This window comes from Streptomyces sp. NPDC030814 (genome assembly GCF_055572155.1).
Genome location: NZ_JBVIDX010000004.1, coordinates 95,349 through 153,019, shown reverse-complemented (window position 1 = coordinate 153,019; position 57,671 = coordinate 95,349). Strand labels below are relative to the sequence as shown.

Annotated in this window: 43 protein-coding genes and 1 pseudogene (1 of these 44 only partly in view); 19 read left to right on the top strand and 25 right to left on the bottom strand. The window is 73.2% G+C overall.

Features of this window, described 5'->3' with window-relative positions:
* Window positions 1-11,395 carry the 5' portion of an SDR family NAD(P)-dependent oxidoreductase gene (locus ACZ43N_RS10925; RefSeq protein ID WP_468096664.1) on the bottom strand. Its footprint begins 1,292 nt before the window's first position, so only the first 11,395 of its 12,687 coding nucleotides appear in the window; it begins with the start codon at window positions 11,393-11,395; its stop codon lies off the left edge, out of view.
* A 140-nt stretch (window positions 11,396-11,535) separates the two neighbouring features.
* On the opposite strand from ACZ43N_RS10925, the gene ACZ43N_RS10920 reads away from it, so the two are divergent.
* On the top strand, window positions 11,536-12,339 hold the full coding sequence (locus tag ACZ43N_RS10920; RefSeq protein WP_468096663.1) for a HEAT repeat domain-containing protein: 804 nt from the start codon (window positions 11,536-11,538) through the stop codon (window positions 12,337-12,339).
* Between the two features lie 29 nt (window positions 12,340-12,368).
* Here ACZ43N_RS10920 and ACZ43N_RS10915 read toward each other — a convergent pair whose 3' ends face one another.
* Window positions 12,369-12,953: an AMIN-like domain-containing (lipo)protein gene (locus tag ACZ43N_RS10915; RefSeq protein WP_468096662.1), complete on the bottom strand. Its 585-nt coding sequence runs from the start codon at window positions 12,951-12,953 to the stop codon at window positions 12,369-12,371.
* A gap of 200 nt (window positions 12,954-13,153) precedes the next feature.
* Window positions 13,154-13,846 carry a hypothetical protein gene (locus ACZ43N_RS10910; protein ID WP_468096660.1) on the bottom strand — a complete coding sequence of 231 codons (693 nt, stop codon included), beginning with the start codon at window positions 13,844-13,846 and terminating at the stop codon, window positions 13,154-13,156.
* 263 nt (window positions 13,847-14,109) lie between these two features.
* Between ACZ43N_RS10910 and ACZ43N_RS10905 the strand changes: the two genes are divergently transcribed.
* On the top strand, window positions 14,110-17,043 hold the full coding sequence (locus tag ACZ43N_RS10905) for a SpoIIE family protein phosphatase (RefSeq protein WP_468096659.1): 2,934 nt from the start codon (window positions 14,110-14,112) through the stop codon (window positions 17,041-17,043).
* Window positions 17,044-17,165: 122 nt separating this feature from the next.
* On the opposite strand, the gene ACZ43N_RS10900 is transcribed toward ACZ43N_RS10905, so the two are convergent.
* Complete coding sequence (locus tag ACZ43N_RS10900; RefSeq protein WP_468096657.1) at window positions 17,166-18,809, bottom strand: alpha/beta hydrolase; 1,644 nt, start codon at window positions 18,807-18,809, stop codon at window positions 17,166-17,168.
* A gap of 388 nt (window positions 18,810-19,197) precedes the next feature.
* Here ACZ43N_RS10900 and ACZ43N_RS10895 point away from each other — a divergent pair, with 388 nt between their 5' ends.
* Window positions 19,198-19,338, top strand: a complete 141-nt coding sequence (locus ACZ43N_RS10895) for a hypothetical protein (protein WP_468096655.1) — start codon at window positions 19,198-19,200, stop codon at window positions 19,336-19,338.
* Between the two features lie 27 nt (window positions 19,339-19,365).
* On the opposite strand, the gene ACZ43N_RS10890 is transcribed toward ACZ43N_RS10895, so the two are convergent.
* The 8 genes from ACZ43N_RS10890 to ACZ43N_RS10855 form a co-directional block, all read right to left on the bottom strand.
* Window positions 19,366-20,262 carry an endonuclease/exonuclease/phosphatase family protein gene (locus tag ACZ43N_RS10890; RefSeq protein WP_468097065.1) on the bottom strand — a complete coding sequence of 299 codons (897 nt, stop codon included), beginning with the start codon at window positions 20,260-20,262 and terminating at the stop codon, window positions 19,366-19,368.
* Window positions 20,263-20,293: 31 nt separating this feature from the next.
* Window positions 20,294-20,698: a hypothetical protein gene (locus tag ACZ43N_RS10885; RefSeq protein WP_468096654.1), complete on the bottom strand. Its 405-nt coding sequence runs from the start codon at window positions 20,696-20,698 to the stop codon at window positions 20,294-20,296.
* A 125-nt stretch (window positions 20,699-20,823) separates the two neighbouring features.
* A complete protein-coding gene (locus ACZ43N_RS10880) occupies window positions 20,824-21,546 on the bottom strand; it encodes a VOC family protein (protein WP_468096653.1) in 723 nt (240 codons plus the stop codon).
* 34 nt (window positions 21,547-21,580) lie between these two features.
* On the bottom strand, window positions 21,581-22,603 hold the full coding sequence (locus ACZ43N_RS10875) for a Rieske 2Fe-2S domain-containing protein (RefSeq protein WP_468096651.1): 1,023 nt from the start codon (window positions 22,601-22,603) through the stop codon (window positions 21,581-21,583).
* Window positions 22,604-22,813: 210 nt separating this feature from the next.
* Window positions 22,814-23,356: an MOSC domain-containing protein gene (locus tag ACZ43N_RS10870; RefSeq protein WP_468096649.1), complete on the bottom strand. Its 543-nt coding sequence runs from the start codon at window positions 23,354-23,356 to the stop codon at window positions 22,814-22,816.
* A gap of 114 nt (window positions 23,357-23,470) precedes the next feature.
* Window positions 23,471-24,721, bottom strand: a complete 1,251-nt coding sequence (locus ACZ43N_RS10865) for a serine hydrolase domain-containing protein (protein WP_468096647.1) — start codon at window positions 24,719-24,721, stop codon at window positions 23,471-23,473.
* 132 nt (window positions 24,722-24,853) lie between these two features.
* Window positions 24,854-25,600, bottom strand: coding sequence for a response regulator (locus ACZ43N_RS10860; protein ID WP_468096646.1), 747 nt, complete (start codon window positions 25,598-25,600; stop codon window positions 24,854-24,856).
* On the bottom strand, window positions 25,597-26,829 hold the full coding sequence (locus tag ACZ43N_RS10855; RefSeq protein ID WP_468096644.1) for a sensor histidine kinase: 1,233 nt from the start codon (window positions 26,827-26,829) through the stop codon (window positions 25,597-25,599). The genes ACZ43N_RS10860 and ACZ43N_RS10855 overlap by 4 nt, the downstream gene beginning before the upstream one ends.
* Window positions 26,830-27,027: 198 nt before the next feature.
* On the opposite strand from ACZ43N_RS10855, the gene ACZ43N_RS10850 reads away from it, so the two are divergent.
* Window positions 27,028-27,501 (top strand): carboxymuconolactone decarboxylase family protein, encoded by a 474-nt coding sequence (locus tag ACZ43N_RS10850; RefSeq protein ID WP_468096642.1) that lies wholly within the window; start codon window positions 27,028-27,030, stop codon window positions 27,499-27,501.
* 231 nt (window positions 27,502-27,732) lie between these two features.
* Here the strand turns inward: ACZ43N_RS10850 and ACZ43N_RS10845 are convergent, their stop codons facing one another.
* On the bottom strand, window positions 27,733-28,146 hold the full coding sequence (locus ACZ43N_RS10845; protein WP_468096641.1) for a VOC family protein: 414 nt from the start codon (window positions 28,144-28,146) through the stop codon (window positions 27,733-27,735).
* A 164-nt stretch (window positions 28,147-28,310) separates the two neighbouring features.
* Here ACZ43N_RS10845 and ACZ43N_RS10840 point away from each other — a divergent pair, with 164 nt between their 5' ends.
* Window positions 28,311-28,721 carry a VOC family protein gene (locus ACZ43N_RS10840; RefSeq protein WP_468096639.1) on the top strand — a complete coding sequence of 137 codons (411 nt, stop codon included), beginning with the start codon at window positions 28,311-28,313 and terminating at the stop codon, window positions 28,719-28,721.
* Between the two features lie 332 nt (window positions 28,722-29,053).
* Window positions 29,054-31,447, top strand: a complete 2,394-nt coding sequence (locus ACZ43N_RS10835; protein ID WP_468096638.1) for an ATP-binding cassette domain-containing protein — start codon at window positions 29,054-29,056, stop codon at window positions 31,445-31,447.
* 55 nt (window positions 31,448-31,502) lie between these two features.
* Here ACZ43N_RS10835 and ACZ43N_RS10830 read toward each other — a convergent pair whose 3' ends face one another.
* Together ACZ43N_RS10830 and ACZ43N_RS10825 are read right to left on the bottom strand one after the other, a co-directional pair.
* Complete coding sequence (locus tag ACZ43N_RS10830; RefSeq protein WP_468096636.1) at window positions 31,503-32,141, bottom strand: DUF2637 domain-containing protein; 639 nt, start codon at window positions 32,139-32,141, stop codon at window positions 31,503-31,505.
* 158 nt (window positions 32,142-32,299) lie between these two features.
* Window positions 32,300-33,289 (bottom strand): LacI family DNA-binding transcriptional regulator, encoded by a 990-nt coding sequence (locus ACZ43N_RS10825; RefSeq protein WP_468096635.1) that lies wholly within the window; start codon window positions 33,287-33,289, stop codon window positions 32,300-32,302.
* Window positions 33,290-33,641: 352 nt separating this feature from the next.
* On the opposite strand from ACZ43N_RS10825, the gene ACZ43N_RS10820 reads away from it, so the two are divergent.
* The gene (locus ACZ43N_RS10820; protein WP_468096633.1) at window positions 33,642-35,687 is read left to right on the top strand and encodes an RICIN domain-containing protein; all 2,046 of its coding nucleotides are present in this window, start codon (window positions 33,642-33,644) and stop codon (window positions 35,685-35,687) included.
* Window positions 35,688-35,761: 74 nt separating this feature from the next.
* Here ACZ43N_RS10820 and ACZ43N_RS10815 read toward each other — a convergent pair.
* Window positions 35,762-35,983, bottom strand: a pseudogene (locus ACZ43N_RS10815) (maleylpyruvate isomerase N-terminal domain-containing protein); the annotation flags it as partial.
* 552 nt (window positions 35,984-36,535) lie between these two features.
* Between ACZ43N_RS10815 and ACZ43N_RS10810 the strand changes: the two are divergent.
* The 7 genes from ACZ43N_RS10810 to ACZ43N_RS10780 all read left to right on the top strand — a co-directional run bounded on the left by ACZ43N_RS10810 (window position 36,536) and on the right by ACZ43N_RS10780 (window position 43,302).
* Window positions 36,536-37,744, top strand: a complete 1,209-nt coding sequence (locus tag ACZ43N_RS10810; protein ID WP_468096631.1) for a sensor histidine kinase — start codon at window positions 36,536-36,538, stop codon at window positions 37,742-37,744.
* The gene (locus ACZ43N_RS10805) at window positions 37,741-38,142 is read left to right on the top strand and encodes a roadblock/LC7 domain-containing protein (RefSeq protein ID WP_468077192.1); all 402 of its coding nucleotides are present in this window, start codon (window positions 37,741-37,743) and stop codon (window positions 38,140-38,142) included. Before ACZ43N_RS10810 ends, ACZ43N_RS10805 begins: the two co-directional genes overlap by 4 nt.
* The gene (locus ACZ43N_RS10800; RefSeq protein ID WP_055514333.1) at window positions 38,139-38,516 is read left to right on the top strand and encodes a DUF742 domain-containing protein; all 378 of its coding nucleotides are present in this window, start codon (window positions 38,139-38,141) and stop codon (window positions 38,514-38,516) included. Before ACZ43N_RS10805 ends, ACZ43N_RS10800 begins: the two co-directional genes overlap by 4 nt.
* A complete protein-coding gene (locus ACZ43N_RS10795) occupies window positions 38,491-39,084 on the top strand; it encodes a GTP-binding protein (RefSeq protein ID WP_468096629.1) in 594 nt (197 codons plus the stop codon). Before ACZ43N_RS10800 ends, ACZ43N_RS10795 begins: the two co-directional genes overlap by 26 nt.
* Window positions 39,085-39,098: 14 nt before the next feature.
* Entirely contained in the window at window positions 39,099-40,442 is a 1,344-nt protein-coding gene (locus tag ACZ43N_RS10790) for a cytochrome P450 (RefSeq protein ID WP_468096627.1), read from the top strand.
* A 289-nt stretch (window positions 40,443-40,731) separates the two neighbouring features.
* Window positions 40,732-41,904 (top strand): tryptophan dimethylallyltransferase family protein, encoded by a 1,173-nt coding sequence (locus ACZ43N_RS10785; RefSeq protein WP_468096626.1) that lies wholly within the window; start codon window positions 40,732-40,734, stop codon window positions 41,902-41,904.
* A 30-nt stretch (window positions 41,905-41,934) separates the two neighbouring features.
* Entirely contained in the window at window positions 41,935-43,302 is a 1,368-nt protein-coding gene (locus ACZ43N_RS10780; protein ID WP_468096624.1) for a tryptophanase, read from the top strand.
* 78 nt (window positions 43,303-43,380) lie between these two features.
* Here ACZ43N_RS10780 and ACZ43N_RS10775 read toward each other — a convergent pair whose 3' ends face one another.
* The 7 genes from ACZ43N_RS10775 to ACZ43N_RS10745 form a co-directional block, all read right to left on the bottom strand.
* Window positions 43,381-43,983, bottom strand: coding sequence for a tellurite resistance TerB family protein (locus ACZ43N_RS10775; protein ID WP_468096622.1), 603 nt, complete (start codon window positions 43,981-43,983; stop codon window positions 43,381-43,383).
* 111 nt (window positions 43,984-44,094) lie between these two features.
* Window positions 44,095-44,667: a hypothetical protein gene (locus ACZ43N_RS10770; protein ID WP_468096621.1), complete on the bottom strand. Its 573-nt coding sequence runs from the start codon at window positions 44,665-44,667 to the stop codon at window positions 44,095-44,097.
* Complete coding sequence (locus ACZ43N_RS10765; protein ID WP_468096619.1) at window positions 44,664-46,043, bottom strand: hypothetical protein; 1,380 nt, start codon at window positions 46,041-46,043, stop codon at window positions 44,664-44,666. Before ACZ43N_RS10765 ends, ACZ43N_RS10770 begins: the two co-directional genes overlap by 4 nt.
* Complete coding sequence (locus ACZ43N_RS10760; protein WP_468096617.1) at window positions 46,040-46,870, bottom strand: ABC transporter ATP-binding protein; 831 nt, start codon at window positions 46,868-46,870, stop codon at window positions 46,040-46,042. Before ACZ43N_RS10760 ends, ACZ43N_RS10765 begins: the two co-directional genes overlap by 4 nt.
* On the bottom strand, window positions 46,867-47,697 hold the full coding sequence (locus tag ACZ43N_RS10755) for a zf-HC2 domain-containing protein (RefSeq protein ID WP_468096616.1): 831 nt from the start codon (window positions 47,695-47,697) through the stop codon (window positions 46,867-46,869). Before ACZ43N_RS10755 ends, ACZ43N_RS10760 begins: the two co-directional genes overlap by 4 nt.
* Window positions 47,694-48,257: an RNA polymerase sigma factor gene (locus ACZ43N_RS10750; RefSeq protein ID WP_468096614.1), complete on the bottom strand. Its 564-nt coding sequence runs from the start codon at window positions 48,255-48,257 to the stop codon at window positions 47,694-47,696. Before ACZ43N_RS10750 ends, ACZ43N_RS10755 begins: the two co-directional genes overlap by 4 nt.
* A gap of 195 nt (window positions 48,258-48,452) precedes the next feature.
* Window positions 48,453-48,947: a MarR family winged helix-turn-helix transcriptional regulator gene (locus tag ACZ43N_RS10745; protein ID WP_468096613.1), complete on the bottom strand. Its 495-nt coding sequence runs from the start codon at window positions 48,945-48,947 to the stop codon at window positions 48,453-48,455.
* 423 nt (window positions 48,948-49,370) lie between these two features.
* On the opposite strand from ACZ43N_RS10745, the gene ACZ43N_RS10740 reads away from it, so the two are divergent.
* The 3 genes from ACZ43N_RS10740 to ACZ43N_RS10730 are packed head-to-tail and all read left to right on the top strand — an operon-like array spanning window position 49,371 to window position 53,402.
* Entirely contained in the window at window positions 49,371-50,891 is a 1,521-nt protein-coding gene (locus ACZ43N_RS10740) for an ABC transporter substrate-binding protein (protein ID WP_468096611.1), read from the top strand.
* Window positions 50,892-50,897: 6 nt separating this feature from the next.
* Window positions 50,898-52,745 carry an ABC transporter permease subunit gene (locus ACZ43N_RS10735; RefSeq protein ID WP_468096610.1) on the top strand — a complete coding sequence of 616 codons (1,848 nt, stop codon included), beginning with the start codon at window positions 50,898-50,900 and terminating at the stop codon, window positions 52,743-52,745.
* A gap of 39 nt (window positions 52,746-52,784) precedes the next feature.
* On the top strand, window positions 52,785-53,402 hold the full coding sequence (locus ACZ43N_RS10730) for a hypothetical protein (RefSeq protein ID WP_468096609.1): 618 nt from the start codon (window positions 52,785-52,787) through the stop codon (window positions 53,400-53,402).
* A gap of 45 nt (window positions 53,403-53,447) precedes the next feature.
* On the opposite strand, the gene ACZ43N_RS10725 is transcribed toward ACZ43N_RS10730, so the two are convergent.
* Entirely contained in the window at window positions 53,448-54,374 is a 927-nt protein-coding gene (locus ACZ43N_RS10725; protein ID WP_468096607.1) for an amidohydrolase family protein, read from the bottom strand.
* A 151-nt stretch (window positions 54,375-54,525) separates the two neighbouring features.
* On the opposite strand from ACZ43N_RS10725, the gene ACZ43N_RS10720 reads away from it, so the two are divergent.
* Window positions 54,526-55,470, top strand: coding sequence for an RNA polymerase sigma-70 factor (locus tag ACZ43N_RS10720; protein WP_468096606.1), 945 nt, complete (start codon window positions 54,526-54,528; stop codon window positions 55,468-55,470).
* A 149-nt stretch (window positions 55,471-55,619) separates the two neighbouring features.
* A complete protein-coding gene (locus ACZ43N_RS10715) occupies window positions 55,620-56,843 on the top strand; it encodes an NAD(P)/FAD-dependent oxidoreductase (protein WP_468096605.1) in 1,224 nt (407 codons plus the stop codon).
* A 136-nt stretch (window positions 56,844-56,979) separates the two neighbouring features.
* On the opposite strand, the gene ACZ43N_RS10710 is transcribed toward ACZ43N_RS10715, so the two are convergent.
* Window positions 56,980-57,222 carry a hypothetical protein gene (locus tag ACZ43N_RS10710; RefSeq protein WP_468096604.1) on the bottom strand — a complete coding sequence of 81 codons (243 nt, stop codon included), beginning with the start codon at window positions 57,220-57,222 and terminating at the stop codon, window positions 56,980-56,982.
* Window positions 57,223-57,671 lie beyond the last annotated feature (449 nt).

Genomic DNA, 57,671 nt, shown 5'->3' with positions numbered 1-57,671 from the left:
CGGTCGCCGACGCGCGGACGGTGACGCGTACGCCGTCGGCCGAGGGACGGACGGCCAGGAAGACGTCGGTACCGACGGGAGGCGGGGCGAGCGCCGTGTCGGTGTCGTCGGGCAGGACGGTCAGCGAGGTCCCGGCCGGGGCGCCCAGCGAGCCGAAGTCGAGGAACGTGAAGAAGAACTGGGCGGTACGGGGCAGGCCGCCGTCCGCGGGCGGGTCCGGCGGACCGGCGGTACGGGCCGCGACCGCCTCGGCGGCGACCCGGCGCAGGTCCTCCGCGAAGGGGACGGGCGCCGCACCGTGGACCGCCGGGCGTACGGCCACCGCCTCCGCGAACGGGCCGAACACCCGGTGGGCGTCCGGCACGCTCTCGTCGCGTCCGGTGACCGCGAGGCCGAGCACCAGGTCCCGTCGGCCGGTGAGGTCGGTGAGAGCGCGGTGGTACGCGGTGAGGAACGGCGCGTACGGCGTCGTCCCCGCGGAACGCGCGAGCCGGCGCAACGCCTGGGCGCGGTCGGCGTCGAGGGTGAAGCCGGCGGTGTGGAAGCCGGGGGCCACGCCGGTGCCGTCGTCGGGGCGGGACGCGCGGAGCACGGGAGGTGTGTACGGGGCCCGGTGACGGGCGAGGTGGTCCGCCGTCTCCGGGGCCGGGGACGGGGACCGGCGCCGGGCGGCGCGCAGCTCCGCGTGGTCGCGGAAGGTCGAGCGCAGCGGCTCCAGACCGGCGGTCAGACCGGCGGCGAAACGGTCGTGGGCGGTGAGGAGTTCGCGGGTGAGCAGGGCGGCACTGTAGCCGTCGCCGATGAGGTGGTGGGCGTGGACGACGAGGACGTGCTCGTCGGCGGCGACCGTGAACAGACGCAGCCGCAGCAGCGGCCAGGCCCATGGCTCGAACCGCCGTCGCGCCTCCTCGGCGACCCGCCGCTCCAGCAGTTCCGGCTCGCTCAGCACCTCCGTCTGCACCGGCAGCCGCAGCGTGTCGGGCAGTTCCTGCTGCACGGGCGGTCGCGCCCCGGCCGGGAACACCGTGCGGAGCATCGGGTGACGGGCCACGAGGACGTCCACCGCGCGCTGGAACAGCTCCGGACGCAGGGGTCCGCGAATCCGGAAACGGGCCAGCCAGGCGGAGTGCGCGGAGCTGCCGGAGCCGTCCGAGCCGGACACGCCGGACGTTCCGGACGTGCCGGACGCGAGGGCGTCGGCCAGGAGGAAGCCGTGCTGGGAGGGGGTGAGGGGGTAAGGGGTGGCCGACGTGGTGGCGGGAGCCGACGCGGCTGTGATGGGTTCCGTGGTGGGGAGGGCGGCGGCCGCCGTGTCGATGGCCGCCGCCAGCGCGCTCAGCGTGCGGTGGGTGTAGACGGCGGTCGGTCGCGGCAGCGCGCGGTGGTCGTCGCGCAGTCGGGAGAACAGCTCAAGCACCGTGAGGGAGTCCCCGCCGAGGACGAAGAAGTCGTCCTCCCGGAAGACCTCGGGGACGTCGAGGAGGCGGGACCATGCGCGCGCCAGCAGGCGTTCGGTGGGGGTCTCGGGCGGGGTGCGAGGGGCTGCCCGTTCGGCCCCGGCGCCGGGCTCCTGGGGCATCACGGTCCGTTCGGCCCGGGGCACGACGGTCTCGTGGTCCGGTCGTGGTGCGAGACGGGTGCGGTCGATCTTGCCGGTGCCGGTCAGCGGGAGGGCGGTGAGGGCGTGGACACGCGCCGGGAGCATGTACGGGGGGAGCGTCCGGGACAGGAAGGCGCGTACCTCGCGGGCGTCGGGCTCCGGCGCGCCGGCCCGGGGTTCGACGTACGCCACGAGCCGCCCGTCCCGCAGCAGGACGGCCGCACGGGCCAGGCCGGGGTGGGCGAGGAGTGCGGCCTCGACCTCGCCGAGCTCGACGCGGTGGCCGCGGACCTTGACCTGGTCGTCGAGCCGGCCCAGGAACTCCAGCACCCCGTCGGCCGTACGGCGGACGCGGTCGCCGCTGCGGTACCAGCGCCGCCCGTGCCGCTCGGTGAAGGCCGCCGCGGTGAGGTGCGGGTCGCCCAGGTAGCCGGGGGTGAGCCCGGTGCCGGCGATGAGGAGTTCCCCGGCCTCGCCGGGGGCGCAGGGAAGGCCGTCCGCTCCGATCACGGTCAGCTCGGTGCCGGCGACGGGGCGGCCTATGGGGAGGTGGCGTACGTCGTCGGCGGGGCGGGTGTCGATGATGTGGCAGGTGGCGTTGATGGTGGCCTCGGTGGGGCCGTAGAGGTTGGCGACCCGGTGACGGGTCCTGTGGTGGGCGCGGCGGGTGCCGGTGGGGCCGGTGGTGCCGGTGGAGCGGGAGGTCCCGGCCGTCGCGTCGAGCAGGTCGAACCAGCGGCGGACGTGGGCCGCGGGGAGCGCCTCGCCGCCCACGTGGACCCAGCGCAGGGCGGAGAGGTCAGGGGGCGCCGTCCCGTTCCGGCGGACGCGGTCCTCGGCGGCCGTCAGCAGGCGTTCCCAGAGCGTCGGTACCGAGCTCCACACCGTGATCCCGTCCGCCACGACCCGGTCGAGGAGCGCCTCGGGGTCGCGCAGCAGATCGCGGGAGACGGTGTGCACCGTGGCGCCGACGAGCAGTGGTGCCAGCAACTGCCGTACGGAGGCGTCGAAACAGACCGACGCGGTCTGCGCCAGCCGGTCGTCCGGGCCGTAGCCGAAGGTGGCCAGCGCCCAGTCGAGATAGTTCGCCATGGAGCGGTGGGTGACGGGCACGGCCTTCGGGCGGCCCGTCGAGCCGGAGGTGAAGATGACGTACGCGATGGCGTCGGGGTCGTGGGGGGCGGCGGGGTCGGCGCCGTCAGGGACGGCGGGGCTGACCGGGGGCGCCGAGGAGACCTCGGTCGTGACGACCGGGACGACCCCCTCCAACCGGGCGGCGGTCTCGCGGGTCGCCGGGTCGCAGACCAGGACCCGGACGCCGGTACGGGCCAGTTGGTCCCGGTGACGGGCGGTGGGGTGGGCGGCGTCCAGCGGCACCCAGCCCGCGCCCGCGCGCAGGATGCCCACTACTCCGGTGACGGTGGCGGTGCCGCCCGGTTCGGTGAGCAGTCCGACGAGATCGCCGGGGCGTACGCCGTGGGCACGGAGCCCGGCGGCGAGGGCGGCGGACGCGGTGTCGAGGGCCGCGTAGGTGAGGGCGGAGTCGCCGGTGTGGACGGCGACGGCCTCGGGGGTGGCACGGAACCGCGCGCACAGTCGGTCCACGATGCCGGGCCGTGCGACGTCCTCCGGCAGCACGGCGGTCTCGGGGGCCGGGTTCGCGGGCCGGTGGCCTGGGGGCTCGGCGACCGGTCCCGCCGGTCCGCCGACGACGGCGCGCAGCTCGGCGACGTACACGTCGGCGAGGCGGCGCACCGTCTCGGGGCGGAACAGGTGGGCCGGGTGGTTCCAGGAGAGCCGCAGACTCGCGTCGGCCTCCCAGCACAGCAGGCCGAGCCGGGTGGCGGCGGTGGCGGTGGCCGCGGCCGTCGGTGTGACGGTGACGGGCCAGTCGGGGCCGTGGACCACCGGGAAACGGGCGAAGCTGAAGCCCGCCTCGGCGACCGTGCGCGGCGCCGGGCCGGCGGCGGACCGCACCTCGCCCAGCAGCCGGGCGAAGTCGGCGCTGCCGAGCGTCGCGTGCGCCTCGGCCTCCCGCCAGATCTCCCGGACCCGGCCGGCCAGCGCGGTCACCGGCTCGTCGGGGTCGACCGTCAGGAACACCGGCAGGGTGTCGGCGAGCGGCCCCACCAGACGGTCGACACCGGCGATCGCCGCCTCACGGCGCGCCCTGGCGACGTTGACGGCCACGTCCGGCCGCCCGCTCCACCGGGTCAGACACCGCCCGTACGCCGCCAGCAGCAGGTGGAACAGCGACACCTCGTGCCGGGCCGCGACCTCGCGCAGGGCGGCCGTCAACTCCTCGTCGATCTCGGTGCGGTGGTGGACGAGGGGCGGCGCAGGGGGCGCCTCGGGGTCGCCGTCGTAGGGGAGGGCGGGAGCGGGGGACGCGGTGGCCCTGTGAGCGGTGAGACGGTCGCGCCAGTACCGCCGGTCCCGCTCGTACGCCGGGGAGTGCCGTTCGGCGGCGAGGGCGGCCGCGTAGTCGGCGAAGTCGGCCGTGCCCGGCGGGAGTTCGGGGACCGCTTCGTCTCCCCGCGCGAGTGCGGTGTAGAGCGACCAGAGGTCTTCGCTCAGCACCTTGAGGCTGTAGCCGTCGGCGGCGGCGTGGTGGACGACCAGGAGGAGGTGGGTGAGGTGCGCGTCCTCGTGGTCGGGGACCAGGACGGCCCGTACCGGGTCCTCCGAGGTGAGGTCGAAGGGGCGGTTGCACAGGGCCTGTTCGAGATCGGCCAGGGTGCGGGGATCGGCCGGGGCCTGCCGGATCTCGTACCAGGCGGGGCCGTCGGCGGTGGGCGCCCCGGCGGGCGCGGCGTACTGCTGCGGGCGGGGGCCGCCGTCGCGGGTGAACCGCATCCGCAGCATGGGATGGAGTACGGCCAGCCGAGCGAGCGCCCGGCCGAGGAGCGCGGGGTCGAGGGGGCCGCCGACGGTCTGGCGGACATAGCCGTGGGCGGTGACCCCCTCGTGGAGCGTTTCGGTGGTGTGGAAGGCGAGTTGGAGGGGGGTGAGGGGCAGGAGGGCGCCGGGGCCGGACGGGAGAGCGGGAGGCGCGGCGGACACGGCGGCCGGTGGTGCCCCGGGTGTCTCGGCGGCCAGGTGGACGGCCAGTTCGCCGACGGTGCGGTACTCGAAGAGCAGGGTGGCGGGCAGCGGTCGGCCGAGCTCCCGTTCCAGACGCCGGGCGAGGTCCACGGCGCTGAGGGAGTCCAGCCCGAGGCCCAGGAACTGGGCGTCGTCGGCGATGTCCTCCGGGGAACGGTGGAGGGCTTCGGCGAGCAGCCGGCGGATGCGAGCGGTGACCTCGGGGGCCGCGGGCGCGGCGTGGGCGCCGTCGCCGGGAGCCGTCGGGGCGGTGGTCGCGGGGGCAGCGGGTTCCCGGTCGGCGGTTGGTGCGGGTCCGGGTGCGGGTGTCGGTGTCGATTCCGGTGCCGGTGTCGATTCCGGTGCCGGTGTCGGCGCCGGTTCCGTCGTGCCCGTCACCAGTACGTGGGGCAGGTCCAGGGCGAGCGCCGCGTGCAGGGCGGCGAGGGCGGCGCGTACGGGCATGGGGGCGAGGCCCCGGGCGCGGAGTCGGTCCCCGGCGCGCGGACCGCTCGCCAGGCCCGTGTCGGACACGGGTCCGAAGGCGATCGCCCGCCAGGGGCGCCCCGCGGCGTGTTCGGCGGTGGCGAAGGCGTCGAGGAAGGCGTTGGCGGCGGCGTAGTCGCCGAGGGCGCCGGCGAGGCCGGGCAGGACGGAGGAGACGGAGGAGAAGGCGACGCGGACGGCGGTGTCGTGGCCGTACCGGCGCAGCGCCTCCGCGAGGGCGGCCGTGCCGCGCACCTTCGCCGCGAGGGTCTCCTCGATCTCGTCGTCCGACTTGCCGCGCAGGCTGCCGGGGCGGGCCGTGCCGGCCGCGTGGAAGACACCGTCGAGGGGCGGCAGCCCCGCGACGAGGTCGTCGACGGCGCGTGCGTCGCTCACGTCCGCCGCCTGGTAGCGGGCGCGCGCGCCGAGGGCGCGGAGTTCGGCGAGCAGGGCCCGTGGCGGGGTGGGGGTGCGGCCGGTGAGGACGAGGTCGGGGGCGCCGCGCCGCGCGAGGTGACGGGCGAGCGCGGAACCGAGGCCGCCGGTGCCGCCGGTGATGAGGTAGGTCCCGTTCGAGGGGAGGGCGTCGGCGGTCGTCCGTGCGGCGTCGGTTGCGAGGACGGGCGTACGGGTGAGTCGGCGGGACGCCCGCCAGGCGACCGTGCCGGCGGCGTCGCCGGGGGTGTCGGCCGCGTACAACTCCCGCTCCAGCGACTGGAGTCGAATGGCGAGCGGGTCATGGGAGGAGAGGTCGACGCCGCGGGAGGACAGCGCCGGGTGCTCTTCGGGGAGGGCCAGGGCGAAGCCGTGGAGGAGCGCCCGGGCGGGCCGGGCGCGCTCGGAGGCGTCGTCGGCGCCGGTGGTGTAGGCGTCCTCGGTGACGAGCAGCAGCCGGGCGGGGGTGGTGCCGAGCAGGGGAAGTACGCCGCGGAGGGAGGCGAGCATGCTGGTGGCCGTGGCCGATTCCGGGGTGTCGTCGGCGAACCACAGCAGGGTTTCCGGGGTGTCCGGCTCGGCCGGAGACCTGTCGTCCGGCCGCAGCAGCGTGACGCCGTGCTCGGTGAGGCGGTCGGCGAGGGCCCGCGCGAGGGCCGTGTCCGCGCCGACCAGGCGTACGGCGCCGGGGCCCGGAGCGGCGATGAGGGGGGCGTCGTGCCAGAGGAGCGGCCGCGGGGCGGGGGCGCCCTCGGAGGCGCCGTCGGGGGCGGGAGGCGTGGCGGGGGGCGCCGGCGTCGCGTCGAGGCGCTCCGGCCAGTGGCGCCGACGCTGGAACGGGTACGTGGGGACGGGCACCCGGCGGTGCCCCGCCCGCACAGGGGCGGGGGCCGTCGGGGACAGCGGCACCCCGCGTGTCCACAGGCGGCCGACCGTTTCCAGCAGGGCGCGTGCGCCGGAGGACTCGGAGGTCTCACCGTTCGGGGAGACGCTCAGGGCGGGCAGGTACACGACGTCGGAGGCTTCGCCCCTCGCCCCGGCCCCGGTGCCCGTCCCGGCTCGAACGCCCGTCTCGGCGTTGGCTTCCGTCCCGGTCCCGGCCTCCCTTCCGGCCGCCGCTGTCCGGAGTCGGGCGGCGGCGAGGGTGCGGACGGGGCCCGCGAGGGAGCCGGCGGGGCCCAGTTCGACGAATGTGTCGTAGCCGTCGTCGAGGAGCCGGGTCACGGCCGCGCCGAAGCGCACGGGGCGGGCCGCGTGGTCGCGCCAGTACTCGGGGGTCAGGCCGGGGCCCCACTGTCCGCTGACCGTGCTCAGCATCGGCACGGTGGCCGGGAGGACGGTCAGGGCCTTCGCGGCGTTGCCGAGCGGGTCGAGGACGGGGTCGAGCAGGGGGGAGTGGAAGGCGTGCGAGACGCGCAGTCGGCGTGCGGCGACGCCACGTGCCGTCAGGGCGGCGATCGCGCGGTCGACGGCGTCGGTTTCGCCGGCGATGACCAGCTGGGTGGGTGAGTTGACGGCGGCCACGCACAGCGTGCCGTCGGACGCGGCGATCACGGGGGCGACGGTGTCCTCGTCACCTCGGACGGCCGCCATGGCGCCCGGCGCGGCGAGTTCCCCGATCAGGCGTCCGCGTTCGGCGGCGAGGGCGAGCGCGTCCGGGAGGGAGAGGGCACCGGCGAGGTGCGCGGCGGTGATCTCGCCGACGCTGTGCCCGATGACCGCGTCGGGCCGCACCCCCCATGCGCCGAGCTGCGCGGAGAGGGCCGCGCCGAACGCGACGAGGAGGGGTTGCGCCACCTCCGTCCGCGCCAGGTCCTCGGGGGCGGTGTGCTCGTCCAGGCACCAGGTGGTCAGGGAGCGGCCCAGGACGGGGCCGACGAGGGCGGACGCCTCGTCCAGGGTGTCCCGGAAGGCGGCGGCGGACCGGTACAGGGTGCGGGCCGGGGCGGGACGCTGGGCGCCCTGGCCGGGCAGGACGAAGACGGTGCGGGGGCGGGCGCGTGCGGGTTCGGCCTCGTCGGTGTGGGCGGCCGTGTCCAGCCGCCGCGAAAGGTCGCCGTCGGCCACGACGGCGAGACGGTACGGGGCGTCGTCGCGCGCGGTGCCGACGGCGGCGCAGACATCCGCCTCGGGCAGGCCGGGACGGGCCCGGAGGTGGGCGGCGAGGTCGGCGACGGCCGCCCGCAGGGCGACGGGGGTCCGGGCGGAGAGGGTGAGCAGATGCGGGCCGGTGGCCTCGGCGGCGCGCCCCCCGGCGCGGACCCGGCCGGGACGGCCGGACTCCGCGCAGCCGGGGCAGCCGGGCTGCGCGCAGCCGGGGCGACTGCCTTCCCCGCATCGGGGGCGGCCGCGGTCCGGCGCCTCCTCCAGGATCGCGTGGGCGTTCGTGCCGCCGAAGCCGAACGCGTTGACCCCCGCGGTGAGGGGACGGTCGTCCGGGGTCGCCCAGGGCTCCGGCTCGGTCACCAGGTGGAAGCCGGGGGCCGCTTGGGCGAGGAACGGGGCGGGCCGGGCGGCGTGCGGCATGGGCGGGAGCCGGCGGTGGGTGAGCGCCAGGACGACCTTGAGGAGGGCGGGCATCCCGGCCGCGTTGAGGAGGTGCCCGAGGTTCGCCTTGACCGAGCCCAGCCGTCGCGGGAGTCCGTCGGGCCGGGGCGGGAACGCCTGGCCGAGGGACCGCGCCTCCACCGGGTCCCCGATGGGCGTACCGGTGCCGTGCGCCTCGACATACGACACGGCGGCCGTGTCGACACCGCACTCCTCGTACGCCCGCACGATGACCTCGCGTTGCCCGCGCGGTGTGGGCGCGAGCAGACCGAGCGAGCGGCCGTCGTTGTTCACCGCCGTCCCGCGTACGAGGGCCAGGACCGGGTCGTCGGCGGCGCGGGCGTTCTCCAGGCGGGCGAGCACGAGGACCGCGCCCCCCTCACCGGGCACGAACCCGTCCGCGTCGGCGCCGAAGGCCCGGCACCGCCCGGTCGGCGACAGCGCGCCCGTCGCTTCGAGCAGCCGGTGCCCGGTGCCCGTCAGACCCAGGTTGACCCCGCCGACCACTGCGAGGTCGCACTCCCCGGCGAGCAGGCTCCGCCGGGCCAGATGCAGCGCGACCAGCGCCGACGAGCAGGCGGTGTCGACGGCGAGCGCCGGTCCGTTCAGGTCCAGTACCTGGGAGACACGGGCGGCGACCAGGTTGGGCAGGTTGCCGGTGAGGGCGGCCGGGTGACGGGCGAGGTCACCGTCGGCGGCCTCGGCCAGGACCTCGCGGTAGCCGCTGTCGCCGGTGGCCGCGAACACGCCGATCCTGCGGCCGGCCCGGCGGGGTCCCGCGTACCCGGCGCGCTCCAGTGCCTCGTGGGCCAGTTCGAGGAAGATCCGCGCCTGGGGGTCGGTCGCCCCCGCCTCCGCGTCGTCCATCCCGAAGAAGTCGGCGTCGAAGGCCGCCGGGTCGGTCAGGAAGGAGCCGAACCGGGCGCTCGGGCGCGGCCCGTTCCCCCATCGGTCCTCGGGTATCGCGCCGATGGTGTCGCCCCCGGCCTCCAGCAACTCCCAGAAGTCCTCGGGCGACCCGGCCCCGGGGAAACGACAGGCCGCCGAGAGCACGGCCACGGCATCGCGGGGGCCCGCGTCGACCCCGGTACGGCCATCAGGGCCGGAGGGAACGGGGGGCGCGGCCGTCTCCGGCCCGGGACCCGTTGCCGTGGCCGAGCCCCCGACCGTGCCCCTCCCCGCCCCGATGTCCCCCGAGGCCCCGATCACATACCCGGCCAGCCCCGCCACCGTGTCGTGGTCGCGCAGTGCCCTCGGTTCCACCGTGACCGCGAAGGTGTCCTCCAGCCCGGTCAGCACGGCCATCGCCTTCAGCGAGGAGCCGCCGAGGTCGAAGAACCGGTCGTGGAGCCCGATCCCGCCCTCGGGCCGCTCCAGCACCCGCGCCCATATGCGTCGCACGGCATCCTGGACGTCCCGCACCGCACGAGGCGCCGCGACCGTCTCCGCCGCCGCGGCCCCGCCCCTTGCCGCCCCACCGCCCGGGGGCTCGTCGACCGTCCCGGTGTGCCCCGTCAGGGCGTCGGCCCAGCGCTCCTCGACCGCCGCGAACCTCCCGGCCTCGAACCGCTCCCGCAGCGCGCCCCTGCGCACCTTGCCGCTGGTGGTGCGCGGGAACGCCCCCGGCGGCAGCGGCAGTACCCGTACGTCGTCGTGACCGAGGACCTCCCGCAGCCGTCCGGCGGCGGCCCGCATGACGGGCCCGGCGGTCGCGGCGGGAGGTCTCGCCCACCGCAGGAACACCACGACCCGCTCGCCCCCGCCGTGCGGGTCGGTGGACCCGACGACCGCGGCGGTCGTGCCGGGCGGCAGCCCCGGCGTCGCGGCGACCGCCTCCTCCAGGTCCGACGCGTGGAACGTACGGCCGTTGACGAACACGACGTCCTTGTGGCGCCCGGTGACCACCAGCCGCCCGCCCCGCAGGAACCCGAGGTCCCCGGTCCGCAGCCACCCGTCGTCCCCGAACGCCTCCGCGCTCGCCCCGGGCGCCCGGTGATAGCCCCGTCCCAGCTGCGGCCCCCGCACCTCCACGTGCCCGACGCGCGACTCACCGAGCACGTCGCGGACCCGCTCCGTGGTCCCGGCGTCCCCGGCGTCGTCCGGAGCCCCGGTGATCCTGACCTCGCAGCCCTCCACCGGCAGCCCGAGGTCCATCAGCTCCACCGCGTCCGCGCCCGGCGCGGTCGGCACCGCCCGGCCCCGGCTGAGCGCGGCCCGGTCCAGTACCAGCGGCTCGGCGCGCTCGCCGAGCGGCGGCACGGTCACCGCGAGCGTCGCCTCGGCGAGGCCGTAGACCGGGAGCGGGGCGCGCGGGTCGAGCCCGGCGGGAGCGGTGTGGGCGAGGAACTCGCGCCAGACGCGCGGGGCGATCGGCTCGGCGCCGACGAGCAGCAGCCGCACGGAGCTCAGGTCGAGCCCGGCGAGGGCCGTGGCGGGGATCCGCCGCACGGCCAGGTCGAGGGCGAAGTTGGCGGCCGAGAGCAGGGTCGCGCGGTGCCGGGCCGCGGCCTCGAACCACACGGCGGGGCGCTTGGCGAAGGACAGCGGTTCGACGCGTATCTGCTTCAGGCGCGCGGCCATCGGCACGAGATGCGTGCCGATGAGACCCATGTCGTGGAAGTACGGCATCCACGTCGCGATGACGTCGTCGCCGGTGATGGCCATCGCCGTACGGATCTGGCGGAGGTTCGCCAGGATGCCCCCGTGGGTCAGCTCGACGCCCTTGGGGGAGCCGGTGCTGCCGGAGGAGAACTGCAGGAACGCGAGGTCGTCGGGCGCGGGCCTGTGCGGTCGCCGGGGCGGACGGCCCTCGCGGAGCGCGTCGAGGGACAACGCCCCGACGTGCGCGTCCAGTTCGCCGAGCAGGGCCGCGGTGGAGGCGTCGACGACGACCGGGGGGCGGCCGAGGAGTTCCCACACCGGTCCGACGCGGCGCGGCTCCGGTGCGAGCGGCACGGGTACGGCGCCGGCGGCCAGCGCGCCCCAGAACATGGGCTGGAAGTCCTCGCCCCGGTCGGCGACCAGCGGCAGCGGCGTGCCCGGTGTGACGCGGGCGGCGATCAGACCGCCCGCCACCCGCAGCGCCTCGTCGCGGAGCCCGGCGAAGGTGACGGTGTGCTCGCCGCCGTCCCCCCGCACATGAACGACGGTCCGGCCGGGAACCTCCCGCGCTGCCCCGAGCAGCACGTCCAGCAGCGTCTCGGCCGACGCCCCGCCGTTCAAACCCTCATTCGATCTCTCCACCGTGCGGACCCTACAAGTCGGGCATCGCGGAACAGCGGCGGCGCTCGGCGACCGCGTGTTCCGGCCGCCGTCGCCCGGCCGTGGGGGCGGGCGTCGCGAGCCGGTGAAGCGTTTTGGCCACAGCACCTACCATCCGGGGCATGGCGATGTTCGTGCACCTGACCTCGGCGGCCGACGCGCCGCGTGTCCGGCGGGCCGGGGTGCGGGCGGTGAGTCACGGGCAGGGCGGTCTGCGGGGCGTGTACTGCTTCCCGGTGCTGCGGTCGTACACCCTCACCCACCAATGGCTGCGCGAGCTGGGCAGGTTCGGCAGCAGGGGCGGACTGGTGGCCGTCCATGTCCGGCTGGACGACGCCCAGGAGGTGCTGGTCGGGCGGTACACGGACCGGGCGCGCGGCGGCCAGGTCACCGTCACCGCCGCCGAGGCGGTGCGGCGGATCGCGGCGCTGGAGGATCCGCGCGGCTGGGAGGTGTTCGTGCCGCGGGCGGTCCGGCCCCGCGAGGTGCACCGGGTGAGGTCCGCGCCCCAGGTCGTCGGATGGCGGTATCTGCCGGACGCTCATGGCACCCGGCCGTGCACGTGCTTCGGCTGCCGGGTGCGCGGCGGCTACGGCGCCCGGCGGCTGCGGGAACGGCTGCCGCATCCGCTGGACGGGCCCCCGCCGACGGCGCGGGTGCTGCTGGCCCGGCTGGACGCCGCCGGCGAGCCCGGTGACCCGTCGGTGCTGCGGGAGGCCCTGCACTGGTTCGGGATGCGCCGCCGGGGCCCGCTGCCCCGCATCGCCCGGCTCGCCGCCCACCCGGACCCCGGCGTACGCGAGGAACTGGTGTGGGCGGTCTCCGGCTGGTCCACGCCCGGCGTCGGTGGCCTCCTGGACCGTCTCGCCGACGACCCGCACCCCGACGTGCGCGACGCCGTGGAGGCCGTACGCGAGACGACGTGAGGGTGATCAGGTCACGCCCGCGGCCGGCGTCAGCGCGTGCTCGTCCAGCTGTGGGCGACGTCGACGACCAGGCGGTCGTGCAGCTGGGTCACCCGGAACGGGAGCCGGGCGCGCACGCCGAGACCTATCTGGGTCTCGCCCTCGAAGCTGCCGGCGAAACGGGTGTCGCGGAAGGTGCGGTAGCCGGTGATGTCGACGCCGGGCAGCGGCTTGGCCACCTTCCCCGGGTAGGCGACGGCGCCGGTCTCCGGGTCGTAGCTGGGCGCGGCGATCCTGACCTCCAGGACGGCGCCGCCGCCGACCCGGATGACGTCGCCCGAGCCGACCTGGTGCAGCCGGTCCACGTACTGGACGTAGTAGCCGATGTGGTCGCCGCCGCCGGGGACGTCGAAGACCATGCGGTCGAAGCAGTCGTGCCGGCCGGTCCTGATGTCGGCCAGCGGGACGATGCCGCTGTCCGGGATGCCCTTGAGGCCGCTGCCCCAGCCGGTCGGGCAGGCCGCCGCCGTCCGCGCGCCGCCGCCCGCCGGCGCGGCACCCGCGCTGCCCGCCGCCGCGCCCATCGCCGTGCCGGCGAGTACGAGTACGGCCACTGCCGCTCCGATACGTCGCATGATGTCCCCCCTGAGTCGCATGACGCTGCCATGGGGTGAGACGGTCCGGTCTGCCGGATGGTTGTGCTCCGGATGAGGCGAACCCGGCCCTGACGGTGCCGCCGGGCGTTGTCCGTGTACCACGCAACCACCTGCGTCACCGTCTGCGCAACCGTGACCCGGAGCTCGTACGCGGCCCCGCCCGGTTCCCGTCGGCCGTGTCAGCGGGTCGCCGGGGCGGGTGAGGGGACCCCGCGCAGCAGCGGAGCAGCCGTGCCGCGGCGGGTGCCGCCGGGGGGCCTGCCGACGTGCCGGTCGTGCAAGCTGTCGTCGATCCGGCAGAGGACCCCGGTGGTGCGGCCGGGCGGCGCGCTCGGGTCGAGCCTCGTGGTGAAGGACGCCAGCCTGTCGTAGAGGGTCCTGCACCGCGCCCCGGTGGCGGAGCTCTCCGACGTCGTGGCCGCGTGCAGGGCGTCGAGGACGAGGACGAGGTTGTGACCGGACAGCAGGACGTCCTGCATGCCTCCCTCGGCCTTGGTGACGCGGCCCGGCGGCAGGTTCGGGTCCGCGGTGAACCGGGCCGCCGCGCTCACCCCGGGCCCGATCCGGTCGTAGGGGTCGCGGGTGCTCTGGGTCCAGTTCGGCTCCCAGACGCCGAAGGCGGCACGTGCCATGAAGGTCCAGGTGTCCTCGTGGCAGCGCAGGGTGAGGTACGAGACGCCGGCGGCCCGGCGGAGCGTGCCGTTGTGCTCGTCGAGCGGGACCCGGTTCGCCGCGAGCGCGGCCCGGAGCACGGCCCGGTCCTCCTCACGCCACCGCCGCTCCTGCTCCTCACGCTGGACCCTCAGCTCTCGTTTGAGCTGCTGGTTCTTCGCGTACTGCTCGACGAACGTCTTGACCAACGACTGGAACATGGGGCGCCTGCTGGGTTCGGCCGGACAACCTGGGTCTTGCAGCGGCCCAACGACCTGCGCCGGATCTTGGTCACGCCGCCGGAGCGCCGCCCGCGCACTGCCCGCCCACCGGCCGCGCCCGCCGTCGGCGACCGGTGCTGTCGGTCCGTCAACTGTTGTCGGTGACAAGCGAGTTGGTCTCAGGGTGAGCGGCCGGCCGATGTGTCTGTGAGATTCCTGTGGTGCACTGCCTTGATTGAGCGGTGAACGTTAAGGTCGGATTCATGAACGCACGGCTGGCCCTGCTCGGCACGGTGGATCCGGGTGTCGCGGAGAGCGAGGTCTTCCGGCTCGCGCTCCAGCACGCGGTGGCAGAACTGGGCGCCCTCGGCGGAATGATCCACCTCCGCTGGCCGATGTCCGAGCTGCGGCTGGTGTCGGCGACGGGCCTCCCGCCGGCCCTCACCCGCCCCTGGGAGACCATCGACCAGGAGGGCCCCCTGCCCCCGGCCCGTGCCCTCCACCGCAACAGCGGATTATGGGCGCCCATCGCCTCCGTCGACCTCACCTGGCCCGGCACCGGTCTCGCCGCCGTCCCCGTGGCCTGCGGGGACCGCGCGATCGGCGCGCTCTCCGTCCTCACCCGCGACGGGGGCGAACCCACCGAGGAGCACTGGCGGTTCCTGCGGGCCGTCGTCGCCTGGACCGAGGAGCGGATGGCGCATGCCCCGGCCCCGTCGGCCCCCGCCCCCGCCCAGTCGGGCGGTGACCGGCTGCGGCAGGCGCTGAAGGAGGTCAGCGTCGGCTCCTGGGACTGGGACATCCGCACCGGCGACCTGGTCTGGGACGAGGCCTGCCTGAAGCTGTACGGCACCCGGCCCGCCGACTTCGCCGGCAGGATCGAGAACTGGATGCGGATCGTCCACCCCGACGACCTCGCCCCCACCCTTGCGGCGGCCCATCGCGCGATCCGCGACCGCACCGTGTACGAGGCGGAGTACCGCGTACGGCGCCCGGACGGCACGTACGGCTGGACCCGGGCCCGTGGCCGGGCCACCTACGACGAGCACGGCGAACCCCACCGGATGGTCGGCGTGGGCTGGGAGAGCACCGATTCCCGCTCCGCCCGCGACGCGCTCAGCCGGGCCCTGCGCCACATGAGCGACGCCTTCCTCGCGGTGGACGAGGCGTGGCGCATCACCTTCGCCAACCTGGAAGCCGAACGCATGCTGGGCCTGTCCGAGGACGAACTGGTCGGGCGGGTGCTGTGGGAGCTGTCCGTCGAGTGCGAGGGGGTGTCCGGCCCGGAGCGGCTGTGCCGGAAGGCCGCCGCGGAACAGAAGCCCACCGGGTTCGATGTGCGCAGCCCGGGCAGCGGCCGCTGGTTCCACCTCCGGGTCGTTCCGGGGCCCGACGGCCACACCCTCTACTTCACCGACATCACCGAGAACCGCCGACTGGAGGAGGAGCGCCGCGCCGCCGAGCTCGCCGCCTCGCAACGCGCCTCACGCATAGCCGAGTTGACGGCGGCGCTGGCGAAGGCGAGCACCACCCGGGACGTGATCGACGCGGTCGCCCGACGGGTGCTGCCCCCCTTCGCCGCGACCGGGTTCCTCGTCCAGGACATCGAGGGCGACCGGCTCCACCACGTCGGATCGGTCGGCTATTCCGCCGAGTTCATCGCCCTCGTCAACCACCGCCCGAGGACACGGCACGGCCCCGCCTGGGACGCCATCGCCACCGGCACACCGGTCTTCATCTCCTCGGCCGAGGAGTACGCGGCGTACGCGCCGCGCCACGCCGACCTGCCCCGCCGGTCGGGCAAGCAGTCGTGGGCGTTCCTGCCGCTGACGGCCTCCGACCACACCTTCGGCGTGTGCGTCGTCTCCTTCGACCGGCCCCGCCGCCTCACCGAGGAGGAGCGCACCCTGCTCACGGCGATCAGCGCCCTCCTCGCCCAGTCCCTGGAGCGGGCCCGGCTCTTCGACGTCGAGCACACCCGGTCCCACGAACTCCAGCGCGGCCTCCTCCCGCAGGGCCTGCCGGACCTGCCCGCCTGCGAGGCCGCCGCCCGCTACCTGCCCGCCGGGCGGGGCATGGACGTCGGCGGCGACTGGTACGACGTCATCCCGCTCTCCAGCGGCCAGGTCGCCCTCGTCGTGGGCGACGTCATGGGCCACGGACTGTCCGAGGCCGCCACCATGGGACGTCTGCGCACCGCCGTCCACACCCTCGCCGACCTCGAACTGCCGCCCGACGAGATCATGACCCACCTCAACGACCTCGTCGCCGGCATGGGCGAGGAGTCGTACGTGACCTGCCTGTACGCGCTGTACGACTCCACGACGGGGATCTGTTCCCTCGCCCGCGCCGGACACCCGCCGCCGGCGCTCGTCCTGCCCGACGGGAGTGTGCGTTTCCCCGACCTGGCCGCCGACCCGCCGCTGGGCGCGGCCGAGCCGCCGTTCGAGACGGTCGAGCTGCACGTGCCCGACGGGAGCATGCTGGTGCTCTACACCGACGGTCTCGTGGAGTCCTCGAAACGCGAGATGGACGAGGGCATGGCCGAACTCGCCCGCCTGCTGCGCAACGCCCACGACGACGGCACCGCCGACGACCTGGAACTCCTCTGCGACACCCTCATCCACGGGCTGCTCCCGGCCCACCAGCAGGCCGCCGACGACGCCGCGTTCCTCGTCGCCCGTCTGCACGCCCTCACCGAGGACAGGGTGGCGTGCTGGCCGCTCCTCGACGACCCGAGGGCGGCCGGGCAGGCCCGCCGCCACGTCCGTGAACAGCTCGCCGTCTGGGGCCTGGACGACCTCGCCCCCACCACCGAGCTGCTCGCCAGCGAACTCGTCGGCAACGTGGTCCGCCACGCCAAGGGCCCCGTCCGGCTGCGCCTGCTGCACGGCTCCGAGCTGACCTGCGAGGTCTTCGACGGCAGCCTCACGATGCCCCGAATACGCCGGGCCACCGACACCGATGAGGGAGGCCGCGGTCTGCAGCTCATCACCGCCCTCTCCCAGCGCTGGGGCACCCGCTACACCGCCGACGGCAAGTGCATCTGGACCGAGCAGCCCCTGACCGGCCCCGACACCCCCAGGCAGCCGGCGGACCCGCTGGACCTGCTGTGCCCGGTCCCCGACGACTTCGACGGTGACCTGGACGCGCTGACCTTCGGCGACCTGGGCGGCGACACGGACCGGGGCCGGTAGGGCGCCGGACCGGCCGCCCGGGTCACCGTGCACCGCGCACGCCCGAGGCGCCGGCCGTGGGGGCCGACGCCTCGGGATCGGATGTGCCGCCGGTTCGGTGTGGCCGGCCGGTGCGGGACCGGTCAGGCCACGGAGCCGATGCGCTCCACGCGCTCGTTCACACCGTTGCGGAGCTCACCCAGCGTCGTACCGGGCGGGGCCACCTTCGGCGTCGACGACGGCGGCTGCGTCTCGTCCGCGCAGGTCGTACCGTGGGCGGGAACCGTCAGGTCCACCAGGTACTTGACGACCGCGTCCGTCGCGCAGGCGCTGCGGCCGAACGCCGTGTGCCCCTCCGCCTCGAACGTCAGCAGCGAGGCGTTGTCGAGCCGCCGGGACAGCGCCACCGCGTCCTGGTACGGGGTGTCCGGGTCGCCGGTGGTGCCCATGACCAGGATCGGCGCCGAACCCTCGGCGCGGTAGGAGCCGTCGTAGCGGCTGACCCGCTCGGCCGGCCACTGCGCGCACGCGGTCGCGTGCTGGTGGTCGTACGTCGGCGGACCGAACGCCATCGCCGGGCCGAGCAGCGGCGCCGCCTCGGCGAAGGACTCCACCTTGTGCTTCAGCAGCCACTGGTTGCGTGGGTAGTCCCGGTCGACGCACTCCACGGCCACGTTCGGGCCGAGGAAGTCGAAGCTCGCCGGGGACGGCGGACGCAGCAGGAACGAGGTGTTGTCCCGCAGCTGGGCCTTGCGCAGGGCGGCACCGAGCGAGGGCCAGATGACCTTGCCCTCGTTGATGTTGAACATCAGCCGGTAGACCAGCGTGTAGCCGTTCGCCTTGCCGCCGCTCGCGGTCGTGACCGGGTTGGCGTCCAGGTCGGCCTTCAGCTTCTCGAACGCCCCGCGCGGGTCGCCGTCGCCGAACCCGCAGATGGCCTGGTCGGCGGCGCACCAGTCGAGGAACCGGCTCATCGCGCCGTCCAGCGCCAGGTACTGCGGCCGGTCATAGGCGTACGGGCGGTTGGCGTAGTGCACCGGGTCGTACGCCCCGTCGAGGGTCAGCGCCCGCACCCGCTGGGGGAACAGGGCGGCGTACACGGTCCCGATGTACGAGCCGAACGACCGTCCGTAGTAGGTGAGTTGCTCCTCGCCGAGGGCCTGTCGCAGCAGGTCGATGTCACGGGCGACGTACTCGGTGCCGATGTACGGCAGCAGCCCGCCCGCGTTGTCGAGGCAGGCCTGGTTGAACTCGGCGGCCTCCCGCAGCGCCGGCCCGAACGCGTCCGGCCCGGGCACGCCCTTGGCGTCGGTGACGGCCTTCGAGTAGCGCGTGTCGTCGAAGCAGGTGAGCGCGGAGCTGCGGCCGACACCGCGTACGTCGTAGCCGAACACGTCGAACGAGTCGCGCAGCGCGGCCGGCAGCCCGTTGTAGTTGTTGCGGACGAAGTCCACACCGGAGTTGCCGGGCCCGCCCGGCTGCATGAAGAGCGTGCCCTTGCGCTTGGCCGGGTCCGCGGCCTTCTTGCGGACCACCGCGAGGGTGATCTTCTTGCCGTTCGGGTCGCGGTAGTCGAGCGGCACGTCCGCGTTCGCGCACTCGTAGCCGCCCTGGCAGTCCGTCCACGCCAGGGACGGCACGGGCGGGGTCGGCAGGGTGTCCGGTGTCTTCGGTGAGGCCATGGCCTGGGTCGCCGTCCCCGTACCGGCGACGAGGAGCGCCGTCAGCGCTGCTCCGGCCATTTTCAGACGACCGAAACGTCTCGGTGCGCCGTGAGATGTCGTCATGCGTCCTTCCCCCTGTGCTGGTCTTGCCCTCAAGTACCCACTGGTCAAGGTGAGTCGGGGCAATGTCTAGCTGAACAGAGGGAGAAATGGCCAGCGCGGTGCCACTGTGGTCGACTTTCCACGGTATTTCTCCACTACCTGGCGGTAGTTACCGCGACCGGAACCGGCTTCGTACGCTTGGGCGCGACAACCGAGGGGTTCCGTGGAGTCGTTGTGGTGGATGACGGTGACCAGGTGGCTCTTCGCGTCGGCCGGGGGGCGGGTCGTCAGGTCGACGAAGTCCGACGGGTATGGCAGCCGTCCGCGCGTGATTCGTGGGGACGGTCGCCCCGCTGCTCCTGGTCGAATCCCCGGCACGGGCCCGTTCCTCGCCCCCGCGGACCTGACGGTGGAGCGCCGTACCGCCGCCCGCTGCTGGAAGCCGGTGGAACTCGGCACGCGGACCGGCACCCGCTTCACCGACCTGTCGACCGCCCATGGCACGCCGCGGCCTCCCGCACGCGGCACACGGGCGCCCGCCGACCCCTGAGGGCCGGCGGGCGCCCGCGTCTCCGGGTCATCCCTCGGGCCGTGTGTCTCCGGCGGCCGCCCCGGCCGTGTCCACGTCGGCGTGCACCAGGTCGTGGTCCGAGGCCGGGGTTCGGTGCACGCCCTGCTCCAGGGGGGCGACACCGTGCAGGAACACGTAGTCGAACTTGAGCCGCCAGTCGGTGGTCACCTCGCAGTCGCCGGACGCCGGGGGGCGGCACGCGGGGTCCGCGTCCGTGGCCAGCGCCCACAGGGGGGCGAGTTCGGGGGTGTCCGGCACGGCGTTGAGGTCGCCGATGACGATCGCCCGCTGGTGCCGCGCGACGGCCTTGGCCAGCACCTCGACCTGGTCCGCCCGGACCGCCTCCTGGCTCCGCTGGGCGAGGTGGGTGTTGAACACCCGGACGGGCCGTCCGTCGACGGCCGTGGTGACGGCGAGGTACCCGCGCTCCTCGGAACCGCCGTCGGGGTAGAGCTTCTTGACGGGGTCGGTCATCGGCGCCGCCGAGAGGATCGCCTGCCCGAAGCCGCCGGGCTTCCACGGCACCCCGCCGCAGCGGTTCCAGTTGCGCAGCACCGGCCCGTACTCGACGTGGTAGACCAGCCCGTGCAGGTGCTCCAGATGGTCCCGGATCCGCTCGACGTCCCGTACGCACGCCTCCTGCACACCGATGACCTGCGGCGCGTACCGGGCGATCTCCGCCGCCCGGTCGACGTCGCTGGTGTGGCACGGGTTGCAGATGTTCCACGTCATGACCCGGTTGGGGACGACGTCCCGGACGGCCTTCACGGGCGCCGACCGGCCGAAGAGCCCCCCGCCCGGCGCACTGGGTCCGACGAGCACGACGCAGGCCACACCCAGGCCGCCCGCGAGTAAACGCGTGCCCCTACCGAGCACCACCGCCTCCTCACCGTGGAACCCCATGACACCGACGTCCACGTTCGAGATTAAACGATCAGGCCCCGGCGCCGGGGTGGCCCGCTGCGCCTTTGGACCGCGTCCCCAGCAGCGCCAGCACGCTCCCGGTGAACATCAGGATGCCGAGGGGGACATGCAGTGACGGCATGTGCGCGATGCCCAGGACCACTTGGAGGGAGGCGAGGACGAGGAACCCCGAGGCGTACAGGACGGGCCGGGCGGAGGCGCCGCCCGGCCGCCACGCGAGGACCGCGGCCAGGACGTACAGCATCGAGGCCCCGTACATCACGCGGGCCCCGACGTCGTGCAACAGCTCCCCGTGGGCCGAGGTCAGCAGCAGGCCGGCGGTGGCCGCCTGGAAGAAGAGCGTCAGGGTCTGCAGCGCGACCGCGATCCGCACGAACCTGAGCCCGCGGTACGCCGGTGCAGTGTGAACGGCCATGTCTCGATCCCCTCTTCCGCCTCACGACGGAGCGCCGGTGATGTTCCGCTGATCCGACGAAGCGGGGCCGGGGGATGTGACATGCCGGATACCTGGCGGCTCGCCGCGGGCCCGGGGCCGCCGTCCTACCGGGGCGTCAGCACGCAGAACTCGTTGTCGTCGGGGTCGAGCATCGTCACGCGGCCGTCCTCACGCGGGGCCGGGTCGAGGAGCTTCGCGCCGAGGGAGAGGAGGCGGTCGACCTCCGCCCGCTGATCGCCGCCCGCGGGCGGGGCGAGGTCGAAGTGGAGACGGTTCCTGCCGTTCTTGGGTGCGACCGGCGGACCGCCCCAGGTGATCTTGGGGCCGCCGTGCGGCGAGCGGATCGCGGTCTCCTCGTCCTGGTCCCAGACCAGCGGCCACTCCAGCGCCGCGCTCCAGAAGTACCCCACCTCCTGCGAGCCGTCGCAGGCCAGCGCGCCCAGGAAGCCGCAGTCGGCGAGGAAGTCGTTGCCGGGCGGGATGACGCAGAACTCGTTGCCGTCGGGGTCGGCGAGCACCACATGCCCCTCTTCGGGGCGCTGGCCGATGTCGATGTGCCGCCCGCCGAGCCGGAGGGCCCGGTCCACCGTCTCCCGCATGTTCTCCGCAGAGGCGCTCGTCAGATCGAAGTGGATCCGGTTCGCGACGGTCTTGGGCTCGTCGGTGGGGAAGAAGCCGAGGCGGAACCCGGTGTCGTCAGCGGGCAGGAGCGCGATGCCGTCGCGCGGGTCGTCGGTGAGTTGCCAGCCGAGGACGCCGGACCAGAAGAGCGCGAGGTCCCGCGGTCGGCTCGCGTCGAAGCAGAGCGCGTACAGATGACAAGTCATACCCCGTGATCTCCGATCCGCCGGCCGATCGTCGTCAGGGCACCTTGCCGGCCCCCGGGGCGGAGCCTAGAGCTGACCGGTCGTCACCCGCAGCCGAATATCCGGCGGCCGGAAGCCCCCGAGTGGCTTCGCCGAGCGACTGGGGCGGGTAGAACTGGGCGTACCAGCGGCGTATCGCCCTGATGCCCTTCTCGTGCGGGAGGAGCACCGGACGCGGCTGGTGGATCTTGTGGTCCCAGATGCGGACCTCCTCGCGGACCTCGCCCAGCGCCTCCCGCCGGAAGACGAGCTTGAGGAGGGGGGTGAGCAGCGGGATCCGGGCCGGTCCGCGCAGGTAGTACAGCATCCGCAGATCGCTCGTGCGGTCGTCGACGGGTGTGGAGAGCGCGACGGCGGTGACCGACAGGACCGGCCCGTGGGAGCGGACCACCATCACCCCCGGCCCGTACATGAACGCGTCGAAGGTGTTGGCGATGTCCCGGCCGAGGACCCGCCGGCTGAACGACCCCCGGGCCTCGGCGAACGGGCCGTCCGCCCGCCACTCCTGCACGGGCGGCTCGCTCTGCCCGTGGATGAAGTGGAAGTGGGACTCGTCGACGATGTTCTCGCGCATCTCCTGGACGTGGATCCGCGCCCGGCAGGTGTCGTCGATGGGCCGGGAGAACTCCCGTGACGTCGTCTCCGGGATCTCCGGCACCTCCCACGAGGGCTCATCCGGCCCGACGTACACGAGGACGAGGCCACTGTGCTCGCGGACCGGGAATCCGCCGAGGGAGACCTTCGGGGTGCGGACCGCGAACGGCGCCTCGACGCACCGCCCCTCCCCGTCGAACCGCCAGCCGTGGAAGGGGCACTCCACCGTGCCGTCGACGACCTTCCCGCCGACGCCGAGGTGCGCGCCGTAGTGCGGGCAGTGCGCGTCCCGTACGGTGGCCCGCCCGTCCGGCCCGCGGAACGCGATCAGCGCCCGTCCGAAGTAGTGCAGGCTGACGACCTTCCCCGGTGGCAGCTCCCGGCTCCGCAGCACCGCGTACCAGCCGTACGGGACGGCCGGCATGGGGTACTCGTCGGCTCGCGGATCACGGGGCGGCCCGGAATTGTCATGGCGCCGACAAATGCGCATTGGGCGATGCTAGCCGGGGAGCCGTTCACCGTAGAACAACTTGTCTGTACATAAGTGGAGTTGGCGCAAAGGCGGCGGTGCGGTGGGCGCCGGGCAGCGGTACGGCGGTGAGGAAGGGGATCCGGTGAAGCAGGGGGCGCGAGGTCAGACCCGTTCCAGCGGTCGGTGCGGGCCGCTCGGCAACTCCACCTCGATCGGGTCGCCCGGCCGTACTTCACCGCCCGCCCTCACGATGCTCATGATTCCGGCCTTCAGCACGAGCCCGCCGGATGCGTCGCGGCCGACGACCTGCTTCAGCAGACCCTTGCGGAAGGCGTCGATCTGGAGGCACGGGTTGCGCAGGCCGGTCACCTCCAGCACCGCCTCCCCGCCCACCCTCAGCAGCGTGCCGACGGGCAGGCCCAGCAGGTCGATCCCCCGGGTGGTGATGTTCTCGCCGAGGTCACCGGGCCCCACCTCGAAGCCCTCCGCGGCGACCTCGGCGAACAGTTCCTCGTGGATGAGGTGCACCTGGCGGAGGTTCGGCTGGGTGGGGTCCTGCGCCACCCGCGAGCGGTGCTTGACCGTCACCCCCGCGTGGACGTCCCCCTCCACCCCGAGCCCGGCGAGCAGCCTGACGCCGTCCCGGTTCGGCTTGGTGAACGAGTACGCGGCGTTGCTGCTGACCGCCGTCACGGCTGCGCTCATCGTCGGCTTTCCCCCTGCGTCCGCGGATCACGCCCCCTGCGGATCACGACCCGGTGGATCATGCCCCCAGGCCCACGACCCTAACCCGCGTGGATCGGGACCGGCGGAGGGAGGTCAGCGGGCGCTCCCGGTGCCCTCGGGCATGCCGTACGCCGCCACCATGATCGTCCGTGCCGCCTTGTTCATGTCCTGGCCCTTGGCGTCGGTGGAGTTGACGCTGTAGACGAGGGTGCGGGCGCCGTCGCGGGTGGACGCGATGGCCGCGTTGTAGCCCCAGCGGCCGCCCGTCTTGCCCCACACCTCGCGGCCGCCGAGCACCTTCACGGAGAGACCGACGGAGTACGCGGCCCGCTGACCGGTCCTGAAGTCCGTCACCTTCGGCAGGGTGAACATCTCCTCCAGGAACGGGCCGTCCGGTACGACCCGGCCCCGGAACAGCGCCTTCGTGAACCGCTCCAGGTCCGCCGTGGTCGAGACGATGTCACCGGCCGCCCAGCCGTCCGTGGTCCCCCACACGGACACGTCCCGCAGCCCGGTCGTCCCGTCGTCCAGGCGCATGGTCTGGTAGCCGTGGTTGTGGCGGCCGGCGATACGCGGGTTCGTCCCCGGGAAGTACGTGCCCCGCAGCCCGAGCGGCTTCAGCACGCGTACGGCGACCTGGTGCTCGTACGCGTCGCCCGTGACCCGCTCGACGAGCAGACCGGCGATCGTGTAGCCGATGTTGAGGTAGTGCTGGCGCTCGCCCGGCCCGAACTCCCGCGGCTTCGCGGTCGCCGACCGGACGACGTCCTCCGGATCGTGGATCCGGAAGCGGTCCGCGTACCACTCCTCCACCGTTGTCCCGGGGAAGTCGGGGGCCGGGATGCCGTGCGTGTGGTTGAGCAACTGCCGTACGGTCACGCCCTCGTACGACGCCGGGATCAGCTCCGGCAGATACGAGCGGGCGCTCCGGTCCAGGTCGATCCGGCCCTCTGCGGCCAGTTGCAGGACGACGGCCGCCGTGAAGACCTTGGTCACGGAACCGGCGCGGAACCGGGCTCCCGGATCCGCCGGCCGTCCGCTCTCCAGGTCGTGCACACCGGAGCTGCCCCGCCAGGTCCCCTCGGACCCGCCGACCTGCACCAGCGCGGCCGTCGCGTCGGCGGAGGGAAGACCGGCGATGGCGGCGGAGAGGGAACGGGCGAGAGGAGTGTCGGGCGAGACCGCCTTGAGCACGGGTGGGGGCGAGGACGCGAGCGTGGGCGCGGGCTGCGCGGGGCCCGTGGGGGAGGCGAGGGCCGGCAGGGCCGACGGGCCCGCCGCGACGCCGAAGGCGAGTGCCGTGGCCAGCAGGGCGCGGGTGGTCGTTCGCCGGGGGTTCCGCATGGTCAACTCCGATGGTGTGAGCCGTGGTTCGTGACGGCTCCATCCTTCTGACCGGCGGCTTACCGGGGATCGCCCGCGCAGGCGGTCTTCGCGGGGCCGGTTCCTCCCCGACACGGGGGAGGCGCCCGGCCCCTACGGTCCCCCGAGCGAGGGAGTCCCCGAGGGCCCGGGCGGCGCGTCCCCCGCCGTGACGAGACCCGTCTCGTAGGCGCAGATGACCGCCTGGACACGGTCCCGCAGGCCCAGCTTGGCGAGGACGTTGCCGACGTGCGTCTTGACCGTGTGGTCGCTGACGACCAGCTCGGCGGCGATCTCGGCGTTCGACAGGCCGCGCGCGAGCAGCAGCAGCGTCTCCCGCTCCCGGCCGGTCAGCGCGTCCAGCCGGGGGTCGGGGCGCCGCGACCGGGCGGCGGCGGGCCGCGTGTACTGCTCCACCAGGCGCCGCGCCACGGACGGCGCGAGCAGCGAGTCCCCTCGCGCCACCACCCGCACGGCGTGCACCAGATCGTCCCGGCGCACGTCCTTCAACAGGAAGCCGCTCGCGCCCGCGTGCAGCGCCTCGTACACGTACTCGTCGGAGTCGAAGGTCGTCAGCATCACCGTGCGGCAACGGGGGAGCGGGCCGTCCGTGCGGCCCGTGCCCGCCGGGCATGCCGGGTCGAGCCCGCTGATCGCCCGGCACGCCTCGATGCCGTCCAGCCGGGGCATGCGGATGTCGAGCAGCGCCACATCGGGGGTGTGCCGGCGCACCGCCTCGACCGCCTCCGCGCCGTCACCGGCCTCCGCGACCACCTCGATGTCCGGCTGGGCGTCCAGGATCATCGCGAACCCGCTGCGGACCAGCTCCTGGTCGTCGGCCACGACCACCCGGATCGTCATCGCGCGCCCCCCGCCGCCGGGGTCACGGGAATCCGGACGCGCACCCGGAAACCCCGGCCTTCCGGCCCCGGACCGGTCTCCGTCGTGCCGCCGTGCGCCGCCGCCCGCTCATGGATACCGACGAGCCCGTGCCCGCCCCCGCCGGACCCGGCCGCCGCGCGGCCGTTCCTCTGCCCCTGCCCGCCACCGGGCCCGGTCTGCGGACCCCGCCCGTCGTCCGTCACCTCGATGCCCAAGTCCTCTTCTCCGTAGGTCAGTCGCACGGTGACCGTTCGGGCCGCCGCGTGTCGGACCGTGTTCGTGAGCGCCTCCTGGACGATCCGGAAGACGGTCGCCCCGGTCGCGTCCGGCAGGGGCCGCGCTCGCCCTTCCGTGTCGTACGCGACCTGGAGTCCCCCCGCCCGTATCCGGTCGAGCAGGCCGGGCAGCGCGTCGAGGCCGGGCTGCGGCTCGCGCGGGGCCGCCCCGTCCGGCTCGTCGCCCTCGCGCAACAGGCCCAGCATGTGGCGCAGTTGGGTCATGGCGTCGCGGCCGGTGGCGGAGATGGCGTCGAAGGCGGCCTCGGCGCGCTCCGGTGCCGTGCGCACCGCCACCGGGCCGGCCTCCGCCTGGACGATCATCAGGCTGACGGCGTGGGAGAGGATGTCGTGCATCTCGCGGGCGATACGGGCGCGCTCGCGCGCGGCGGCCCGTTCGGCCTCGACGCGCTGGGCGCGCCGGCGGGCGTCGGTGAGCCTGCCGAAGACGTAGGCCGCGGCGAACACGAAGAAGGAGAAGGTGAGTTCGCGTACGGATCGGGTGTTCAGCCACACCCCGACCGGTACGGCGACCAGCAGCAGAAGCCCGGTGGCCAGCCTCTTGCGCGGCGACGACTGCGCGGCGACCGTGTGGACGATCACCAGTCCGGTGTACGGCAGCGGTTGGCCGGGGCCGTCCAGCGTCAGCCGGTACAGGGCGCTGGTCGCCAGGACGGCCAGCAGGACGGCGAAGGGAGCGCGCCGCCGCCACACCAGCGGGACCACGGTGAGCGTGGTCAGCCCGTACGCCGGCCATGTCGCCGGCTCCAGCTCGGGCGGGCGCGGCACCACGAACGGCATCGTCATCGCCGCCTGGACCAGCAGGGCCAGCCCGATGTCCAGGACCAGGGGCCTGGCCGCGGCACGTGCTCTCCCGCGTTCCCACCACCGCCGCACACCCCGGAGTACGGTCCCCCGTGCTTCCCCGCGCATCTTCTCCCCGGCCTGCCCCGCTCCGTCCCCCCGACGGACACGGCTTCACACGGTAACCGGCCACAGACGCCCGGCAGTTGCCGCCGCCGGGATCCTCGCTCGCGCCGCTGTGACCGGCGTCACGCCGCTCCATGTCACATCCCCGCCGGGCCGCTCCGTCAGTGAGGTGTGACCACCACGACGACCAAGGAGCGCACGATGGAAGCTCGCCTGAACCTCTTCGCCAACCCCCTGGCCGGCAAGGTCTTCAAGCACATCAACTCGGCGGGCAAGGTCCTGATGGACTCGACGCTGCCGCACGCGACGCAGGAGCTGGTGAAGATCCGGGCCAGCCAGATCAACGGCTGCGGCTTCTGCACCGACATGCACACCAAGGACGCCACGCACGCGGGGGAGAGCGCACAGCGTCTCCACCTCGTGGCGACCTGGCGTGAGGCCACCGTGTTCACCGAGGCCGAGCGGGCCGCCCTGGAGCTGGCGGAGCAGGGCACCCGGATCGCCGACGCGGCCGGCGGCGTCCCCGACGAGGTCTGGGAGAACGCCGCCAAGCACTACGACGAGGACCAGCTCGCCGCGCTGGTGGCCCTGATCGCCCTGATCAACGCGTACAACCGCGTCAACGTGATCGTCCAGCAGCCCGCCGGCGACTACCAGCCGGGCATGTTCGGCTGAGCCGGCCGACCGGCCGACCGGCGGCACGGCGGCCGGCGACGCGCGGCGAGCCCGGGGCCTTCAGGGGTCCTTTCACTGTGCCCGCCCGGGTCGCGTGGTCCGGCACCGCACCTCGCCGCGTTGCCCAAAGGTCCTGGCAGCTCCGCTACGAGGACCTTCCGGCGCCTTGCGATGCACGGCACCGGACCACGCGACCTGATCGGACGCTCATAGGGAAAGGACCCCTTACCCTCAGCCCCGCGGCTCGCCGATGTTGATCATCCAGGGGACGCCGAAGCGGTCCGTGCACATCCCGAAGACGTCGCCCCACATCTGCTTGTCGAGCGGGACGGTCACCTGGCCGCCGTCGGAGAGCTTCTCCCAGTAGCCGCGCAGCTCGGCCTCGTCGTCGCCGCTCACGCTCACCGAGAAATTGAAGGCGGGGGCGGTCTCCGTGCCGGGCGGGGAGTCGGCGGCCATCAGGGTGAAGCCGCTCGGCGTCTCCAGCATGCCGTGCATGATCAGGTCGGCCTGCGGGCCCTCCGCCTGGCCGAACGAACCGTACGTGTTGAGCGCCAGCTCTCCGCCGAACACCTCCTGGTAGAACTCCAGCGCCTGGCGGGCGCTCCCGCCGAAGTTGAGATACGGATTGAGTCGCGAGGCCATGGAACCTCCCTGATCGGAGCAAACGGTCGGTCGTCCGGAGACTAGACCCGCCCGCTGACAGCGGCACCCGGACGCCGGGGCACCGCCCTTCCCCTCGAGCGCCCGGCCGAACCGGTCAGGATTCGAGAAGCGGTCCCGCAGGGGCCGCGCCTAGCGTTGCGGGCATGGACCTCACCATTCACTGGACCTTCCTCCCGCACACCGACCCGGAGGCCTCGCTGGCCTTCTACCGGGACACCCTCGGCTTCGAGGTGCGCAACGACGTCGGCTACGAGGACATGCGGTGGATCACCGTCGGTCCGGCCGGCCGGCCGGACACGTCGATCGTCCTGGAGCCGCCGGCCGCCGACCCCTCGCTCACCGACGACGAGCGCCGCACCATCACCGAACTGATGGCGAAGGGCAGCTACGCCCGGCTCACCCTGGCCACCCCCGACCTCGACGACACCTTCGCCCGGGTGCAGGCGAGCGGCGCCGAGGTCGTGCAGAAGCCGACGGAGCAGCCGTACGGCATCCGTGACTGCGCATTCCGCGACCCCTCGGGCAACCTGATCCGGATCAACGAGCTCCGCTGAGCCGTCCGCAAAACCACCGGACGCACCGCCGGTGGCCTGGTTGGATCGAACCGGCTGCCCTCCACGGCCGGCTCGTCGGCCGGCCGCCGCACCCGTCGGCCGCCCCACCCGTCGGCCAGCCGCCGCACCCGTCGGCCAGCCGCCGCACCCGTCGGCCAGCCGCCGCACCCGTCGGCCAGCCGCCGCACCCGTCGGCCAGCCGCCGCACCCGTCGGCCAGCCGCCCCACCCGTCGGCCAGCCGCCGCACCCGTCGGCCGCCCCACCGGCCGGCTGCCACGCCCTCCCACGACAACCCGATCGCGCACCACATCGCGCAACAGATGGAGACACGATGAGCACGGTCAAGAGGACGGACCCGCAGTCGCCCGAGCCGCACGCGGCGGACAGCCACGATCTGATCCGTGTGCACGGGGCCCGTGAGAACAACCTCAAGGACGTCAGCATCGAGATCCCGAAGCGCCGGCTGACGGTGTTCACCGGCGTCTCCGGTTCGGGCAAGAGCTCACTGGTCTTCGACACGATCGCCGCCGAGTCCCAGCGGCTGATCAACGAGACGTACAGCGCCTTCCTCCAGGGCTTCATGCCCAATCTGGCCCGCCCCGAGGTCGACGTGCTCGACGGCCTGACGACCGCGATCACCGTGGACCAGCAGCGGATGGGCTCCGATCCCCGCTCCACCGTCGGCACCGCCACCGACGCCAGCGCGATGCTCCGGATCCTCTTCAGCCGCCTCGGCGACCCGCACATCGGCCCGCCCGCCGCGTACTCCTTCAACGTCGCCTCGGTCTCGGCGACCGGCGGGTTCACGGTCGACCGCGGCGCCGAGAAGACCAAGACCGAGAAGGTCACCTTCAGCCGTACCGGCGGCATGTGCACGCACTGCGAGGGCCGGGGCACCGTCTCCGACATCGACCTCACCCAGCTCTTCGACGACTCCAAGTCGCTCTCCGAGGACCCGTTCACCATCCCCACCTACACCGGCGACGGCTGGGTCGTCCGGGTCATCACGGAGTCCGGCTTCTTCGACAAGGAGAAGCCGATCCGCGAGTACACGAAGAAGGAGCGGTACGACTTCCTGTACCGCGAGCCGACCAAGGTGAAGATCAACGGCATCAACCTCACCTACGAGGGGCTGATCCCGAAACTGCAGAAGTCGTTCCTGTCCAAGGACCGGGAGTCGATGCAGCCGCACATCCGGGCCTTCGTGGACCGGGCGGTCACCTTCGCCCGGTGCCCCGAGTGCGACGGCACCCGGCTCAGCGAACTGGCCCGGTCGTCGCGGATCGGGAAGCTCAACATCGCCGACGCGTGCGCGATGGAGATACGCGACCTGGCCGAGTGGGTCCGCGGTCTGCAGGAGCCGTCGGTGGCGCCGCTGCTCGCCAAGCTCCAGCACACCCTCGACTCGTTCGTGGAGATCGGCCTCGGTTATCTCTCCCTCGACCGGGCCTCCGGCACGCTCTCCGGCGGCGAGGCCCAGCGCACCAAGATGATCCGCCACCTGGGTTCCTCGCTCACCGACGTCACGTACGTCTTCGACGAGCCCACCGTCGGCCTGCACCCCCATGACATCGAGCGCATGAACCACCTGCTGCTGCGGCTGCGCGACAAGGGCAACACGGTGCTCGTCGTCGAGCACAAGCCGGAGACCATCGCCATCGCCGACCACGTCGTGGACCTCGGCCCCGGCGCCGGCACGGCGGGCGGCACCGTCTGCTTCGAGGGCACCGTCGAGGGGTTGCGGGGCAGCGACACCGTCACCGGCCGTCACCTCGACGACCGGGCCAAGCTCAAGGACACGGTCCGTGAGGCCACCGGACACCTGGAGATCCGCGGAGCGACGGCGAACAACCTCCAGGACGTCGATGTCGACGTCCCGCTCGGGGTGCTCTGCGTCGTCACCGGGGTCGCCGGCTCCGGCAAGAGCTCGCTCATCCACGGCTCCATCCCGGCCCCCGAGGGCGTGGTCTTCGTCGACCAGACCCCGATCCGCGGCTCCCGCCGCAGCAACCCGGCGACCTACACCGGGCTGCTCGACCCGATCCGCAAGGCGTTCGCCAAGGCCAACGGTGTCAAGCCCGCCCTGTTCAGCGCCAACTCCGAGGGCGCCTGCCCCACCTGCAACGGCGCCGGCGTCATCTACACCGACCTCGCGATCATGCAGAGCGTCGCCACTGTCTGCGAGGACTGCGAGGGCAAGCGGTTCGACGCGTCGGTGCTCGAGTACCGCTTCGGCGGTCGCGACATCAGCGAGGTGCTCGCGATGTCGGTGACCGAGGCCGAGGAGTTCTTCGGCGGCGGCGAGGCCCACACCCCGGCCGCCCACCGGATCCTGCGCCGCATGGCGGACGTCGGCCTCGGCTACCTCACCCTCGGCCAGCCGCTCACCACGCTCTCCGGCGGCGAGCGGCAGCGCCTGAAGCTGGCCGTCCACATGGCCGACAAGGGCGGCGTCTACGTCCTCGACGAGCCGACCACCGGTCTGCACCTCGCCGACGTCGAGCAGCTGCTCGGTCTGCTGGACCGGCTCGTCGACTCCGGCAAGTCGGTCATCGTCATCGAGCACCACCAGGCGGTCATGGCCCACGCCGACTGGATCATCGACCTCGGCCCCGGCGCCGGACACGACGGCGGCCGCGTCGTCTTCGAGGGCACCCCCGCCGACCTGGTCGCCGCCCGCTCCACCCTCACCGGCGAGCACCTCGCCGCGTACGTGGGCGCCTGACCCGGCGAGGAACGCCGGAACAGACGAGACCCCAGGTCCAGGACCTGGGGTCTCGTCATGGCTGCTTGGGTCCGGCGACCGTGTCGGCGGCGTGCCGCGGCCCGTAGCGGGCGGAGAACTGGCCGACCAGTTCACGGAAGCAGACCAGCGCGGTGATCGGCGGAATCCCCACCACGACCATCGCGAGCATCGAACCGGGGGACTGTCCGATGCACAGCGCCACCGCCGTGCCCGAGGAGAGCAGCAGTACGGCCCAGGACCGCCGGGCGGTCCGGTGCTGCACCGACGCCCGCAGGATGGACAGTCCCGCGACCAGCCACGGCCCGTACACCGTCAGCGGCCACCATTGCGCGAGTCTTTCCGACACCACCAGCAGGGCGATGCCGCGCAACTGATTGTACGAATACGAGATGGACCAGGAGAGCATCGCCACCCCGCACACCGAGATGATGAAAACCAGAAAAGCGACCGTGATGTTCCTCGTGTTGCCGTAAAAAATGTGCGCCCCCCGTCGCGGCCGCCGCCTGTTGGCGGTGCGGTTCTGGGGCTTCACCTGCATCGACATGGGCATCGATACCGGCACGGACAACTGGGTCGTCTCCTCGTCGAGATCCCAGTCGTCGGACGGAGTCCTCGGGTCGGGGATCCAGATGTGCTGCGTGTCGATCCCGCCATACGAATCCTGCAAAGTCACGCATAGCCAACGAGCGGCATGCGCACCAAGGCATTCGGGCATTCAGGGGATGGAAAATCTGCTGTGATGATCGGCGACCGTCATATCGGCGACGTGCATTGCTGGCGCCACGTTGACGGAACCGCCGAATTCGGGACGGGGCGGCAGGGGCCGCAGCCTCAGCCGGCCGGCGGCGGAGCCGTGCTGCTGCGGGGCACGAGGCGGGTCGGGACGAGGGTGGTGCCGGGCGCGGGGGCGGGCTGCCGCATCCGCGTGAGGACGCCCTCGACGCACAGGCGCCCCACCTCGGCGAAGTCCTGGTGGATGGTGGTCAGGGGCGGCAGGAAGGATGCCGATTCGGGGATGTCGTCGAACCCGACGACGCTGACCTCCTCCGGGACCTTCCGGCCGCGCTCGTGCAGGGCCCGCAGCAGCCCCAGCGCCATCTGGTCGTTCGCGGCGAACACCGCCGTGCAGTCCGGCCGCTCGGCGAGCCGGAGCCCCGCCCGGTAGCCGGACTCCGCCGACCAGTCGCCGCGCACCGGGGGCGGCGCCACGAGACCCGCCTCGGCGAGGGTGGCACGCCACGCGTTCGCCCGGCGCTGGGCCGCGAAGGAGTCCTCCGGCCCCGCCAGATGCCACACGGTGCCGTGCCCGAGGTCCAGCAGATGCCGGACGGCGTCCCGTGCCCCGCCCGCCTGGTCGGTGTCGACGACGGTGTAGCGGTCACCGGCGTCGGAGTCGGCCACCACGACCGGGATGCCGGGCGGCAGGGACACGGTCGCCGCGTCGAGCAGATGGGTCTCCATGATGACGATCACCGCGTCCACCGCGAGTTCGCCGAGCCGGGAGAAGGCCCCGTTCACCTCGTCCTGTGTGGGCACGGCGACCGGGAGCAGCGTGACGGCGTACCCCTCCCGTGCGGCGGACGTGGCGATCGCGTCGAGGGTGCGGATGTTGCCGAGCGTGGAGAGGGAGAAGGTGATCACACCGAGGGTGCGGAACTCCCCGCGGCGCAGGGCCCGGGCGGCGCTGTTGGGCCGGTAGTCCAGCTGTCGCATCGCGTCCAGCACCTGCCGCCGGGTCTCCTCGGTGACACCGGCGAACCCGTTGGACACCCGGGACACCGTCTGCGCGGAGACGCCCGCGAGCCGGGCGACATCGCCCATGGAGGGGCCCTGCCGGGGCCGGGCGCCACGCCCGCGGGCACGGGGCGCCGGCTGGCCCGCTCCGGGCGCGCTCCCACGGCCCGGCGCCGCCGCGCTCTCCCGGTCAGCTGTGTCCACCTTGTCCCCCAGGCTCCCGTCGGCGCGCCGCTCGGCGATGCCGCTGGTCCGGAACGACTCCCTTGACCGCCGAGATTCGGACAGTGTAGACATCGCGCCGAGGAATGTTTACGTAAACATCACCTGTCATCAATCATACGAGAGCACCTCGAACCGCACCGAACCGCACCAGTGGGCCCCGATCTCTCGTGTCGCGCAGGGACGCGCGGCACGTGGAAGAGTTGGAGTACTCGAGATGGCACACCGCACCCGCACGAGACGGCTCCTCGGGGCCATCGGCGTGACGGCCCTGGCGACCGGGACCGTCATGGCCACCACCTCACTGCCGTTGGCGCACGCCGAGCCGGCCGCCGCGTCGGTCACCGTCCGGCCGGACCCCTCGTACAAGGGGGACAGCTTCGAGGGCTGGGGCACCAGCCTGGTGTGGTTCGCCAACGCCACCGGCGACTATCCCCCGCAGATACGCGAGAAGCTCGCGAAGCTCCTCTTCGGTGAGAGCGGACTCAACCTCAACATCGCCCGCTACAACATCGGCGGTGGCAACGCCCCCGACGTCAAGGACTACCTGCGGGCCGGCGGCGCGGTCGAGGGCTGGTGGAAGGCCCCGGCGGGCACCACCCGCGAGGACGTCGACTGGTGGAACGCCGACGACCCGAACGACTGGAACAAGAAGGCGGACGCCACCCAGCGCTGGTGGGTGGACCGCATCAAGAAGGACATCACGCACTGGGAGACGTTCAGCAACTCCCCGCCGTGGTTCATGACGGTCAGCGGCTATGTCTCCGGCGGCTTCGACTCCTCGAAGGACCAGCTGAAGGAGGAGTCGGTCGAGGACTTCGCCAAGTACCTGGTGGGCGCGACCGAGCGGCTGGAGAAGGCGCACGGCATCAAGGTCGACACCCTCGACCCGTTCAACGAGCCGAACACCGACTACTGGGGCACCAAGCTCGGTGAGGACGGGCAGCCCACCGGCGGCCGGCAGGAGGGCGCCCACATGGGCCCCGAGCTCCAGCAGAAGGTGCTGCGTGCCCTCGGCCCCGTCCTGGACAAGTCCCGTTCCGAGGCGGAGATCTCCGCGATGGACGAGACCAACCCCGGTAAGTTCGCCACGAACTGGAACTCGTACCCGCAGGAGGTCCGCGACCTCGTCGGCCAGATGAACGTCCACACCTACGGCACCAGTCAGCGCACCACCGTCCGCGACCTCGCCAAGGCCGCCGACAAGCCGCTGTGGATGAGCGAGGTCGAGGGCGACTGGGGCGACGGGCAGAGCTTCACCGATATGCGCCCCGGTCTGGGCCTCGCCCAGCGCATCGTCGACGACCTGCGCGAACTGGAGCCGAAGGCCTGGGTGTTCTGGCAGCCGGTCGAGGACTACGACAACATGAAGCCCGGCGGCGAGTCCGCGAAGGGCGGCAACTGGGGCTCCATCCAGCTCTCGTTCGCCTGCACGGCCAAGGACACCCTGAAGACCTGCCCGATCTACACGAACACCAAGTTCGACACGGCCCGTAACTTCACGCACTACATCAAGCCGGGTGACCGTCTGATCAAGACGAACGACACCTCCAGCACGGCGGCGGTGGCGAAGAAGGGCGAGAAGGCGACGGTCGTCCACGTCAACAGCACGACCGCGGCCCGCGCGGTGACGCTGGACCTGTCGAGGTTCGGCAAGGTCGCGTCCGGCGCGACGGTCACCCCGGTGGTGACGGACGCCGACGGCAAGCTCCTCAAGAAGAAGGCGGTCCGGGTCAAGGGCAAGAAGGCCACGATCGCCGTCCCCGCCCAGTCCGTGACCTCCTTCCTGGTCAACGGCGTCTCCGGTGTGGCGAAGGACCGGGCGGAGCTCCGGGACGACGAGACGTACACCCTGACCGGCGTGCAGAGCGGCAAGAACCTCGCCGTCGCCGCGGACGGCAAGGGTCTGGTCATCAAGAACGTCGACCCCGGCACGAAGGCCCAGCAGTGGACCGTGGACCAGATCGGTCGCGGGGCGACGGGCAACCGCACGCGGTACGCGATCACCAACGGGGACGCCGGCAAGCGGCTGGCGATCCGAGGCGGCTCCCTGACGGCCGAGGCCGACGAGGGCACGCGGGACGAGGCCGCGCAGTGGATCCTGTCGAGCACCGGTGACGGCTCCTGGACGCTGCTCAACGCGGCGACCGGACAACTGGCCGACGTCAACGGCCAGTCGACGAGCGACGGCGCCTCTGTGGGCGTCTGGTGGCCCAACTCGGGCCTGAACCAGCGCTGGTGGCTGAACGACCTGCCGGGCTGACGTCCGGCCCGCCCAGCGGTACCCATAGGAAACCCCAGGTCGCAGACCTGGGGTTTCCCCATGGAGTCGGACGAGGGTTCGCCGGTCACCGACCAGTAGGTCAGCGCGTCGGCGGTCGGCTCGGCGTCCGACGGGGTCACCAGGGTGATCAGCACGTCCTGCGCGTCGACGGCCAGATGGCAGACCAGGTCCCGCACGAGCCGGCCCGCGCAGCCGGAGGGCCGGTCGAAGTCCTCGTCGGCCAGTTCGGCCACCGCCGCGCGCAGGGCCGCCCAGGAACGCGTGAAGAGGTCCACCAGGCACGGCACGGGAGACACACGGTACGGGAGACACGGGGCCGACGGGGCGCTCGTGCGGCGCACCGAGACCGAGAACGCCGGGATCCGCGCTTTCGCGTCGTCGGCGGCCGGTCGACGGTCCCGGATACGGCTTCCGCTTAGGCCGGTCACCCACTCGGGAGAGTGATGCACCGGCCGCAATGCAGGGGATACCGCGCCGAGTTGACGCACGGAAAGTTGACGCGAGACGTGGGGCGGGAGCCCCGTGACGTCGGTGTAATGCGGGTCCGGCAGTATGGATACGAGCGGTGGCTGATCAACCACCGTAAGCGCAGGGCCGGTATTTTACGTCTGTCGCTCAAGTTTCATAAGGATTCCGCATCTTGACGTCTCGTCATGACTCGGTGCGGTGATACGATCACCGCACTTGCTGAACGGACGGATAGGTGCAAAAGCGGCACCTCTCGCCAAGGGGGCAGCCTGGGCGGCGACCCTGGTACGGGCGACCTCCGGTCTGCGCGCATTGACGGGAATTCAGTAGCTGGCCTTCAGCCGCCTGAAGAGGTTCTCATGACGCCATACATACAGAATCCGGTGCTTTGGGTTCTTCTTGTCCTAACCCTTCTCGCAGCCGCCCTCGTTGTTCGCCAGCGACGGGCGGCGCGGAGGTTACGACAGGAGATCGCAGGGCTCAAGAACCACTACGGTGAGTTGGAGACTCATTACTCCCAGTCCGTCCGAGAGGCGCAGCAGGAGGCCGAGGCGGAGACGCGTACGGCCCTGAAGTCCGCGATGAGGACGCTCCAGGGTCTCGCCGCCGAACAGCAGCGCATCATCTCGGGACTGCAGCGCAAGTACGGTGACTCCGTCATGCTCCAGGACCTCCTGGAGATCGACCACATGAACGCCCAGTTCGGTCGCCGCGCCCAGTCCATCGCCGTGCTGTGCGAGGGCTGGCTGGGCCGCCACCGCGACGTGGCCTCGGTCTACGACGTGGTCCGCAGCGCCCAGGGCAGGATCCGCCATTTCCAGCGCGTGCAGATCCTGTCGAAGGTGGACTTCGGGGTCACCAGCCGTGCCGTGGAGCCGGTGGCGCTCGCGCTCGCCGAGCTGCTCGACAACGCGACCAGCTACTCCAGCCCGGACACCGTGGTGGAGATCAACGTCCGTACCGTCCCCAAGGGCGTCTGCATCGTTGTCGACGACGCCGGTGTCGGTATGAACGAGGAGGAGAAGGCCAGGGCCGAGAAGCTCCTGACGAGCGAGCGGGCCTCCGGTGTGTCGGGGCTCGGCAACCCGCCCCAGTTCGGCTTCGCCGTGATCGGTGTGCTCTGCGAGCGGTTCGGCTTCACGGTCTCCGTGGACTCCACGTCGCCGTACGGCGGTGTGCGGGCCGTCGTGCTGCTGCCCGACGAGCTGCTCACCGACATGCCGACCCCGCAGGAGCCGCAGGAGCCCGTGGCGGTCGTCCAGGAGACCCGGGAGCGGGCGCCGGTCGTCGACACGGTCGCCGTGGCACGTGAGGCCGGCCCCGAGCCCTCCCTGCCCCTGCCGACCACCGACGACGGCCTGCCCCGGCGCCGGCGCAAGCGGCCCATGGCGCTCGTCTCCAACAGCGGTCCGTCGGCCCCGCCCGCCCCGCGACGGCGCAGCGAGGACACGGCGGCGATCATGGCCGCCTTCAAGCAGGGCACGGACAAGGGTCGCGCCACGCATCCGGACGGCGAGCAGTCGAGCGGCACCGGTGACGCGAGCAGTGAAGGGCACGAGGTCTCATGAACAACGATCTTTCCTGGATGCTGGACAGTGCCCTGGAGATCCCCGGGGCGCTGCACGCCGTGCTCATCTCCGCCGACGGGCTCCAGCGGGCCCGTTCCAAGGACGTGAGCAAGGACGACGCGGACAAGGCCGCCGCCGCCATGAGCGGTCTGCAGTCGCTGAGCCGCTCGCTGGCGTTCTTCTGTGACGGGACCGATCTGCGCTGGCAGCAGACCCTGGTCGAGTTCGACGGCGGCTGGATCTTCCTGATCTCCGCCGGCGCCGGCGCCTACCTCGCCGTGTCCGCGTCCTCCGACGTCGACATGGCGGACATCACCTTCCGGATGCAGCAGCTTGTCGGGCAGTTGGGCAAGGTTCTGACTGCTCCGCCTCGCGAGAGCAGCGTGGTACGGCCATGAGCGATTCCGACAAGCAGGAGCACGAGGCCGCCGAGTTAGTGCGGCCGTACGTCATCACGGGCGGCCGCCATCTGCCCGGCGAGGGTCAGTTCTCGCTGATCACGCTGGTCACGGCGGCGGCCGACCACCAGCAGCGGCCCGCCCGCCTCTCTCCGGAGGAGCAGGAGGTGCTGCGGATGTGCGTCGGCGGCTACCTCTCCGTCGCCGAGATCGCGGGGCACATGCAGCTCCCGGTGGGCGTGGTGAAGATCCTGCTCGCCGCCCTCTCCGAAGGCGGCTACCTCATCTCGCGCCCGCCCGAGCAGCGGGCCCCCGTGGCCAACCTGCAGATTCTCGAGGAGGTGCTGAATGGTCTCCGGGCCAAGTTTGGATGAACAGGCGTACGTCCGTGGCGGGGAGACCCAGACCGCCGTCAAGATCCTGGTGGTCGGGCACTTCGCGGTGGGCAAGACCACGTTCATCGGGTCGATCTCCGAGATCTCGCCGCTGTCCACCGAGGAGACGATGACCCGGGCGGGTGAGGCCATCGACGACCTCAAGGGGGTCCAGGGCAAGACCACCACCACGGTCGCCATGGACTTCGGCCGGCTGACCGTCAGCGAGCGCGTCGTGCTGTACCTGTTCGGTACGCCCGGACAGCAGCGCTTCGTGCAGATGTGGGAGGACATGGCACGCGGCGCGCTCGGCGCGCTGGTGCTGGTCGACCCCGAGCGGCTGGCGGACTCCTTCGCGGTGATCGATCTGATCGAGCAGTACGGGCTCGACTACGCGATCGCCGTCAATCACTTCGACGGTTCACCGATACGGGACGAGAGGGCGCTGCGCGAAGCGCTCGATCTGCTCGACGACACCCCCGTCGTCACCTGCGACGCGCGCGACGAGAGATCGTCGGCCGAAGCACTGATCACGCTCGTCCGCTACTTGATGGACCGCGCCCGTTAGGAGCAAGAGCAGACATGACCCCCGAACCCCACTCTCCCGTTCCGCCACCCGGGTGCCCCGCCCACGGCAGCGGACTGCCGGTGCCGCTGTACACCCCCGAGTACGCCGCCGACCCCCAGGCGTACTACGCGTATCTGCGGCACTTCGGGGCGACCGCGCCGGTCGAGATCGCGCCCGGTGTGGACGCGACCCTCGTCACCGACCACGCGACGGCGCTCCACCTGCTCCAGGACTCGGGCAACTTCCGCAAGGACGCCCGGCGCTGGCGGGACGTCGCCGAGGGCAAGGTCGGCCCGGACAGCCCGGTCGTGCCGATGCTGGGCTACCGGCCCAACGCCATGTTCACCGACGGCGCCGAGCACGCCCGGCTGCGCCAGGCGATCACCGACACCCTGGCCCGCGTGGACTCCCGGCAGCTGACGGAGATGACCAAGCGCGCCTCCGACTACCTGATAGCCCAGGTCGCCGCCCGTGGCTCGGTCGACCTGATGAACGACTACGTCAAGCAGCTGCCGCTGCTCGTCTTCAACGAGCTGTTCGGCTGCCCGGCGGACGTCGGCGACCGGGTCGTCTTCGGCATCTCCGGTGTCTTCGAGGGCGTCAACGCCGAGAAGGCCAACATGGTGCTGGGCCAGGCCGTCGGCGAGCTGGTGGCGCTGAAGCGGGCCAGGCCCGCCGACGACGTAACCTCGCACCTGATGCGGCACGAGGCCCGGCTGAGCGACGAGGAACTCGTCCACCAGCTGATCCTGCTGCTCGGCGCCGGCGCGGAGCCGCTGCGCAACCTCATCGGCAACACCCTGCACCGGCTGCTCACCCACGACCGGTACGCCGACGGCGGTCTCATCGAGGAGGCCATCGACGACACGCTGTGGGAGAACCCGCCCATGGCGAACTACGCGCCGCACTACCCGGCCACCGACCTGGAGTTCGCCGGGACGAAGATGCGGGCCGGCGACCTGGTGCTGGTCAGCATCACCGCCGCCAACACCGACCCGGCGCTCGCGGCGGCCCGGCAGACCGGCGGCCGGCGCGCCCACCTCGCGTGGAGCGCGGGCCCGCACGCCTGCCCGTCCAAGGACCTCGCCCGGCTGGTCACCATGACGGCCATCGAGAACCTGCTGAACCGGCTGCACGACATCGAGCTGGCGGTGCCCGAGGACAGCCTGACCTGGCGGCCGGGCCCGTTCCACCGGGCGCTCGCCGTGCTGCCCTGCCGCTTCACCCCGCAGGTCGTGCACCGGCCCACCCCGCCGCGTGCACAGGAGTCCGCCCGGACCGACCACCGCGCGCCGACCGGCCGCAAGGCGGAGCGGGCGGGTGTCTGGAGCTCCTTCCTGTCCTGGTTGAAGGGGTGACGCACGCAACAGGCCCAACTTCCAGACACTGCATGAAGATTCAACCTAAGGGGTAGTAACGCGGCGGCATTCGTGGTGACTAACGAAACAAGGGAGGTGTCGTGGACCACGTTTCCGACGACGCCGATGCTCGACCTTCCGCCGCACCCCACCACTCCCGACGGCTCGACCCCCTGGGGAGCGAAGGCTCCCCCGGGGGCGTGACCGGCCGTCAGTTACCGCACGACGAGATACCCGCCCAGGTCGGCGGGTATCTTTCTGTGTCCCCCCGGACTCCGGGGGGACAGTCGTGAGCGGGCCCGGCGCCGCGGAGGCGCGGACGGCGGAGACACTCGGCGGGCTCGTGAAAGGCCAGTTGCTGCGGTTGTGCCAGGTGTCGGGGATCGACGAGACCGACGCCGAGACCTACGCCCAGGTGCTGACCGACTCATTGGCGGCGGTGGCCGAACGGCCCCTGGACCTGCCGCCCCCCGCCTGGACGTTCCTCTCCGACGACTCCACCCCGGTGGAGTTCTCGCTGTCGTTCCTCCCGGACGGGCCCCCGGCCCTGCGGGTGCTGCTGGAACCGGGCAGCGGTGCGGAGAGCCTGCGGGAGAACGGCAGGACCGGGCTGGCGGTCGTCCGCTCGATGGCCCGCCGCTGGGGCTTCGCCACCGACCAACTCGACCTGCTGGAGGACTTGTTCCTCCCGGACGACCCCGAGGGCCCACTGGCCCTGTGGATCGCGCTGGAACTGCGGCCCGGCGGTGTCCCCAAGGTGAAGGTCTATCTGAACCCGGCGGCGCGGGGCGCGGACCGGGCCGCCGAAACGGTACGGCAGGCGCTGGAAAGGCTCGGCCACCGGGGGGCCTTCGACACGCTGCCGCCCGGTGACGGCTACCCCTTCCTCGCCCTCGACCTCGGCGACTGGGCAGCGCCCCGCGTGAAGGTGTACGTCACCCATCGTGAGCTGAGGGTGACCGACGTCGGCGGACTGTCCCGGATGAGCCCCGGCCCCGACGCCGACGTGCTGGAAGGTTTCCTCCGACAGACGGGCGGCTACGAGGACGGGACGCCGGGGCCCGAGGCGCGGTTCGACCGGCGGCCGGTCCTGACCTGCCACTCCTTCACCCGGACCACGGGCGGGCCCACCGGCTTCACCCTGCACGTCCCGATCCGGGGCTATGTCCCGCACGACGGGGTGGCGCTCGACCGGGCCACGGCCGTCCTCGCCCGCCACGGCCTCGACCCCGCCGTACTCGAACGGGCGCTGACCGCCCTCACCTCGCGCGCACCACGGGACGGGCGGGGGCTCATCGCCTACGTGGCGCTGGCCCACGAACAGGGCAGACCGCCCCGCGTGACCGCGTACGTCTCCTCGGAGGCGTACGAGGTCCTGCCGCCGGCGTCCCCGCCGCCCCTCCAGCGGGCGCCCTCCGGCACCGCACGCGAACCGGTCCGCGGCACATCAGCCATCAGTTGAGTCCACAGAGCAACAGGAGCACAGACCACAGTGGAGCCCTACCGCATCAAAGTCGTCGAGCCGCTCGCCCTCACCACCCGTGAGCAGCGCGAGGAGGCGCTGAAACGGGTGGACTACAACCTCTTCGACCTGCGGGCCGACGAGGTGACCATCGACCTGCTCAGCGACTCGGGCACCGGCGCCATCTCCGCCGCCCAGCTCGCCGCAGGCATGGAGGGCGACGAGTCCTACGCCGGCTCGCGCTCCTTCTACCGCTTCCACCGGACCGTGACGGAGCTGACCGGCTTCCCGCACATCCTCCCCGCCCACCAGGGGCGCGCCGCCGAACGCATCCTGTTCTCGACGCTCCTCGAACCGGGCGGCATCGTGCTGGCCAACACCCACTTCGACACCACCCGCGCCAACGTCGAACTCTCCGGGTGTCAGGCTCATGACCTGCCGTGCCCGGAGGCCAAGGACCTGGACAGCGAGCAGCCGTTCAAGGGGAACATCGACCTGGACGCCCTGCGGACCTGGCTGGAGGGGCCGGACGGCTCACGGGTGCGCGTGGTGGTCATGACGATCACCAACAACGGCGGCGGCGGTCAGCCCGTCTCCATGGAGAACCTCAAGGCCACCGCCGAGCTCTGCCGCCGTCACGGCGTCCCCATGATCCTGGACGCCGCGCGGTTCGCCGAGAACGCCTGGCTGGTGACCCGCCACGAGGCCGCCTACGCCCGCCACACCCCGCGCCAGGTCGCCGAGGAGGCGTTCCGCCTCGCCGACGGCTGTGTGATGAGTGCCAAGAAGGACGGCATCGTCCACATCGGCGGCTTCATCGGGCTGAACGACCCCGAACTCGCCGAGAAGTGCGAACGGCTCCTCATCGCCACCGAGGGCTTCGCCACCTACGGCGGTCTCGCCGGCCGTGACCTCGACATGATGGCCGTGGGTCTGCTGGAGGTGACCGAGCCCAGCTATCTCGCGGAGCGGGCCGAGGTCGCCGCCCATCTCGCCGGGCGGGTCCGCGCGGCGGGCGTCGACATCCTCGAACCGCCGGGCCTGCACGCCCTCTACCTCAACGCCGGACGGCTGCTGCCGCACATACCGCCGCACCACTACCCGGGCCACGCCCTCGCCTGCCGCCTCTACCTCGAAGGCGGGATCCGTTCGGCGGAACTCGGGTCGCTCTACCTCGGCGAGGAGGACGAGGACGGCAACCCCGTCAAGAGCGCGCCGTACGAGCTGGTCCGGCTGGCGCTCCCGCGCCGCGTCTACACGCGCAGCCACTACGACCACGTCGGCCGGACCCTGGAGAAGATCGCCAAGGACGCCGGCTCCGTGCACGGCTTCCGGATCGTGGAGCAGTCGCCGATCCTGCGCCACTTCCGCGCGAAACTTCGGCCGGTGACCGGCTGACGAACGCCCCTGGTCATGCGGCAACCCCGGGTCGAGGACCCGGGGTTGCCGCATCCGGTGGCCGTGACGGGCGGACCGTCAGAGGCCGAACTCCTGAGTGGGCAGCCCGAGCACGCCGCACGCCTCGCGCAGGACCTGCTCCTCGGCCGGCGCGAGGTAGCCGTCGGCGCCCGCGACGACGAAACCGGTCTGGACGACCGCACGGGCCTCCGTCGGCTTCTTCGCCGCCTTGGCGATCTCCTGGAGGACCGCGGCCTTGCCCTGCTGGAAGTTGAACGACAGCTGGTCGACGTGCTTGTTGAAACGCTGCCGCAACTGGTCCGCCGGGAAGTTCTGCAACACCTCGTTGTTCAGGATCAGCGACTCCACGTGCTGCCGCTCGGCCGGGTCCACCGACCCGTCGGCGGCGGCGACCAGCGCGCACATGGCCATGCTCGCGTCACGGTAGGCACCGCTCTTCAGCTCCGTCTTCAGCGACATCAGCTGCGACTTGAGGGCGCCGACCAGCTGGGCCTTCGAACTGCCGGACCCGCCCGGCCGTCCGTGCCCCTGCCCGTACGCCTGGCCCGGGGCGTGGCCGTGTCCCTGGCCGTGTCCCTGACCTGGTGCGCCGAGGCCCCGGGCCTGTGCCTGCTGCTGCAGCCCCTTGGCCTGGTCCTTGATCCGATCCCACATCGCCATCCGTGCCACCTCGGCTTCAGCCCATGTCGTCCAGCGTCCGCGCACGTTCCACGCGTCACCCTGCCAACGGCTGCCGCACACTGGGAAGTTCCGGGAACCGTCCGGCGCCGGTCACCGTCTCGGTCCCGCGAACGCGTAGACCGTGGTGCCGAGGACCGCGAGGGTCAGGGCCGTCCAGGTGGCGACGGGGGTGCCCGGCGGCAGCAGCAGCCAGCCGGCCACCTCCTCGGGCACGCTCGCCGGGGACGGGACGACCACCGAGAGAGACAGCCAGGCGATCGGCGGCGTCCACGCGTACCGGGCCCCGAGCACCGCCGCCCCGACGGCGACCAGCCCCGTCAGCCCGGCGGTGTCGCGGACGACGAACGCGGCGGTCGCCAGGTCCTCGCCGAGCACCCGCAACGCCGGCGGCACCGCGCCGACGACCGCGCCGATCAGCAGCACGTGCGCCGTCCGGCGGAACCTCCAGCGGATCGCGGCCGTCCGGTCCAGCGCCACGTCCTGCCCGCCGAGCCCGACGGAGGCCGCCGTGGTCCCGGCGGCGAGCGCGAGCACCGGGAGCAGGGGCGCACTCCGCCCGTCGCCGATCCCGGCGAGCGCCCACACCGCGACCGCACCGATCAGCACCGCCGCGAGGGAGGCGGGCACCTGACGGGACCGCGCGTACAGCGTCAGCCACCTCACCGGGACGCACCGCCGTCCAGCTCCGTCAGCGCGTCGCCCTCGCAGGTGACCGCGGCGGTGTGCGCCGCCCTGATCCGCGCGACCTGCTCGGACCAGCGCAGACCCTCCAGCTCCTGGAACACCGGGCGAGCCGTGGCGAGCTGCTCGTTCGCGGGATGCACGGTGCCGCGGATCGGCTCCAGCCTGCCGATGGCCCAGCCCGCCACGACGCTCTGCGCGGCGGTCTCGCCCAGCGTGCCGCTCTCCTGCTGGCTGCGCGCGGAGCACGTCGGCGCCATGCCCTGGGCGACCAGCGCCCGGGTCAGGTCCTCGCTCTCGGCGCGGGTGAAGGCGTCGTCGTCGAAGTCGACGAGCACGGCCGTACGGGACCGCTCGGGCCGCTCGATGAGCCCCCGCGGGGTGGTGGTCTCCCGGACGGATGTGGGCGCCTGGTCGCCGAGGGCGTCGTGGAGCAGGCCGAGCGCCTTGCGGCCGGGGCCCGCGAGCCCTGCCAGGCGTGCCTCGTGGGCCCTGGCCACACACACCGGCCCGTCGCACACCTGCGCGGCAGCGGCCTCGTCGACGACATATGTCCGGCGCGGGTCGGAGGGCAGCACGAGCAGGGCGACCGCCGCGCCCGCCAGCACAGGGGTTAGGGCGAGCAGCCGGGTGCGCGGGGTCACGGCGACCAGCAGGGTGAAGCCCGTGGCGGCCATGCCGAGCAGCCACACGGTCTGGCCGAGGTGCACGGAGGAGGACAGGGTCAGCAGGATCTCCCGTACGTCCGCCACCGTCGGCGACAGCAGCACCAGGCGGTTCGGCATGGTGGACGACGGCACCGCGGAGTCCGACCACTGCCGTACGAAACCGGTGAACAGGAAGGCGGCCACGGCCAGCGCGGGCGGGGTGAGCGGGGACGGCAGGACCCGCGCGATCCCCATGCCGAGGACCGCCCCCGCGACCAGGGAGAACCCCCCGACCAGCGAGATCGGCACCCAGCCAAGGTGGTGGTACCGGGCGTGGGCGAGGACCTGGACCGCGCCCTGGAGGACGAAAAGACCGAAGGCCAGGCTCAGGGTGAGCGCGGTCGCACCCGCCGTCATGGCCGCGCGGTGCCGGGCGGGGCGCGGGGTGCTCGCCAGCAGCTCGGACACCTTCGAGCGATGGTCGCGCAGTCCCTGGAGCGCCCCCAGCGCCACGGCGAGCGGCCACAGGAAGATCAGCAGGGTGCGGGTCCACATGGCCATGGACGTCCACTGGGCCGTCCACAGCGCGGTGCCCTTCCACCACGGTCCGCTCAGCAGGTACAGGAACCCCAGCGCGGTCGCCAGGATCAAGGCGCCGGCCCACGGGGCCACGGACCGCCTCAACTCGGTACGCAGAACACGGGCGTTCACCAGTTGCCCCTTTCCCCGGCGGAGCCCTGGAGCAGCGCCGCGTAGCCGCGCTCCAGCGGGCTGTCGCCCACGTGCTCGGGGCCGCCGGCGGCGGCCAGTTCGCCGGGGGTGCCCTGGAAGACCAGCCGGCCCTCCGCGAACAGCACCACGTCCGTGCAGGCGGCGGCGACGTCCTCCACCAGATGCGTGGACACGACGACACAGGTGTCCGCGCCCAGCTCCTGGAGCAGCTGCCGGAAGCGCACCCGCTGCGCCGGGTCGAGGCCGGCCGTCGGCTCGTCCAGCAGCAGGACGGTCGGGTCGTTGACGATGGCCTGGGCGATGCCGGCCCGGCGCACCATGCCGCCCGACAGCGCCTTCATCCGCTCGTCGGCGCGGTCCGCGAGCCCCACCCGTTCCACGGCGCGCTGCACGGCCGCCGGGATGTCCGCCTTGGGCACCTCCTTCAGCCACGCCATGTACTCGACGAACTCGCGCACCGTGAAACGCTTGTAATAGCCGAACTCCTGCGGCAGATAGCCGATCCGGCGGCGCAGCGCGCGGTGCTCGCCCCGGCCGCCGACGGACTCGCCGAGCAGCTCCAGGGTGCCCCCGGCCGGGCGCAGCACGGTGGCCAGCGCCCGGATGAGGGTGGTCTTGCCCGCCCCGTTGGGTCCGAGGAGGCCGTGCACACCGGTGCCCAGCGACAGGTCGAGCCCGTCGACGGCCATACGTTTCCTTCCGGCCCTGACCTTCAGCCCGTCGGCCCGGATCTCCCAGGCGTAGGCCGTCGGCGCGATGTCGGCCGCGCTCACCGTGGACATGTGATGGTCCTTTCCGATGGTCATCGATGGGCTCCCAGCACGGAGTACGCGCCCCTGCGGACGATCACGACTCCGAGGCCGAGGGCGAGGATCAGTCCCCACACGGGCAGTCCGTCCGTGCGCAACGCGACCGCGGTACGGCCGTCGGCGAGGGTCGGCGCCACGATCACGGCGGCCCACACCGCCACCAGTGAGACAGCGGCGCGGCTCACGCCGACCACACCGCCGAGCGCCAGCGTCGCCGAGGTGAAGGCCAGGCAGGGCAGCAGCCACTGCGCCACCATCACCCCCGTCGCCCAGCCGCCCGCCAGCAGCGCGGGCACCACCACCGCGAGCACGGACACGGTCCGCCGCAGCACCAGTTGGAGGCCGGCCCGGGGGACCGAGGCCGTCAGCTCGTACGCGGGGTCCAGGCCGCGCGCCCAGGACGCCGCGACGCCGAGCACGGGCAGCACCGGGGCGAGCACCAGCACCGGGTTGACGTCACCGGATCCGGGGCCGGGGCCGCCGGCGAGGAGGTCGAGCAGCAGGCCCGCGAGCGTCACTGCGGCGACCATGGCGAGCCACGGCACCATCGCGGGTGTCGCCCACCGCGACAGCCACGCCGGCCGGCGCCGACGGCGGGGCATCGCGGCGGTGACCGCCATCTGCGGTTCGAGGCCGGACCACACGGTGTCGACCAGGGACGCCACGGCGGGCACCCCGGCGCCGACGGCGGCCGACAGCCGGTCCCGGCAGACCGGGCACGCCTCCAGGTGGGCCTCCACGGCCCACACCTCGTCGGCGGCGAGGCCGGTGTCGCCGCGCGCGTAGGCCTCGATGATCTGCGTCGACGCGTGTTCCACGCTCATGCCAGTGCCTTCCGCATCGCGAGCCGGGCCCGGCGGGCCCGGGTCTTGACCGTGCCTTCGGGCAGCCCGAGCAGGACGGCGGTCTCCCGTACGGACAGCCCGTCGAGCACCATCGCCTGCAGTACCTGCCGGAGCTCCGGCGCGAGGCGCCGCAGCGCGTCCCCGACGTCACCGCCGACGGTGGCCGAGAGCGCCTCCTCCTCCGCGGCGGGCGCCGCCTGGGGGAGAGCCGCGGTCGGCGGCGGCTGGGCGTGGTGCGCCCGGCGCCGGAACGCGTCGACGAGGCGGCGCGCCGCGATCGTCCAGAGCCAGCCGACGGCCGTGCCGCCCACCGCCGCCCCGGCGAACGCGCCCGCCGCCCGCCACACCGCCAGATACGTCTCCTGCATGACCTCGGCGACGATCTGCTCGTCCGCACAGCGCCGCCGCAGCCGCACCGCGAGCCACGGCGCGGTACGGCGGTACAGCTCCTCGAACGCCGCCCGGTCGCCGCGGGCCACCAGCCGGACGAGACGTTCCTCGTCCGGCTCGCCGCCCCGTCCCTTCCTGACTGATCTCACACCCCCTAGACGCCCGCCCCCGGCGCCGGGTTTTCCCCTCGGAGTGATCCCCGTCACACGCCGACGGCCGCGCTCTCGGGAGGGGGCGCGGCCGCATGGACGGGGCGGGGGGAGGGGAACAGGCGGAGTGGGGAGGGGGACGGGTGGAGTGTCGTCACGTCGCGGATGGCGCTCGGAGGCGGTGGGGAGCCCCTGTCAGGGCAGACGCGGCAGGATGTCCCGCGCCGAGTGGCTCAGGACGCGCAGGTTCTCCGTGAACCGCTCCCGGTCCTCGTCCGGCAACGGCGCCAGGAAGTAGCGGCGGATGTTCTCGACGTGGACGCGGGCCGCCGCGACCGCCTTCTCCTCCCCGCGCGGGGTGAGGCGCACCAGCCGGCCCCGCCGGTCCTCCGGGTCCTCGCCCCGCTCCACGAGTCCGGCGGCCTCCATACGGTCGACCAGCCGGGTGGCGCCCCCGGTGGTCAGCACCTGCTCCTGGGCGATGGCCCGCATGGACAGCCCCGGCTCGCCCGCCCGGCCGAGGATGAGCAGCACCTCGAACATGAGATGACTGATGCCGCACTCCTGCTCCAGGGCCCGCCCCAGGATGTACTCCAGCCGGTTCGCCGCCCCCTGCAGGCGCCCGAAGGCGAGGACCAGGTGGTCGTCGGCGGCCTGCTTCGCCGTCGAGATCTCCGTCTGCTCGTCCACGGCCCCCGCCGCCCTTCCGGTCGTCCCACCACTGACCCTTGATCATGCCGTGCCCCGCCCCGGGTACCCGCCCCAGGCGGGGCGACAGCACAGCGCAAGGCCCTGTGAGGACTTCGTTCCCGCTGTGAGCGGTCCTTCCCCGCCACCGGCTCCCGCCGCGGTCCTCGGCACTCGGTGCGTCGACGCCCGCGGCCTCGTCTGCACGGACCCCGTCCCCCTGCACCTCGGCGCGATCTCGGCCTGCCGTGAACTGCACGGCCGGCGCCTGTCGTTGAGATGCCGTCGGGGGAAGAGGTCTCAATCGTTGAGAATTCACCCACCCGTTGGCGTTTTGGTAAGGCTTGCCTTATAGGCTGGTCCGGCCCTGTCGCAGGACCGCCGTGCGCCGGGGTGCTCCCCAACCCTCGCACGACAGGACCCACCATGCGCACCACCTCCCGCGGGCTCATCGCGGCGCTCGCCCTCAGCCCCCTGCTGGCCGGCTGCTTCGCGTCGGGCGACGGCGGCTCGGGGACGGACGGGGCGGGCTCGGGCGGCCGGCTGAGGATCGCCCTCGCCGTGCCGCCGGCGCAGGCCCTGTCGCCGTACAGCAACGACGCCACCGTCCTGAGCAAGCTCTCCGTCGCCGAGGGCCTCACCGCGCTGAACAAGGACGGCGCCGCCGCGCCCGCCCTGGCAAAGTCCTGGAAGCAGAAGAACGACACGACCTGGACCTTCGAGCTGCGCAAGGCCACCTTCCAGGACGGCACCGAGGTCACCGCCGACACCGTGGTCAACGCCCTCGACCACGCGAACGAGGCGGAGACCAAGCCCCGCGTCCTCAGCGACGTCACGCTCACCGCGAAGGCCGACGACGCCGACACCGTCACCCTCACCACCAAGGCCCCCGACCCGGTCCTCCCGCTGCGGCTCGCCAGCCCCGCCCTCGGCATCCTCTCCCCGAAGGCGTACGCGAAGGACGGCACCGTCAGCCCGATCGGGACCGGCACCGGCCCGTTCGAGATCACCAAGCTCACCGGCAAGACCAAGGCCACGCTCAACCGCTACGACGGCTACTGGGGCGGCAGGGCCAAGGCGTCCGGAATCGACGTCAGCTGGATAGTCGACGGCACCGCCCGTGCCAACGCCCTGCGCGGCGGCGACGTCGACATCGCCGAGTGGATCCCCACCGCCCAGGCGAAGCTCCTCGACGGGAACACCCGCCACGAGGTGCCGTCCGTGCGCACCGACAGCCTCGTCCTCAACACCGCGAGCGGCCTGTTCGCCGACGCCTCGCTGCGGGCCGCCGCCCGCGAGGCCGTGGACGGCGGCGTCCTCGTCGACTCCGTCTTCGGCGGCTACGCCGACCAGGCCGAGGGCCTGTTCGGGCCCGCCGTCCCCTGGGCCGCCGGCGACCGCGTGGAGGTGACCGGCCGGGCGAAGGCCGCGACCGCCGGGCAGGTGAAGTCGCAGACGAAGGGCAGGACCCTGCGCCTTGCCGCCTACACCAACCGCGCCGAGATCCCCGAGGCCGCGACCGTCCTCCAGCAGCAGTTGGAGAAGGCCGGGTTCACCGTGAAGCAGGACGTGCGCGAGTACACGCAGATGGAGGCCGACCTCCTCGCGGGCAAGTACGACGCGCTCGTCTTCTCCCGCGTCACGCTCCTCGACACCGGCGACGCGGTCGCCTACCTCGCGAGCGACTACACCAGCGACGGCGTCTACAACATCGCGGGCCTGAAGGACGCGAAGGCCGACCGGGCCATCGAGGCGGCAGCCCAGGAAGGCAACACCGCCGAGCGGCACAAGAAGATCATGCGGGCCGAGGCGGAGATCCTGCGCACCGACGCCGTCGTCCCGCTGGTCCACGAGAAGGTCGTGCAGGGCATCGCCGACGACGTCGAGGGCGTTCTCCTCGACCCCCGCGAGCGGTCCCTCGTCGACCTCGACACCCACCTGAAGTAGCCGCGGATGAGCGTCACTCCGGCCGGTGCTGGCGGTCGGCCGACCCGGTGGCGGGCAGGTGCCGGCCGGGTCGTCGCCGCCACCGCGCTGCTGACGGCCGTCGCCTTCCTGCCCTGGCTGTCCGGCACCGACCCCGCGCTCACCGTCCTGCGGGCCCGCTCCGCCGAACAGGACCCCACCCCGGCCCAGTTGGCCGCCGTACGCGAACGACTGGGCCTGGACGAGGGGCCGTTCGTCCATCTCGGCCGGTGGCTGGAAGGGCTGGCGCGCGGTGACGCGGGCACCTCATGGGTGTCGGGCGAACCCGTCCTGCCGCAGGTCACCACCGCCTTCGCGGTCTCCCTCACCCTGATGCTGGGCGCGCTGGCCGTCACCGTCGCGGTGGCCGCGCTGGTCAGCGCCCGCACCCTGCACCTCGGATCACGGCAGCGGCTGCGGCAGGGCCGGGCGGGCGTCGGCGCGGCCGTCCTCGCCGCGCTGCCCAAGTTCCTCCTCGCCTCCCTGCTGGCCACGGTGTGCGGGGTGTGGCTGGGCTGGTTCCCCTCGCAGGGCTGGACGGGCCCGCAGGCGATGGTGCTGCCCGCGCTCGCCCTCGGCGTGCCCTCCGGCGCCATGATCGGCGGACTGCTCGACCAGTCGCTGCCCGCCGCGTTCCACGAGCCGTGGGCCCGCACCTGGCGCGCCTACGGCCTGCCGCCCGGCCGGATCGCCCGAACGGCCCTGCGCCGCGCGCTGTCCGGGGTGCTCCCGCAACTCCTGCCGACCGTGATCGGCCTGGTCGGCGGGGCGGTCGCGGTGGAGAAGATCTTCAACATCCCGGGCCTCGGCCGGCTCGCCCTGGAGGCCGCCATCGCCCAGGACCTGCCGCCGCTCCGGACGGCGACCCTGGCGCTGGTCCTGCTCGGCGTGGGCGCGGGCCTGGTGATCCAGGCGCTGCGCCGCGCCCTGCTCGGCCCGGCCCTGCGCGACGGCGCCCTGCCCGCCCTGCACGCGCCCGTACTGGCCCGGCCCCGCTCCCTGCCCTGGGTCATCGGCTTCTGCGCGCTCGCCCTGCTCACCCTGGTCGTGGCCGGTCTCCTGCGCGACCCCCTGCACGTGGACACCACCGCCCGGCTCCTGCCCCCGTCCCCCGGCCACCCCCTGGGCACCGACTCGCTCGGCCGTGACCTGCTGGCCCGCCTCGGCCACGGCGCGCTGCGCACGGCCTCCGTCGCCCTCGCGGTCACCGCCGTCAGCGCCCTCCTCGGACTCCTGATCGGCGCGGCGGCCCAGGCGGGCGCGGGCCTCACCGAAGTGGTGTCGACCCTGCCGGCCGTCCTCGCCGGCCTCCTCGTGACCGCGGTGACCGGCCCGTCGGTCTGGGGCGCCGCCTGCGCCGTCTGCCTCGTGGGCTGGACCCCGTACGCCGCGCAGACCTCCGCCCTCCTCGAACAGGAACGGGCCAGCGGACACCTGCTCGCCTCCGTCTCCTTCGGCGCCGGCCCCCGCTACCTCCTGCGCCACCACCTGCTGCCCGCGGTCCTCCCCGCCCTGCTGCGCAACGCGCTCCTGCGTCTGCCGACGACGGTCCTGGTCCTGGCCTCCCTGGGCTTCCTCGGCCTCGGGGAACAGCCCCCCACCCCGGAATGGGGCCGTCTCCTCTCCGAGAACCAGCCCTACGCCGAACTGGCCCCCTGGACCGTCCTCGGCCCCGCCGCCGCCCTGGTCCTCTTCTCGGTCCTCACCGTCGCGGGCACGGCGACGGGCCGCCGGACACCGGCACGAGGCCCCGCGAGGGGCTCTTCGCCAGGTCCCGCGAGCGGTCCTTCACAAGGTCCGCCCCCGGCTGCGACGGGTCCCCACCGATCCCGTTGATAGCTTGCGGTTCCAGCCAGTTCACACCGGGGGACCACCATGAACCAGCCACCGCCGCAGCACCCCCACCACCCGTACGGGCAGCCCGTCCCGCCGCAGCAGCCGCCCGGACCGCCCGGCTACGGGCCGCAGCCGGTGCACGGGAGGCATCCCGCGCCGCCGTTCCCGCCGCAGCCCATCGGCCGGCGCCCGAACACCGGCGGTCACCCGGTGGGCGCCGTCCTCCTCGGGCTGCTCGTCTCGTTCCTCGTGGCGCTGCTCTACACCGTCATCAACCTGGCCACCTACAAGGACCAGACGCTCACCACGGCCAACGCCCTCTACCTGGGGCACGCCCTGCTCAACGGGGCGATCGTCGGCGTCCTCGCCGGGCTGGTGGGCGGCCGCAGCAACGGCGCCCGGACCGGGGCCGCCGTCATCGCCGCGCTCGGCGCCCTCTTCGGCTACACCAACTCCCTGCCCCTGATCTACGCCTACGAGACGACGCCCACCGCCGCCTGGGACCTGCTGAGCCACGAGCCGTTCTTCCCGGTGAAGGCCTGGTGGACCAGCGAGACGGACGGCGGGGTCGACTGGTTCTCGCCCCTCGGCCTCGTCCTCGCCGCGGCCGCCGCGTTCGGGCTCGCGTACGCGATGGGCGCCCGGCGGCGCGCCTGACCTGCCGCCGCGCCCGGCCCGGCACTCGCGCCGGGCCCCCGGCCCTCACAGTCCGAACAGGTCCGCTCCGTTGTCGTGGCACACCGCGCGCAGCCACTCCTCTCCCAGCCCCAGCCGCTCCAGGGCCTGGAGCTGGTGGAGGTACGGGTAGGGGATGTTCGGGAAGTCGGAGCCGAGCAGGACACGGTCGCCGAGGTCGGCCAGCCGGGGGAGGGCGCGGCGGGGGAACGGCGCGAGGGCCTCGGAGAAGTCGGTGAACGCCATGGTCGTGTCCAGCCGCACCTCCGCGTACCGCTCGGCGAGGCCCAGGAACTCCTCGTACTCGGGCATCCCCAGGTGCGCGACGATCAGCCGCAGCCGGGGATGGCGGGCCAGGACCCGCGTGATCGGTCCGGGGCCGGTGTGCTTGCCGGGCGCGGGGCCCGAACCGCAGTGGATCACCACCGGGACCCCGGCGTCGGCGAGCAGTCCCCACACCGGATCGAGGAGTTCGTCGGCCGGGTCGTAGGCCCCCACCTGCACGTGCGCCTTGAAGACCCGGGCTCCCGCCTCCACGGCCTCCCGGACGTACGTCCCGGCGTCCGGCTCGGGATAGAGGGTGGCGGTGTGCAGGCAGTCCGGGGTCCGGCGGGCGAAGCCGACCGCCCAGCCGTTCAGCCAGCGGGCCATACCGGGCTTGTGCGGGTAGAGCATCGCGGTGAAGGCCCGTACGCCGAACTCCCGCAGCAGGGCGGTCCGTTCCGCCTCCTCCTCGCGGTAGGTGATCGGCCACTCCAGGCCGCCGGTCAGCGGCCCGACTCCGTCGAAGTACTCCCACACCTTGCGCAGCACGCGCTCGGGCATGAAGTGCGTGTGGACGTCGACCAGCCCCGGCAGCCCGAGCCGCCCCCAGAACCGGCGGATCTCCCCGGCCTCCTCGTCCCCCGGCGTCGCCCCGGCGGCGTCGGCGGGCGCCCTGCGGTGATCACTCATGCCGCCCACCCTCGGCCCTGACGGGCGGCCGGTCCACTCCCCTGCGCGAGCGGACCGTGAGGAGTTCGTCACGCGCACGGGGCGTCAGCTCGGTCCAGGGCCTTCTGACGGATCTCCGCGGGTCCGTCAGAAGGGTCCTAGGATCGGGGACATGGCGCTGACGATGGACGACGTGGACCGGTTCGAAGCGGCGAGGCCCCGTCTGGAGGCGATCGCCTATCGTCTCCTCGGCTCGGCGAGCGAGGCCGAGGACGCCGTGCAGGAGACGTTCCTTCGCTGGCAGGGGGCCGACGTCGACCGGATCGAGGTGCCCGAGGCATGGCTGACGAAGGTGCTCACCAACCTGTGCCTGAACCAGCTCACCTCGGCCCGCGCACGCCGTGAGACCTACGTGGGCCAGTGGCTGCCCGAGCCGCTGCTCGCCGGGGACCCGATGCTCGGCCCCGCCGACACCGCCGAACAGCGTGAGTCCGTGTCGTACGCGGTCCTCACCCTGCTGGAGCGCCTCACCCCCAACGAGCGGGCGGTGTACGTGCTGAAGGAGGCCTTCGACTACCCGCACCGGGAGATCGCCGAGATCCTCGACCTCAGCGAGGCCGCCAGCCAGCAGATCTTCCACCGCGCGAAGAAGCACGTCGCGGCCGGCAAGGCCCGCACGGAGATCGACGAGGCGGCGGCCCGGCAGATCGTCGAGGAGTTCCTCGCGGCCGCCACCAGCGGGAAGACCGAGCCGCTGGTCAAGCTGCTCACCGCGGACGCCATCGCGGTCGGCGACGGCGGCGGGAAGGTCCCGGCCCGCGCCAGGGCGTTCGAGGGTGCCGTCGCGGTCGCGAAGTTCATGCGGGGCCTGTTCAAGCCGGCCCCGGTCAAGCGGGCCATGGTCGGCGGCTCCCCCGCGATCCACGTCACGACGGCCAACGGCGGCCCCGCGATCCTCGCGGTCGTCGACGGCCGGGTCGTCGGGGTCATCTGCCTGGAGATCGACGCGGACGGTATCGCCGCGTTCCGCAGCCAGGTCAACCCCGACAAGCTGGAGCGCGCGACCGAGGTGTGGGCGGCCACCGAGCACGGGGAACCCCTGTTCCACGCCTTCTGACCGACGCCGTCCCACCCACCAGGTCACACCCCCGACGGGAGTGTGACCTGGTTCACATCACCTTCCTGTCAGGAAAGCGCGGGCTGCCCGGTTCAAGGGGCGTGACCGAGCAAGGGCAAGCGTCGGACCCGCGCAGACAGGAGCAGGAAATGCAGCACCGCATCATCGTCCTCGGAGCCGGCTACACCGGAGCCACCGCCGCCGGGCGCCTCGCCAAGCGGCTGCACCGCGCTGATGTCACCATCACCCTCGTCAACGCCGAGCCCGACTTCGTCGAGCGCGTCCGCCTGCATCAGCTGGCGGTCGGCCAGGAGCTCAAGCCCCGCCCGTTCGACGAGATGTTCGCGGGCACCGGCGTGGAGCTGAAGCTCGGCACGGTCGCCGGTGTCGACACCGACCGCAGGACCGTCGCCGTCGCCGACGCGCACGGCGCCGGGGAAGAGGAACTGGAGTACGACACCCTCGTGTACGCCCTCGGCAGCGGCTGGAACCCGCAGGGCGTCCCCGGCACCGCCGAGCACGCCCACGAGATCTCCGGCCGCGCCGGAGCACTCCGGCTGCGCGAGCGCCTCGCCCGGCTGGACGCCGGACAGCCCGTGGTCGTCGTCGGCGGCGGACTCACCGGCCTGGAGGCGGTGACCGAGATCGCCGAGAGCCGCCCCGACCTCGACGTCGCCCTCGTGGCCCGCGGCGGCTTCGGCGACTGGCTCTCCGACAAGGGCCGGGCCCACCTGCGGAAGGTCTTCGACAAGCTCGGCATCACCGTGCACGAGCACGCCGCCGTCACCGCCGTCGAGGCCGACCGCGTCCTGACCGACGGGGCGGCCGTCCCGGCCGCGGTCACCGTGTGGGCCACCGGTTTCGCCGTCCACCCGATCGCGCAGGCCAGCACGCTGGAGGTCTCCGGAACGGGACAGATAGTCGTCGACGGGACCATGCGCTCCGTCTCGCACCCCGAGGTGTACGCCATCGGTGACGCGGCCCTGGTGATGGGCCCCGGCGACAAGCCGCTGCGGATGTCGTGCGCCTCGGGCGTCCCCACCGCATGGCAGGCCGCCGACGCCATCGCGGCCCGCCTGACCGGCACCGAGCCCCCGAAGGTCCCGGTCCGCTACTTCCAGCAGTGCGTCTCGCTCGGCCGCAAGGACGGCCTGATCCAGTTCGTCACCGCCGACGACCGGGCCGTCCCCAAGGCCCTCACCGGCCGCCTCGCGGTCCTCTACAAGGAGATCATCTGCAAGGGCGCGGCCTGGGGCGTCGCCCACCCGACGGTTGGCATGCCGGTCCGTCGCCGCCGAGTGGCGAACCTGCCGGCCCGCCCGGCCCGGGGCAACGCGGCGGCGCAGGCGGAGCCGGCCGAGGCGGCGGCCTGAGCCGTACGGCGTGGCCGGGCCCGGAGAGCGCGGCTCGACCCGCACGGCAGGCCGGCCCGGACGGCGGAGCGGGGCCCTCGGCGAGGGGGACCCGCTCCGCCGTCCGGACGCTGCCCTCCCCGCGAGACCGCCGGCGTCAACGGAACCCCGCCGACGCGCCGGGCGCCCCGCAGGACAAGCCGTACACGGGCGCCGACACCCCGTGGGCCTCCGCCTCGGCCGGATCGATCTCGCTCCACGGCCGCCACGGCGGTCCGGACGGTTCCGGGTCGACGGCGTACGTTCCCGCTTCCATCAGCACGGGCAGGGCATGCCCGTTGCCGTAGGTGTGATGGGCGTACGCGATCCACGCGACCCGCGACAGCGGCGCCGTCAGCACGGCGTCGCACCGCGCGCACGTGAACACCTCAACGGGCCCCTCCCCCTGTCCGCCCGCAGGAGTCCGGGGCGCCCCGCCGTCCACGGGGCCAGGGTTTTTCGCGCGGGGGCCCGTCAGCGAGCGTGCCGGGGCCCGCCGACGGTGTCCGCGGGGCGGGTCACCAGCCCGAGGCGCCCTCGTCGGTGGGCGCGCTCCAGGCCGGAGTGACCGGAGCGGCGTCGTGGCAGGCGAAGCCGAGCCGGGTCAGTGCCCGGCGCATCTCACCGGTGGTGAAGTCGCGGTGGGCCCCTCCCCCTGTCCGCCCGCAGGAGTCCGGGGCGCCCCGCCGTCCACGGGGCCAGGGTTTTTCGCGCGGGGGGCCCGTCAGCGAGCGTGCCGGGGCCCGCCGACGGTGTCCGCGGGGCGGGTCACCAGCCCGAGGCGCCCTCGTCGGTGGGCGCGCTCCAGGC

Bases quoted from the DNA above. Each gene is read 5' to 3' on its own strand.
- ACZ43N_RS10920 (WP_468096663.1), top strand. From the start codon at position 11,536: ATGGCGATGTTCGTGCACCTGACCTCGGCGGCCGACGCGCCGCGTGTC.
- ACZ43N_RS10915 (WP_468096662.1), bottom strand. From the start codon at position 12,953: ATGCGACGTATCGGAGCGGCAGTGGCCGTACTCGTACTCGCCGGCACG.
- ACZ43N_RS10910 (WP_468096660.1), bottom strand. From the start codon at position 13,846: ATGTTCCAGTCGTTGGTCAAGACGTTCGTCGAGCAGTACGCGAAGAAC.
- ACZ43N_RS10905 (WP_468096659.1), top strand. From the start codon at position 14,110: ATGAACGCACGGCTGGCCCTGCTCGGCACGGTGGATCCGGGTGTCGCG.
- ACZ43N_RS10900 (WP_468096657.1), bottom strand. From the start codon at position 18,809: ATGACGACATCTCACGGCGCACCGAGACGTTTCGGTCGTCTGAAAATG.
- ACZ43N_RS10890 (WP_468097065.1), bottom strand. From the start codon at position 20,262: ATGGGGTTCCACGGTGAGGAGGCGGTGGTGCTCGGTAGGGGCACGCGT.
- ACZ43N_RS10885 (WP_468096654.1), bottom strand. From the start codon at position 20,698: ATGGCCGTTCACACTGCACCGGCGTACCGCGGGCTCAGGTTCGTGCGG.
- ACZ43N_RS10880 (WP_468096653.1), bottom strand. From the start codon at position 21,546: ATGACTTGTCATCTGTACGCGCTCTGCTTCGACGCGAGCCGACCGCGG.
- ACZ43N_RS10875 (WP_468096651.1), bottom strand. From the start codon at position 22,603: ATGCCGGCCGTCCCGTACGGCTGGTACGCGGTGCTGCGGAGCCGGGAG.
- ACZ43N_RS10870 (WP_468096649.1), bottom strand. From the start codon at position 23,356: ATGAGCGCAGCCGTGACGGCGGTCAGCAGCAACGCCGCGTACTCGTTC.
- ACZ43N_RS10865 (WP_468096647.1), bottom strand. From the start codon at position 24,721: ATGCGGAACCCCCGGCGAACGACCACCCGCGCCCTGCTGGCCACGGCA.
- ACZ43N_RS10860 (WP_468096646.1), bottom strand. From the start codon at position 25,600: ATGACGATCCGGGTGGTCGTGGCCGACGACCAGGAGCTGGTCCGCAGC.
- ACZ43N_RS10855 (WP_468096644.1), bottom strand. From the start codon at position 26,829: ATGCGCGGGGAAGCACGGGGGACCGTACTCCGGGGTGTGCGGCGGTGG.
- ACZ43N_RS10850 (WP_468096642.1), top strand. From the start codon at position 27,028: ATGGAAGCTCGCCTGAACCTCTTCGCCAACCCCCTGGCCGGCAAGGTC.
- ACZ43N_RS10845 (WP_468096641.1), bottom strand. From the start codon at position 28,146: ATGGCCTCGCGACTCAATCCGTATCTCAACTTCGGCGGGAGCGCCCGC.
- ACZ43N_RS10840 (WP_468096639.1), top strand. From the start codon at position 28,311: ATGGACCTCACCATTCACTGGACCTTCCTCCCGCACACCGACCCGGAG.
- ACZ43N_RS10835 (WP_468096638.1), top strand. From the start codon at position 29,054: ATGAGCACGGTCAAGAGGACGGACCCGCAGTCGCCCGAGCCGCACGCG.
- ACZ43N_RS10825 (WP_468096635.1), bottom strand. From the start codon at position 33,289: ATGGGCGATGTCGCCCGGCTCGCGGGCGTCTCCGCGCAGACGGTGTCC.
- ACZ43N_RS10820 (WP_468096633.1), top strand. From the start codon at position 33,642: ATGGCACACCGCACCCGCACGAGACGGCTCCTCGGGGCCATCGGCGTG.
- ACZ43N_RS10810 (WP_468096631.1), top strand. From the start codon at position 36,536: ATGACGCCATACATACAGAATCCGGTGCTTTGGGTTCTTCTTGTCCTA.
- ACZ43N_RS10805 (WP_468077192.1), top strand. From the start codon at position 37,741: ATGAACAACGATCTTTCCTGGATGCTGGACAGTGCCCTGGAGATCCCC.
- ACZ43N_RS10800 (WP_055514333.1), top strand. From the start codon at position 38,139: ATGAGCGATTCCGACAAGCAGGAGCACGAGGCCGCCGAGTTAGTGCGG.
- ACZ43N_RS10795 (WP_468096629.1), top strand. From the start codon at position 38,491: ATGGTCTCCGGGCCAAGTTTGGATGAACAGGCGTACGTCCGTGGCGGG.
- ACZ43N_RS10790 (WP_468096627.1), top strand. From the start codon at position 39,099: ATGACCCCCGAACCCCACTCTCCCGTTCCGCCACCCGGGTGCCCCGCC.
- ACZ43N_RS10775 (WP_468096622.1), bottom strand. From the start codon at position 43,983: ATGGCGATGTGGGATCGGATCAAGGACCAGGCCAAGGGGCTGCAGCAG.
- ACZ43N_RS10760 (WP_468096617.1), bottom strand. From the start codon at position 46,870: ATGACCATCGGAAAGGACCATCACATGTCCACGGTGAGCGCGGCCGAC.
- ACZ43N_RS10755 (WP_468096616.1), bottom strand. From the start codon at position 47,697: ATGAGCGTGGAACACGCGTCGACGCAGATCATCGAGGCCTACGCGCGC.
- ACZ43N_RS10740 (WP_468096611.1), top strand. From the start codon at position 49,371: ATGCGCACCACCTCCCGCGGGCTCATCGCGGCGCTCGCCCTCAGCCCC.
- ACZ43N_RS10735 (WP_468096610.1), top strand. From the start codon at position 50,898: ATGAGCGTCACTCCGGCCGGTGCTGGCGGTCGGCCGACCCGGTGGCGG.
- ACZ43N_RS10730 (WP_468096609.1), top strand. From the start codon at position 52,785: ATGAACCAGCCACCGCCGCAGCACCCCCACCACCCGTACGGGCAGCCC.
- ACZ43N_RS10725 (WP_468096607.1), bottom strand. From the start codon at position 54,374: ATGAGTGATCACCGCAGGGCGCCCGCCGACGCCGCCGGGGCGACGCCG.
- ACZ43N_RS10720 (WP_468096606.1), top strand. From the start codon at position 54,526: ATGGCGCTGACGATGGACGACGTGGACCGGTTCGAAGCGGCGAGGCCC.
- ACZ43N_RS10715 (WP_468096605.1), top strand. From the start codon at position 55,620: ATGCAGCACCGCATCATCGTCCTCGGAGCCGGCTACACCGGAGCCACC.